The organism is Mycobacterium sp. NGS34 (assembly GCF_059812845.1).
In genome coordinates, this window is record NZ_JCALDM010000001.1 from 223,034 (window position 1) to 280,704 (window position 57,671).

Consider the following 57,671-nt stretch of genomic DNA (forward strand, 5'->3'; position numbering starts at 1 on the left):
TCGGTCTCGACGCTGACCGAGCCGGTCACCGTGGTGGCCCGGTGTGCTCTGCCGAGCAGCTGCACGGCCACCACCGCCACGCCGTCCTCGACGCGGACGCCGCCGCCGGATCGGTTGCTGGCCACCGTGATCGGCTCACTCCAGACGATGGGCCGCCGGCCCCGCCGCCACAGGACCGCCCATGACCACGACGGCTGGCCCCGCCACCGCACGAACACCACCGTGGCGCCCACCACCGCGGCCACCGCGGCGCCGATGTAGCCGCCCACCGCCCAGCCCGCCAGCGCAAGGAGGAACACCACCAGGATCCCGACGACCCGCCGGTTACTGCCCGGGGCGAACCCGGTGAGCCGCGACCTCATCGCGCCCTCCGCAGTCGCGCGCCGACGGCTACGACCAACACACCGGCGCCCACGAGGCCGAGGAAGCCGATCGCGATGTTGCGCGCGCGGTGATCCGGCGGCGGCGGGGGCGCGGGCGGCGTGATGACACGGGTTTGCGCGCCGGGGGGCAGCTTGTCGCCGGGAGGGATGTTGAACGTCAGGGCGGCGACCGGATCCACCAAGCCGTAGCCCACCTTGTTGTCGACGCCGGCCGGCGGGTTGTGGGCCGACTGCACGATCCGGTTGATCACCTGATGTGCGCTCAGGTCAGGGTATTTCGCGCGCACCAGCGCGGCGACGCCGCTGACGTAGGCCGCCGAGAAGCTGGTCCCCCAGAACGGCATGTTCTTTTCCCCCGGACGCGACGGCGGGTACGCGTTGACTGGCCCGCCGCCCTGGGGCGACAGGCCCATGATGTGGGTCGCGGGCCCGGCGACACCGACCCACGGACCCGACATGCTCTTGTCGATCGGGGCCCCGCCGGCGTCGACACCGCCCACCGACAGCACGTAGTCCGAGAACCACGACGGCGACGAGATCACCTTGACCTGGTGCCAGTCACGCGGATCCGCCGGGTCCAACGGGTCGAACATCGGGTTGTTGTCGCACCCGCCTTCCCCGTCGTTGCCGGCCGCGGCGACGATCACCGCGTCCTTGACCGTCGCCGCGTACCACAGCGCGGCGCCGAGCGCCCGCTGGTCGGTCGAGGACGCGGCCGGCAGGCACGAGGTCACCGAGATGTTGATCACCTTCGCGCCCATGTTCGCCGCGTGCACGACGGCGCGCGCCAAGGTATTTAGCGTGCCGGCCTTGACCTTCTCGTCCGAGTTCGGGTCCGCCGGAGGCGGATTCACCGGCTCGAAGGCCCGCGACGACTGGCGTATCGAGATGATGGTGGCGTGCGGGGCCACCCCGACCACCCCGTCGGGGGCTCCCGGCGGGGGCGGCGGCACCGCGGGTTCGTCCTCGGTTTGCGGGTCGGGCGGTCCGTTGGAGGGCGCCATCGCGCCGGCCTCCGGCGGTGGCGGCGGGGGCGGCGGCGGTGGCGGCGGGACGAGGGTGATCGTCACCGGTGGTGGCGGCGGTGGCGGTGGCGCCGGAGGCGGGACTTCGACGGGAGGCGCGGGCGCCCCGGCCGCCGGCGGGGGGGCGGCCGGCGGCGGGAAGGCCGGCGTGGGCGGGATCGGGCGCGGCATCGGCACCAGGCCCTGCGGTGCGGCCCCGATGATGGCACCGACGACGGTGCCGTGCGCGTCGCAGTCCGACAGGCCGTCCTCGCCCATGATGTAGTCCCCGCCGGGAACGACCGGCAACCGCGGGCTGGGCGTGATCCCCGTGTCGATGACCGCGACGGCAACCCCGTTACCGGTGCTGTATTGCCACGCATGGTTGATGTTGAGTAGGTCGAAGCCGGGCGCCAGCTGCGAGACGTCGGGCGTCTTCACGGTGATCGGCACCGAGCAGCTGTTGCCGCGACGCATCGGTTGGTCGGGTCGCGGGGGCCCGTCCGGGGGAACCAGGGCCGGGTCCACCTTGGGCGGTGAGATGGCTTGGGCGGCGGGAATATTGCCCGTGGTGGCGACCAGGATCAGGGCTGCGGTGATCGCGGCCGCCCGAGCGCACACCGGTTTCAGTGGCGAAGCCAAGTGAACAGCCCTCCCAAGGCCGCGGCGGCCGGCAGCAACACGATCATGGCCAGCACCTCGAGCCACTCCACGGTCAGCCGGATCAGCGGCCTGAACCGCGTCGCGGGCACCAAAAGCGCTGCGGCCAAACCCAATGCGGCGAATGCCACCACCAACGCGACCGGCCACACCAGGGCGGCTTCCAGGCTGCCGGGCCCGGCCAGCGCGTACTTGACGACACCGGCACACACCGCCGCGCACGCGCCACACACCAGCGCGACCGCCTGGTACTTGGCGGCGAATCCGCGGCCCTGGGTGATGAAGATGCCCACCACGAGACCGGCGACCAGCAGCGCCAACCACGCCCAGCGACGTCCCGGCGTCAGCACCCCCCAGACCGCGACCGGCAGCACGGCCGACACCCCGACGCACAGACCCACCTGGATCGCGTTGACCAACCGTGCCGAGGCGGCGATCGCGGCGCCGCGGGCGGTGATGTCGGTGAGTTCGTCGTCCTCGTCCTCGGTTTCCTTCGCGGTGACCGGCGACACCGTGTCCACGGGCATGCCCTCGCGGCGCGCGAAAAGGTCACGCCCCGTGATGGATCCGAAGTGCGGCGGCCGCACCCTCGCCACCCACAGCGCGATCGTCGGCGCCATCCGCACCAGCACCAGCAACCCGAACAAGACACAGATCGACAGCACCTGCACCGACACCGGCGCAAACATCCGGGCGGCGGCCACCGCGGCCGCGATCCCGCACATCGTCACCACCGCGGTTGCCGCCGCGGTCTGCCACCGCTTCCGCGTCGCGGCGCTGATCGCGATGGCGCCCAGGATCACCACCACGAGGCCGATCAGGGCGTGCGGGGCACCAAGTTTGCCGGGCGGCGCGCACGCGCCCGCCACCGCGACCAAAACCACCGTCAGCCAAGCGAACCCGCTGAACATGTCGCGACGCTGCGGCCATCCGGTGAACACGACGATCGACGCGATCGCCAGGAGCACACCGACCCCGCCGGCAACGGCCGCCGGGACCAGGCCGTCGGTGAAAGTGCGCTCCCGCAAGGTCAACCCGGCCACCACGCCGGCCGCCATCGCGGCGATCGCGATCGCCGTATGGGCGGCCGTCAACGCGGTCACGGGTGCGAACATCCGGTCCCCGCCGTCGCGGCCCAGCCACTTGCCCATGGCCGCCAGCGCCGTCGACAACGACTCGTATTGCGGCTCAAAGGATTCGCCGTCGACCCGCGGCACCAGCACCAGGGTGTCGCCGTCTTGGACGCCGAGCTCGTCGAGGCTCTTGTTGATGTCCAGGCGCACGCCGTTCACCTTGTGCAGCTCATAGCTGCCCGGCGGCAGCGCGACCCCGTCGAAGCCCTTGCGCTTCAGGTCGTCGCTGAGCAGTTCGACCATGCCCTCGAAGAAGCCCTCCACCGGCGTTCCCGCGGGGAACACCTGAGAGCACAGGTGCCTGTCGTAGGAAATGTTGACCGCACACCGCGCCGGGAAGGCGACCTTGTGGGGCGAGGTCACTGCTGGGCCCTCTCGGCGCCGGCATCGGGCACGTACTTGTCGGCCAGCGCGGCGGTGATCTCGAACAGCCGCAGCCGCGACTTCTTCTTCAACTCGTGGACCGTGTCGATGATCCCGCCCTTCGCCAGGTGGGGATCGAAAGGCATCACTTCCACGGTCGCGCCCACCTTGGTGAACCGCTCGGTCAGGTAGGCCAAGGCGTCCTTGTCGACCGCGCTGTCGGTGTGGTTGATGATCACCGTGCTGTGCGAGACCAGCTCGTGATAGCCCTGCGCGCTGAGGAAGTCGATCGCGCGCAGCACCGGCCGGGACCGGTCCGCGGTGATGCCGGAGACGAACACCAGGGTGTCGGTGTTGTCCAAGACCGTCTTCATGACGGGGTGCTCGAGGTCCGGAGCGGTGTCCACCACCATGACGTTGTGGGTGCGCCGCAGCCGCGCGAGGACTCCGGCGAACATCGCCGGCACCAGCGGCCGAGGCTGGTCGGACGTCCGGTTGCCGGCCAGCACGTCGAGCCCGACCACGTTTTGGCCCAGGTGTTCCCGGATGTCGGCGTAGCCCTGGACGTCGGTGTCGTTGATGATGGCGGTGTAGTCGCCGGGCGGCGACTCGTCGATGCGGTCCGCCAGCGTCCCGAAACCGGGGACCGCGTCGATCGCGATCACGTTCGTCGGGCGGCACTCGCGGAAGACACCACCGATGCATGCGGCCATGGTCGACACCCCGACCCCGCCCTTGCCCGAGACCAGCGTGATGACGAACTGCCGCCGGATGTGTCGCCGGATGCGCTCTTTTAATTCACGATAATGCCGTTCCCTCGGTGATTCCCCGAGGTTTATATTGCGGAAAGAAATGTTGTAAATGAATTTTCGCCAACCGGAGCCCGGTGGGATTTTTCGGGGTGCGGCTAAATCGGTAATACGCATTGTGTCCGATACCGAATCCCGGTGGCGCGCCGCTGGCGGTTCCCCCCGCCCAAGCCTCTCTTCGTCGTACATATTGGGGTCATTCCAAGAGGTCGTCACGACAGTCGACTCTAACATGATTTGGGATAGGCCGTTTACGCGATCAAACCCGCGAAGTGCATTAGCAGGCCGCTCGGGTTTGCCATTCCGAGGATTGGTTGTAACGCCTCTTTTGCGACGTTGTCAGACGACGCGCCGGTAGGAGTACCACTCCTCGCCGGCGGGCAGGCTTTGAATGAGCCGCTGCACGGCCGCACCGATGTCGCTGCGCGACCCCGGTGACAGAACCTGGTAGCGGCGTCCGCCCGACGTCACGCCTTCCACGCACAGCCGCCCGGCCATGGTGTCCATGATCGCGACCGATGAGTCCGCGATCGCAAAACGGGCCGTTTGATCGGGTCCGGCGCCGGCCTGCACCGCGATGATCGCCGCGTGCGCCGAACGTTCGGGATCGGCGGCCATCGTGAGGATGTGCAGCTGGTCGACATCCAAACGCTGTTTGAGCAGAAACGATTTCAGGCTGGCGGCGTCGTGCACCGACTCGAGCAGCTCCGCGCTATCCAAGGTCACCGGCCGCAGCGGCGCCGCTTCGGCGACCCCGCAGAGCCGTTCGACCTGGCCCACCACGAGCTCGGTGGCCGTGGCCGACTCGCTGGCGGTGCCCGCGGGGTAAAGCCGTACCAGGTCCCCGTGGCGTTCCAGCACCACCCACCAACTGGCGAACCGGCAGATTGCGGCGCGGGTGGGCTCGCGCCCCGGCACGTTGATCAGGAGCAGTAGCCCGAGGTCGCGCCGCAACAGGACGGTCATCCATTCCCGGATCATCGGGTCGGCGTTGCCGGACTCGTCGAGGGCTCCGCAGGCTTTCAGTTCGGCGACGACCGGGTGGCGCAGCGCCATCTCCGGGGTCTCCAGCCGCGGCAACAGCGGCCGGAGGCCCAGCTCGGGGCACAGCTGCTCCACCCCGGTCACCGCCTGCAACACCCACAGGCCGTCGATAGTCGTTGTCAGCACGCCAAATTCACCTCAGCCCACTCGCCACACATGCCGAAGGTGGGGCACATGCGGACCCGGCGCCCCACCTTGGTCACGCCCCCGAGGCGCCGAAACGCCTCCGGGGCAGGCGATTTCAGAACAGGTGGCCGATTTGGCGGTCGGTCTGGATAGCGGCCTCGAGCACGTGGCCGGTCGTCTGACCGTGCTGGCGCACCGTGTCGATGAGGCCCTGCAGCCCCGACAGCATTTGGTATTGCGCATCGAAGAATCCCATTGCGCCGACGCCGGCGAAGAATTCCTGAAGGGCGTTGGTCTTGTTCGCGACGTCGGCGTGAATGGCGTCGAGCTGGCCGGCGCGAGAACCCACGTCCGCGGCGAAATCGGCCACGGGCCCGGGGTTGTAAGCGATGGGATTTGTCATGGTGAATTCCTCTCTGAAGCGATACGGGGTCTCGATTAAGTGATGTTGTGCGCGGTGCCGCCGAACAGGGCGCGGAAGGCGGCTTGCGAGTCGGCCTCATGACCTTCCATCAGCGCCGCGGCCTGCTTGAGGCCCTCGGCCAGGCGCGTGCCGCCCGTCAAGATCTTGTTGAGGTCGTTCGACACCTCGGAAGCCGTGACATGCGAAGCGACAACGGCGTCACCCGACCATGTCGCGGGGTTCATCACGTTTTCCTGGTTTGCGAGGTAGCCCTGCGCGATCGCGATGGCATGCTCCATGTGCGATTGGATCGCATCGCTCGTGCTGCGCAGCACGTCTCCGTCCACACGAATTGACACGGTTGCCTTCTCCTTCTCCGGCTAACGGTTTCCTTTTGTTTTGTTGTTTCCCCTGTGCCTCCCCGGGGGGATGCGTCGAAGTGTATGGCGGCTGTTCAGATGTGTCGATTCACCCTCTGATCAGGCCGTTTCAAACTCTTTCGTCGACGACGCGGACCGTGGCGGGCTGCTCGGACTTCCTGTGGGACCCACCGTGTCCGCCGGCCGCATGGCCCACCGGCATGCCGCCGACACCCGTACCGCCCGCCGTCGTCGTCGTCGGGGAGCGCACCGATTCGGCACCCAGCGCCCCGCTGGGCCGCAACCCCACCGGGCGACCACTGCTGCCCGGCTCGAACGCGCTGACCGGCCGGGTGAATGTGGTCGCGGGCATGCCGCCGCCGCCGAGCGAGGCCCCTCCGCCGCCGAGGCCGCCCGCCGCCCCGGGCGCCGCGGAAACCGCGCTGACCGCCGAGGCGGGGGTAGCGGCACCGGCGCCAAGCGCGCCGGGATTGGCGAACATGCCCATCATCGACTGCAGCGGCTGCATCGCGCTCATCGGCGCCTGCATCAGCTGCGACGGTGCCTGCAGCGCCTGCGGGACCGCACCCATCATCGACTGCAGCGGCTGCATGAACGTGCCGATTTGGCTGCCCATGTCCTGGCCGCCCGCCGCGGCCTGACCGGCGCCCGTGGTGCCGGACTGCGCGCCCTGGAAGGCAGAACGCATGCCGTCGCCCGCCGCGGCATCGGCGGCCGCCTGACCGACCGCCGAGGCCGCCTCTGCGGGGGCCGCCGGCGAGGCGCCCATTGTGGCCAACGGCGGTGGTATTGCCAAACTTTCGGCCAGCGCCGCGAGCACGGCGCCGTAGGTGGCGCCCGTCGCGGAGTTGTTCGGCCACATCACCCCGTAGTACTCGAACTCGAGCGAGCCGATGCGCGGCGTCAGCGCCCCGAACACGATCGGGTTGATGTGGTAGTCGGTGGCACATTCGACGCGGTTCGCGGTGCACTCCGGCTCCGGGCGCATCGCGGCGTTGGCCGTCTGATAGGCCGCGATCGCCGCCGAGACCACCGCCGGCTTCATGTCCACCCAGCCGGCCAAGCCATGCAGCGACGCGTTGAGCGCGGTGGCGCTCGCGGCCGAGCCCACCGACCCCATGCCCAGCCAGCCCGCCGAGGTGACGACGGTGTTGATCATCGACGCGCTCGCCGAAGCGTGGTGGCTGGCGCCCACGGCGGTCCAGGCGGCTCCGTTCGCCAACATCGTGGCCACGCCGGTCCCGAGCTTGAGCAGGAGGTCGTTTGCTTCGGGTGGACGCGCCGCCCACCCAGGATCAGGCATGAGCGCCGCTTACAGCCCGAGCGCCAGGCTGCGCGCCGCCTCGGTCGCGGTGTAGACGCACGACGCGACGCTCTGCGTTCCCGCGAACAACCCCCGCTGCACCGCGTGCTCCTGGACCACACCCAGATAGGCGCCACCGCACGCGTTCAGAGCCGTGCTGAAAAGGGCCGAGTCGGGGTCGTTGCCCATGGGCAGAGTGCCCAGCAGTGCGGGCGCGGCGGACGCGGCCGCCCCTTCGACTTCCGCGCTGATTGCCGATTCCGCCCCGGCTGAGCCCAAGACAGATTCGGGCTGTACGAAGAACGACATAATTTCCCTCCGAACGCTCTCGCAGGCGAATCACTGCGAATGTCGATCAGTCTAGTGCCTGCGAGCAGATCGCGTATTCACAATTCCTATCCGCCAATCTCAGGCCACCAAATTCTCTTGGCGACCCTGTTCAGAGCCGTTGTACTTGCGTCTAATTAATGTCACTTGCAGCGCAGAGATCGCTGGGGCCACTTCTGTAACGTGCGTCACTCTCGGTGCCCTGGACCGAAATTGGCATTTTCACTGCGGGTCGGTTTCACAATTAATTGCACCGAATTCATTGGGCTTTATTATCCGGCGAATACGGACGGCACCCCGACCAAAATCCCCTCGACGTCGGACTCGTCGGTCACCAGCAAGCCGCGTCCGGGCGGCAACACTTGTGCGCGAAGGATCCGATTGATTTTGTTCTGCGGATCGTTGTCCATGTAAAGCTGCGCTACTTTCGCCGACGTTTGATACCTAATCCACGGGTCCATCTGCAGCGTCGCCCAGTTGGTGCTGTTGCGCGTTGTGAACACGTGCAAGCCGATCTGGCGGGCGCGTTCCATCAGCATCCACAGCGCCGCGCCCACCGGTCCCGTCGCCGGGTAGCTCTGCGTCTGCGCCGTCCGCAGGTCCTGGACGTCGTCGATGAGCACGAAGTGCCGGGTCCCCTCCCACGGCTTGAGCGCGCGCAGCTCCTCCTGGCTGAGGCCCTTGGGTGGCAACCGCGGCAGCAGGACTTGCTGGGCCAATTCGGTGATGACCCGGTCGATCTCGTCCTGGTCGTAGGCGTAGGCGCGCACATAACCCGGGGCATGCAGGTCCCGTAGGCCATGTGGGGCGGCCTTGGGGTCGATCAGCGTCAGTTGGGCCTCTTCGGGACTGAACCGGCTCATGACCGCCTCGCCGATGGCCACCAGCGACATGCTCTTTCCGCAGCCTTGCCGGCCGAGAATCATCATGCCGGGGCTCTCCGACAGCCGCAGCGGCACGGGGCCCAGCTGGTGGCGCTCGCCGATCGCGAACGCGATCGACAGGTCCTCGGCGCCGGCGTGCGCCGCCAGAATCGCGCTCAGCTCAACGCGTTCCGGCAACCGTTGCAGGACCGCGTGCTTGGTGACCCCGGCGACCTCGGCGATGCGCGCGCCGACGTCCGGGGTGTCCACCAGCGTGCGGGTCGCCGGGTCGACCACCTTGGGAAGGCCGACCAGCAATTCGTGCAGCGAGTCCGTCAGACCAAAACCGGGGCGGTTCACCGTCCGACGGGCAGCCTCGCGCGACTCGATCGCCGAGTGGCCCATCTGACTCTCGCCCGGCTCGGCCAGCCGCAGTTGGATGCGCGCGGTGGCGTTCTGCAGCAGCTTCTGCCGCTGCCCGTGAATCCAGCCGCCGGCACTGCACATCACGTGCACCCCGTATTCGGGACCGCGGCTGCTCAGCGAGATGATGCGATCGCCCAAGAGCATGTCTTTGGTGTAGAGGTCGTCGTAGTCGTCGACCACCACGAAGACATCGCCGAACGGGTCGTTCGGATCGGTCCCGCCCAGGCCGTCGCTGCCCGGTCCGAACCGCCGCTCACGGAACCCGTCGAGGTCGATGTTGGCGCGCCGGAATGCGTCCTCGCGGGCGTCGATCAGCGCGTCCATGCTGCTCAAGATGCGCTCGATGCCCTCGGTGTCCTTGGGCGACACGATGTCCGCGATATGCGGTAGGGACCCGATCTGGGCCATGGTCGCCCCGCCGACGCAGAAGAACGTCACCCGCGATGGCGTGTACATCAACGCCGCCGAGCACATCAGCGTCATCATCGTGGTCGTCTTGCCGCGCTGTTTGGCGCCCACCACGATGATGTTGCTGCGCAACGCATCAACGGAATACACGACCTGTTTGGATTCTTCGGGGATGTCCATGATGCCGACCGGGAACACCAGGCCCGGGTTGCGTCCGTAGTCGACGTGCCACGGCTTTCCGCGCCACCCCGACACCAGGGAGTCGACGGGCTCGGGCTGCTCCAGCGGCTCGAGCCATGGCCGGCGCGGCGCCCGGTGCGGCACCTCGTGCAGCGACTCCCGCAGCACATCCACGATCTTCTTCTTCTTGAAACCGTCGTCGTGTAAAAGGAATTCGTCGGGTTCCTCGTCGGTGGCCGACGCCGCCTCCAACGCCGCGGCGTCCGCGGAGTCAAGCGGCTGATATTGCCAGTTGTAAAGCCGGGGCTGCGTCAGGGTCATGTCCACGGTCCGCACCACCTGGCTCTTCTTGGGCAGGACGAACGGCGCGGACAGGTAGAAGCAGCGGAACGGCTCCAGGTCGCGGGGACCCACCTTGAGCAGCGCGAAACCGTTTTCCTTCGACGGCAGGTGGTAGGCGGCGTCGGTGCCGATAACCTCGCGGCTGTCGTCGCCGGATTCGGCGCGCAGCGCGATGCGAAATGCGATGTTAGACTTGACTTTCTGCAGCGACGACAGGTCCAGCCGCTGGCCGCCCAGCATGAAGAAGACGTTGGCGCCGCGGCCTTCCTGACCGATGTGGATGATCAGGTTGATCCACTTGTCGTGGTTGGCGAACAGCTCGAGGTATTCGTCGACGATGACCAGCAGCACCGGCACCGGCGGCAGATCGCGACCGGCCAGGCGGATCTCCTCGTAGTCGTTGGCGTCCCGCGCCCCCACCGACGTGAAAAGCTCGTAGCGCTGCTTGATTTCACCGTCGATGACCCGGCGCATCCGCTCGGCCAGGTGCCGCTCGTCCTTGCCGAGGTTCGACAGCGCGGCCACCACATGGGGGATGCCCAGGATGTCCTGGGCCGCCGATTCGAACTTCATGTCGACGAAGATCACGTTGAACGTCTCGGGTGAGTGCGTCAGCGCGATGCCGTACACCAACGACAGGAAGAACTCCGACTTGCCCGAGCCGCTGGTCCCGATGACCACCGAGTGAAATCCGAAGCCCCCGAAGTCCTTTGCGCGGATGATCACGTTCTGCAGCTCGCCATTCGGCTTGGCACCCACCGGGATCTCGCACCACCGCTCGTCGCCGCGGCCGCGCCGCTCGGCCCACAGCCGGTCGACGTCCAGGTCGCGGGGGTCGCTAATCCCCAGCGCCCGCAGTAGCTCGGCCGCGCCGCTGGCCGAATCGGCGATCTCGGCGCTGCTGGTCGGTGACCACCGCGCCATGGAACGCGCGTACCGGTAGGCCCTCGGGACCGACAGCTGGTCCGCGTGGGCGAAGAACTTCCCGCCGGTGCGCAGGAGCGGAGCCGGGCGGGTGTCGTCGTCCGCGCCGCCGTCGCCGTTGCGGCGGGACATTTCCGCGCCGTTAGTTGCAGCGTCAACGGCGGTGTGTCGCTCGCTCATTTCGTAGAGCTGGTCCCTGTCGAACCCGACCCCGATGCCGGGCCGAGAGGCTATGCGCAGCACCGTGATTCCGGCCTTGCCGACTTGGCCGACCACGCTCTCCCACGCCTCCGGGCTGCCGGTGTTGTCATCGACGATCACCCAGTGCGGGCCGAGCTCGGCGCCGGCGTCGGGCTGGGCGGTCTCCAGGGTCGAGCCGAGGGTGGTCGGACTGGCCGCAGCCAACGGCGTCCACTGGCCGCGCCTGCCCTTCATGTGCAGCTCGCCGCCCAGCGACGCCTCGAGCTCCTCGGGGGTGGCGAAGATCAGGCGCCGCCACCCGCACGCGTCGAACAGCTCGTCGTGCAGGTTGTGCGGTAACCACACCATCCACGACCACAACTCGGGGTTGCGGGTGACCACCATCAACTTGACGTCACGCGGGTTGTGGAACACCGCGAGCGAGCACAGCACCGAGCGCATCAGGGATCGGACGCGGTTCAGGTCCTCGCCGACGAAGCTGAAGCCGGGCGCCGAGCGCAGGTTCACCACCTTGGCGATGTCGCGAATCTTGCGTTGTTCCAAGATGAAATCGCGGAGCGCCTGGCCGGTGACCGGCTCCAGCTCCTCGTCGGAGGCGATGTCGGGCCACGTGACCGACAACACCGAATCGGGGGCGTGCTGCACGCCGGTGCCGAGGCGCACTTCCAGGAAGTCGACGTCGCCGCAGCCGCGCTCCCACATCCGCGGACCACCGATGATGGCTCCCAGCCCGCGGGGATCGGAATGCACCGATTGCTGCCAATGGCGCTGCGCGCATACCGCGGTCTGGATCTCATCGCGGTTGCCGTCGAGGTCGCGCAGGTAGCGCCGGCGGCCCTTTTCCAGTTCCCCCCAGGTGATTTTGCGCGCACGGCCGAACCGGCCCGAAAACGCCAGCATGCTGAAGGCGCCGATGCCCATCAACGGGAAGAACCCCGTTGACAGGCTGCGCACGCCCGAGACGTAGAGCATGACGACCGTGCCGATCAGCGCGACGATCAGCGCCGGAACGCCGATCATCACCCAGATGTTGCGCGGTTCGCGCTCGGGCAGGGCGATCGGCGCGTTCGGCGCCACCCGAACGGGTTTCGGCGGCTGGATCTTGACCCGGTTGATGGGGAACGCTCTCTTGGACACCCTCTAGCCTCCCGCCCTTGCCGATGTCGTCACCACGGTCGCCTGCCCCGTCGCGGGCACCGTGTCGCGCGCCACCAACGCCGCCTGTTGCGACAACGCCGGGCCCGCGGCAAATGTCCGCAACAACGGCCACGGCGCCTGAACCGCCATCGCCGGATCCAGCCCCAGCGCGCGCAGGGTCGAATCGTCCGAAGCGATGCCGAACCGCACGCCGTTGTCGGCCACCCAGAACAGCGATTCCCTTGAGTCGCTGGTGATCACGCCGCTCGTCGATATCACGAAGTTGGCCGCACCCGGCAACACCAGCACCTGATTGGCCACGACGGATGCCGGGTCGCGGTCGTCGCGGACCAGGCGCACGATCCGGTTGTCCATCGGCGAGGGCGCGGGAAGCCCGCGCCCGTTGTAGATGGCGACGCGGGCCTGCGGATCCGTCGACGCCTTCTCCCACCCGACGCACGTCGTCGGATTTGCCGCGGAGTCAATGAAATTCAGATGGCCCGTGGGGTAGTAGTCCACCGTCAGCGAACTCACCTCGGGGATGTTGACCAGGACGTCCGGTGTGACCGTCCGCGGCGACGCCGACCCGTAGGAGTTCGCACTGCGCAGCAGATCGGCCACGAAGCCCCCCACCTTCTGCACGCCATCGGCGAGCAACACATAGAACTGGCTGCCGCCGCCGGCGGTTTGGGCCTGCAGCACCGCTCCCACCTGCGAGCCGGGCAGCCACCTCGACGGGGTTCCGGCCTCGGGGACCTTGGGGACGCGGAGCGGTTCCGTGGCGGGCATCCCGTCGAACAGCGCACGCGAGATCTCTACGGGCACAGTGACTCCCGGATCAAGGCCCAGGCTTAGCGTCACCGCCCTGTCGGAGGGATCGATTTGCGAGCGTTTCCCGCCCCAGATCACATAGGTGGCGCCCTGAAACGTCGCCAGCAGCCCCGCGTCCTTTGCCATGGGGACGGCGCGGCCGCCGAAGAGCTGGCCCGCGATGGAGGTCACAACGGGTTTGTCCGCGGTGCGCGGCCTACCCGCCGTATCGCACACCGCCCACGCCGAAACCGCGCCCCGGTTCACATGCATTGCCGCCGGCGCGCCCGGGATCCCGACCAGCGGCCCGGTCGGATACTTGGCGATCTCGGCGGGCTTCACCCACGTCGGCTGCCCGGCGGTGCCCGTCGCCAGCCGCGCCGAGGTCAAATTGAGTGCCGGGTACAACCTGCCTTCGATGCGCGCGTAGATGGCCCCGGATTCGCGATCGCCGATGATCGCCGAATCACCTACCACGCCACTGGGTTTGATCACATTGAGCAGCACCATCCAGCCCGACGCGATGGCCACCAGCACGACCGACAGCACCAGAGCCGCGGTCTGCTTGCGGTCGTCGTGCTTCATTCGCACCGAGAAGCGCGTCGTCGCCGCCCGCAGCCGACGGTTGTAAAACAAGTGACCCGAATTCTGGTCGCGGTTGGACAAACTCAACGGCATTGTTCAGTAGCCCCTTGGTCCGCGGCGCGGATCGGCCTGCTGGATCCGTTCGGCCAAATCCGACGCGTCGGCGGCGACGCCGTAATGGCGTTGTGCGTAGTTGATGAAGGCGCAGGCCTGCGCGACCAGGTCGTGGATGCTCGCCGACGTGCCGGGTTGGTGATAGGCGGCGAAGGTCGGGGCGATGAACTGCCACGCACCCTTGCTGGGCGTGCCCCGCGCGGCGTTGGAGTCCCCGTTGTTTTCGGCGTAGGCGTCGTAGTTCGATTCGCGGCGGGCCACCAGGTCCATGCCGCGCTCCCAGCGGGCGCGGGCCAACGGGTCATGAATGCCCTTGATATCCAGGGCTTTACGGATCGCCGTCAGGACCGCGGCGCGGCCGCTGCCGACGTTGTCGTGGCGATGGCCGTAGCGCAGGCGCCGCAGGCGCAGTGCCAACATCCGAGCGCGTGCCCGCGCCCGCACAATGTGCCCGTGCTGCGCACGCAACCGACCGGCCATGCGGGCCATCGCCTCACGCCGGCCAAGTGGCGTGTCGGTCGCCGCCGCGGCATCTGCCCTTGCCGCGTGCAGGTTGAGTCCCGTCGCGGTCTTCGCTTGAAAGTGGTCGGCGCGTGCCGCCGCCAGGATCGCGGCCAGCGACCCGTCGGACTCAGCGAGCCGTCGCAGTCTCGCCGCAGAGGTGGCCGACCGGGTCGTCACCTGCCGTATCCCATCGGCGTAGGCAGGCAGCTGCGCGCGCGTTTCGCCGGCGTCGTGGCCGGGATCGCCGCCGGCGAAGAGGCGGTGGCCCCGCGACAAGGCGGCCACCGCGTGCGTCATCGCGGGATCATTCAACGATTCCCCCACCGTAATTCCGATCGAAATCGGCCTGCGCTTCTTCGCGCAATGCCTCGAAAACCATATTCAGTCGGTCCATCAACTCCCGGCACGAGTAGGACGTCACCACGTGGGGGGCCAACGACAGGCCGGTGAGCCGCCCGTCGGAATTGCACACCGCGTAGACGTCACCAACGTCGGCGGTGAAAGTCACCGACTCCTGGGCGGCCAGCACGGCCTCCCATTTCTCGAAATTCGCCTTTAGATCGGCCAAGACCTGGTCGACCAATGCCTTATCCGCCGCCGCGTCGGGGCGCGCCGCATCCGTATCGGACACCTCAGCCACAACTCCCATAACTTCTGGCCCACGTGCCGGTTTGGCCGCCCCGATCCACACGCGCCCCCTTGCCGTCTGTCGCTGCCACCGCGGTTGGTAATGGCCGCACGGTCATGACATTACTGCCGCTAGGGGGTAGCGACTACTCATCTTTTGGGCGGTATTGGGGGTCATCGCGTGGACGCAATTGGAAATGCAATTCAAAGCCGACATTTCTCCGATCAGCACCGAGGATTGCCGTTTTCAGCGCTTGTTTCTGGGATTAATCCTGGGGCTCTTCGTCCGTCGGCACGATCACGATCCGCCGGTTGGGCTTGGCGACGACGGGCGGTTTGCCGTCAGCGGACTTCGTGACGGGAACGCTCGGCGGGACCGTCAAGCGGCCCTTGACCGGCTGGCCGTTGGGGACGCCCGGGACGGTCACGCGCTTTTCCGCGGGCTTGTCCTTGTTTCCGTCACCGCCCGCTCCCATGGCGCCGGGCATCATCGGCATGCCGGTCATGCCCATCGGACCGGTCTGCGGCGGCATCCCACCGGTCTGCGTCACCGACACCGGTTTGACCGACGCCGCCGCGGGGGTGGTCGGAGGCGACGACGACGGAACGGGTGGCGGCCCCATGAATCCCGTCGGGGTGGTGCCACCGCCGGCGCCGCCACCACCGCCACCCACACCGGCGTCACCGCCGCCGGCGCCGCCGAATCCGGGTTCTTCCGCCGACATGTCGGTCAGCGCGGCCGCGGCCTCGCCGCCCTTCGCGGCTCCCATCAGCGGCTGAATCGCGCTCTGGGCGGCCTGCATCGCCTGTTGCGGAAGCTGCGTGAGCGGCCCCATGACGCCACCGAGTGCGCCCGTGAGCGAACCTGCGATCCCGGAGGCCATCTGCGGGATCATCTGTGCGATCTGCTGGAACTGCTGTGAGGACTGCGCCTCGTTGGCGGGGAACTTCTGCGCGGCGTCGAGCGCGTGAGCGCGACGATCGGCATCGCCTTGGACGCTGGATGCTTGGTCGCCACCTACGCCGAGATTGCCGGCGGCTGCCAGTGCGGCCTGGGCGCCATCAGCGGGCGCGCCAACTCCCGGAGGAAGGCCGTTCGGCATTATCGGCGGTGGTGACTGTGGCGCCCCAGCTATCCCAGCGAAGTCCGCTGGAGTCGCCTTGAAGCCCCCGCCCGTCATTTTCGCACCTCAAAACCCTCGCAACGCGGCCACGCGAACCGCGTAGTTGTGAGTCGCATGGTAAATCCCCCGGCGGTCAATGGGTAGTCACCCCAGCTTTGCCGAAATCGCCTCGTACCAGGCTACGTGGTAGTGCGCCAGCCATTCGTGGCCTTCAATCAGCGCCTGTACTGCCGCCAGGAGCATCCCGTCGGCGGCCCGCGATACGTCGTGGGGATCCTCCAGCGCTTTGTTGTACGCGGCTTGCTGCTCGTGCTGCAGCGCGTCAACCTCGTTCTCGGTGACGCCTGTTCCCCGGGTCGCGGCCTGTGCCAAGGTCTGGGCGATTCGCGGCAATCCGTCGCGACGCCGAACCGCCTCAACCAGCGTTGGGCCGAGCTCGTCCACTTCCGGGCCGGTGCGTGCGAGGCGGTCACCGGTGAGCGGCGGGTCATCGGGTCCCGGCTTTGCGATGAATCCGTGGGCCTTGTGCACCGCCACAGCAGTGACGGTGCCGAGCAGATCCACCACGCTTGCGTCAGGTCGGCGTGGGGCCGGATCAAGCAGTCGGTTCACCCCGACCGGGATTTTCACGTTCGGCGGGATCCACCCGCACCCGATGCTGCACGCCAAAAGCGTTGTGCCGTCGTCGCGCAAACCGGCGGCCCATGAAAGGCCCGGCGCCTGGCGGGCCACCGAGTCCACGAGTCGTTGCAGCCGCTGCTGTTCGGCGGCCCGACTCGATGCGTCGCCAGCTACGGCGCCGGTTGCCGCGGAGAGCGCCGCTGCGCCCGCCGGAGTCGCTGCGCCGGCCCCGGCCGGCCCGGCTGCGCCCCGCTGGACTGTGGACATCAACGGGCTGCCCGCCGAGGGCGACGTCGACGGCGACGGCGCTACCGGTGCGCCAGATACCGGAGTAGTCGGCGCCGACACCGCCGGGGGCGCGACGACCGGGGGACGCAAGTCGGATCCGTAGGCGGGAAGTGGACCCGCCGGGACTGATGGAGCGCCCGTCACCGGCGTCATCGGGGCTGACACCGGCATCGGCGCGGCGACCGGTACCGCGCCGCCTGTCGATGACACCGGGGCGCCGGAGCCGGTGGCGACCGATGCGCCCGAGCCGTGCTCGACTGCAGCGGAGTCGACGGCACCGGCCGCAATCGTTGGTGCTACCGGTGACGCGACCGGCGCCTGGGGTGGTGCCGTCGCCGACGATCCCGTTGCGTTCATCAGCCCCTGTGACAAGTTCTGGGCGCCGGTAGCTGCCGGCTGACCGGTCATCATTCCTTGGGCGAACGATTGACCGAGCTGATTCGGCGAGAGCCCAGGCAAGCTGGCGGCTGGAGAGAGTCCGCCGCCACCGGGTAGGGGCGAAGCGACAGCGGGTGCACCCGGGATTTGGGCTCCGCCGGCTGGGGCAGCAATAGGCGCGCTACCGCCAACGCCGCCGGGCTCGCCTGTGCCGCCCCCGCCCACACCGGAGCCAGGCGGCCCGCCGACGTTGGGTTGAGTACTAAATCCGCCCTCATGAACGGTTTGGAGACCTCCACCGCCGCTATGGTTGCCAGCATCGATGCCGCCGCCACCGACCGCGGGTGGCTTCTCCCCGCCGCCCATATTGACTCCATGACTTGCAGCAAACTCCTGAGGGGACATCGCTAGTCCCTCGGCGCTAAGGATCCTCTGTGTTGCATCCATGAGTGCCGCAACCGCCGCGGCAGACTTGTGTGCAGCAAAGCCGTTAGCTTCCGCGATTAACTTCTCGATTTCCGCGACCTTTATTGGTGCTGGGTCTTTTGAATTCTCGACGTTGGAAATCCGTTGGTTATAATCGTCCGCTATCCCCCTAAGCCCCTCGCGCAGACTATCTATTGCATCCGCTCCCCTTTCAAAGGAATCACTTTTTACTTGGTATTTCTCAGCCAAATCAAGATGGTGGTTTTCGCCTTGCTGAAAGCGAGAGACGAGATCGTCAACTGTGTGCCCCTGATTGTGGGCTGCCAGTTGTGCCCACTGACGATGCAGGTCCTGCGCATACTGCTCTTGTACCTGCTGCTGTGCTCTCCAATGTGCAGCTGCTGCTCTAAGCGTCGCTGACGGTTGAGGCCACCAGGCGCCAATTAGCGGCAGCGAATATTTGCCCGCAGGCACATCCCCCGCCACGAGCATCCCTCCTTTAAGCCCGGCTGCCACGCTTCCCGCGAACCAGCATTGGAGGCGGCGACGCGCAGTTTGCTTCTACGGACAAATCCGCGCCATAGCCGTATCTGCCCGGTTCGCTTCATCCAATGCGTTTTGCATCATTGGCGACCCTTTACCGAATACGCTAGCGACTGCAACGTAGGTGTGGTATGCGGACGCAAGTGCACGCGCAGCATCTCGGTCTCCCTGTCCTAACGCCGGATTATTTGCTGCTGTGTCGAGCATGCCTGCGGCATTAGCCAGCGAGACTCGTGCGACAGCAATATCTGTCCCATTGGTATCTGCATTTACTGACCGCGCAGCGACTTGGTATACCGCGCACAAGTTCTTCTTAGCTTCCGCAACCTGATCGGGCGTGAAGGTCGGCGACGGGGCCGCGGCCGTCGGAGCCTTTCCGCCACTGCTTGACGTCGGTCGGGCTAGCGCGATGATGCCCACGACGAGCGCGGCGACTGCGATGAGACCAACTAGGGCCAAGCCGACAGCCATGAGGCCATTTGAGGCCGGCCTGCCGGGAACCGGCGGTGGCGCCCACTCCGCCATCGGCGGTGGCTGAGGATTCATCACTTCGTCAAGGCTAGTCGGATGCGCTTCGATGTCACTTCAAGCTGGCGTGCTCAGTGCCGCCCTGGACCTCGATTTACCCCGCCGGTCCGGGATGCCGACGCCCCGTTGTCGCGGGACGCACCATCTCCGGATCGACCAAACGCCCCAGGCCGTACTCGCCGCGGTGACGCGCCGTCATGCCGTCGCGCTGGAGCGCATCGCCGTGGCCGGAAACCACATCGGACATGCTGAACAGCGACTCCGACCCCTCGTCGAAGTAGTGGAGATGGTCGTAGAACGGGTTCATGGGGGCGCCTGGCACTTCGGCTTTGAACCGGGTGGAGCCGTAGCCGTCGACGGCGGGATCGTTGCCCAGCCCTCCGAAGCTCACCCCGATGAGGCCCGGGCCGGCCACCCGGGCCGGCGACCAGGTGACCGCATCGCCCGACGCCGCGCCGACGTAGACGTGCCCGCCTTGTGGCAGATGGAAGTCGACGGCTGAACGCGCCAGATCCGTTCCTGGAGATCCCACCAGAACCACGTCGTTCGCGCGCATCCCATGCGCCGCCGCTGCGTCCGCGACGAGGGTCGATCCGTACGAATGCCCCACCACCGTGAGATGGGTCGGTGCACCTTCGTGGGTGACCGCCAAGGCGTTCACATCGGCGGCCAACACCTGCGCGCCACCACGGGCCATCTCCACTTCCCGAAGAGCGGGATCGATCCAATTGTTCGGCGCGTTGTAGCCGACCCACGTCACGACCGCCGTCCGGTTGCCCCGACCGGCGCGGGCGGACTCTTGATACAGACGCTTACCCTCAGCCTCCGCCAGCGTTCCCTCGCGCACCGAAGTGGCCGCCCCCTTCACCAAGACCGCCGTGTTGGCCGCGGTGTCGGGATTGCCAATAGCAATCGCCGCAGCCCCCTCACCGCCGAAGGCGTCGGGCTGATATTTCAACAGGTAGACGTCCGCGCTACCCTGTGACGCCTCCAGGCCTTGTCGGGTGCGAAAAGCATTGGCGTAGCGGTTGATTGCGACGGACGGCAGCCCGTATTGAACGGGGTTGGCCAGCACGTCCTCGGCACCCGCGCCGCGAAATGCGGCGAGCTCTTCCACGCGATGGAGGTCGTCGTTCATCACCGCCCGATTGACGCGGCTCCGCACAGCGACGGGCACGCCGTTGAGATTTCCTAGCTCCGGAGGATGGTCGGCGATCAATCGGCTCTGCTGTTCACCATTAAGTGTCTTCCACCACCGGTTGACCTCCTCCGCGCTGGCTCCAATGGACGGAATGCGCAGCGGCTCTTCACCGTTCGACGCATCCACCGACCGAAGCACCGCCGGGTCGTAGCCGTCCGTCCGCAACGTGGTCAACGACCGCCACAAGAACTCCGCGTAGCCGTCGCTCTGAATCCGAAGCTGGCCTAACGCCGCGGCGGTGTCATCGATGGCCTGCTGCTCCAGCGCGCGAATGAGCGCGTCCAACGCGATTCGGTCGCCCGCGCCAAGCCCGCTGTCATTCTCCAAAGCCAGCGCCTGGCCCAGGAGATCGTCCACCTGCCGAAGTCGAGTCTCCAGCGTCGAGATCGCCGCTGCGCCAGCGCATTGCGCCTGGGCCAGCGCGGCCGCGACGCCTTCCAAGTCCGCCCCGATCTTGGCCAGCTGCGCGGACTGGCCGCCGAGCGACAGCGCCGCGCGCCGCACTTCGGCCGAGTCGTCGATCGGGTGGCCGGCAGCGACCCGATTCCAGGACGCCTCGAAGCGGCGCCGCGCCGCATCGAAAGCGGCGCTGGATTCGGCGGTGCACCGGCCGGCGTCGTGAAACGCTTGCGCCAGATCGGAAATCTGAGCCGGGCGCCCGACCTGCAGGCTGTCGTCAATCGCCCAGGGGTCGCCCCCGGCCGCGGCAATCAGGTGCTGGCTGCTGATGTATCGGAAGTCCATCGCACCGCCCGCTCTTCGGCGGCGTTGCGGTCATCCATGTTGGTGAACTCGTCGGCGGCGTAATGCGCCTTGTGACCGAGCCCGGTCAGCGTGTCGTGGTGGGCCTGCAAGTCCTTGACGTGGCGCCCGTGCGCGGCGGTCACCGCCTCGTGAAACGCCTCGGCGGCGGAAAAGCCGCCGAACATCCCGGCCGCCAGCGGGCCCCGCGACAGCTGATCGGCCCCCTCCTGCGCATGCCCGCCGGCGCGGTGCGACTCGTTGGCCCCCGAGTGCAGCAAGTCAGTGTCGACGAACATCGCCACCCCTCCCGGCCGGGCCGAACGAACTCCAAGCAAAGCTAATAACCGCCCGATTACCGGTCAATTCAGTCATAAGGAGCTGGCCCCGTCCGCCAGCCCGTCGCCGTCGGCATCGGTCAGCCTGACGTTCCACTTGCCGTCGCCGTCGGAGTCGACGAACCCGGTCACGCCGCCCTCGTCGATGCACAGCACCCGGTCGGCCAGCCCGTCGCCGTCGGTGTCCAGCAATCGGTCGTCGGCCTGGCCGCGCCCGTCGAAGTCGACCAGCGGACCGCCGGTGTGCTCGACGCCGTCGAGCCCGAACCACCGCAGCTGCCCGCCCCGGTCGACGGCGACCCCCCACGTCCCCGACCCGTCGTCGGTGAAATACGCCTCGGGGGCGCCGTCATTGTCGAGGTCGAGGACGGCGTGGTCGGCCAACCCGTCACCGTCGAAATCCGCGAGCGCGTCGTCCTGCATTCCGTCGCCGTCGAGATCCAACCCGATCGCATCGAGCCGGCCGTCGCCGTCCAGGTCGAGGTTGGGTTGGCCGTTCCAAATGGCAGCTGCGCCATCGTCATTACCGATGCAGTAGTCCATGCCTTCTCGGACGCTGGGCCGGCGCTAGGCGTTCCCGCGCGACCGCCACCAGGACAACAGCTCGGCGGTTGCCTCCTCGGTGGTGAGCGGCCCGCGCTCGAGTCGCAACTCCTTCAGATACCGCCACGCCTCGCCGACTTGCGGGCCGGCCGGGATCCCGAGCAGCTCCATGATCGCGTTGCCGTCCAAATCGGGGCGCACCCGCTCCAAATCCTCCTGGGCGGCCAGCTCCGCGATCCGCTCCTCGAGCCTGTCGTAGCTGGCCTGCAGGCGGGCGGCCCGGCGCTTGTTGCGGGTCGTGCAGTCGGCGCGAACCAGCTTGTGCAGCCGCGGGAGCAGCGGCCCCGCGTCGGTGACATAGCGGCGCACCGCCGAATCGGTCCACTTGCCCTCGCCGTAGCCGTGGAACCGCAGATGCAGGAACACCAGCTGCGAGACGTCGTCGACCATATGCTTGGAGTACTTCAACGCCCGCAACCGCTTTCGGGCCATCTTGGCGCCCACCACCTCGTGGTGGTGAAAACTCACCCCGCCGTTTTCCTCGTGCCGCCGAGTCGCCGGCTTGCCGATGTCATGCAGCAGCGCGGCCCAGCGCAGCACCAGATCCGGTCCTTCGTCTTCCAGCGCGATCGCCTGCCTCAGCACGGTCAGCGAATGCTGGTAGACGTCCTTGTGCTGGTGGTGTTCGTCGATCGCCATCCGCATGCCGCCGACCTCGGGCAGGACCACCTCGCCCATCCCGGTATCCACCAGCAGGTCGATGCCGGCCACCGGGTCGTCGCCCAGCAGCATCTTGTCCAGCTCGGCCGCCACCCGCTCGGCGCTGATCCGCCCCAGCTGCGGCGCCATCTCATCGATCGCCTCGCGCACCCGCGGCGCGACGGTGAAACCGAGCTGCGAGACGAACCGCGCTGCGCGCAGCATCCGCAACGGGTCGTCGCCAAACGACACCGAGGGTGCGGCCGGGGTGTCCAGCATTCGCTCGCGCAGCGCCGCCAAACCGCCCAGCGGGTCGAGGAATTCGCCCGGCCCGGTCGGCGTCACCCGCACCGCCATCGCGTTGGCGGTGAAATCGCGGCGCACCAGATCGTCCTCGAGGCGATCGCCGAAGCGCACCTCGGGTTTGCGCGACACCTGGTCGTAGGCGTCGGCCCGGAACGTGGTGATCTCCAGGCGATAGTCGCCCTTGCCGACGCCGACGGTGCCGAACTGGATGCCGGTGTCCCATACCGCGTCGGCCCAGCGCCCCACCAATTCCTGGACCTGCTCGGGGCGGGCGTCGGTGGTGAAATCCAAGTCGGGACTGAGCCTGCCCAGCAACGCGTCCCGCACCGAACCGCCGACCAGGTACAGCTCGTGGCCCGCGCCGTCGAAGAGCGCGCCCAGCTCACCGAGCACCGGGGCGTGCCTATTAAGCGCGACCGCGGCGGCGGTCAACAGGTCGGCATCGGCGTCAGGCACGTTCGATCAGCGTAGTCGGGTGACGTGGCTGACACTGACCCGCGCCCGGGCGGCAACTAGCGGCGAGTATCTCGGGAACAAAGACCCCCGCCAGCTACTATCGCTTGGGTGTCGGACGCCGAACAAGCCAGACCACGTCGACGCCGGGGGCGGCGTCGGCGTCGTGGCGCGGCTGCCGCGGCCGAAACCCCCACGGATCCCCAGACGAACGGCGACGCGACGGCGGCCAAACCGCGCCGGCCCCGCCCGTCTCGCCGCGTGCCCGATCGGCTGCGGACGGTGCACGAGACCTCCGCCGGCGGGCTGGTTATCGACGGCCTCGACGGGCCGCGCGACGAGCAGGTTGCGGCGCTGATCGGACGCGTCGATCGGCGCGGACGGATGTTGTGGTCGCTGCCCAAGGGACATATAGAGATGGGCGAGACCGCGGAGCAGACCGCGATTCGTGAGGTCGCCGAGGAAACGGGTATTCGCGGCAGCGTGCTCGCGGCGCTGGGACGCATCGACTACTGGTTCGTCACCGACGGCCGCCGGGTGCACAAGACCGTGCACCACTATTTGATGCGCTTCTCCGGCGGCGAGCTGTCCGACGAGGACCTCGAGGTCGCCGAGGTGGCGTGGGTGCCGATCGGCGAGTTGCCGTCGCGGCTGGCCTATGCCGACGAGCGGCGCCTGGCCCAGGTCGCCGACGAGCTGATCGACAAGCTGCAGAGCGACGGCCCGGCCGCGCTGCCACCGCTGCCGCCGAGCTCGCCGCGGCGCCGCCCACAGACGCATTCGCGGACCCGGCATTCCGACAAGCCCGTGGCGGGCCGGAAGAACGGTCACGGGCCGGGGCCGTGACGGCTCCCCGACTCTGTTGGGCCGGCTTCGTGCGCCTCGCCGTAGTGATTGGCATCGTGGCCGGTTTTGCGGTGCTCGCCGGGCCCGCCCCGCGCGCTTCCGCGGGCGAGCCGGGGGAGACGCCGTTCGTCCGGGTCCGCATCGACCAGGTGACCCCCGACGTGGTCACCACCACCAGCCCAGCCGTCGTCACCGTCAGCGGCATGGTGACCAACATCGGTGACCGACCGGTCCGCGACGTCATGGTCCGGCTCGAGCACGCGCCGGGCGTCAACGACTCCGCGGCGCTGCGGACCTCCCTGGACGGCAGCACCGACCAGTACCAACCGGCCGCGGACTTCCTCACGGTGGCCTCCGAACTGCAGCGCGGCCAGGAAGCTGGCTTCACGCTGTCGGCCCCGCTGCGCTCGTTGGCCAAGCCGTCCCTGGGGATGGATAAGCCCGGCATCTACCCCGTCCTGGTCAATGTCAACGGGACCCCCGACTACGGCGCCCCGGCCCGCCTCGACAACGCGCGGTTCCTGCTGCCCGTGGTCGGCGTGCCGCCGGACCAGGCCGACGATGTGAATTCCGCCGTCGCGCCCGACACCTCAAAGCCGGTGTGGATCACCATGCTGTGGCCGCTCGCCGACCGGCCGCGGCTGTCCCCCGGCGTACCCGGCGGCACCATTCCGGTCCGGTTGGTCGACGACGACCTGGCCACGTCACTGGCCACCGGCGGGCGCCTCGACGTTCTGCTGTCCGCCGCCGAGGTCGCCACCAGCCACGACGTCGACCCGGACGGAGCCGTCAGCCACGCGCTGTGCCTGGCCGTCGACCCCGACCTGCTGGTCACCGTGAACGCGATGACCGCCGGCTACGTGGTGTCCAACTCGCCCGACGGGCCCGCCCAGATGCCGGGCACCCCGACGCATCCGGGCACCGGCCAGACCGCCGCGACCGAATGGCTGAACCGGCTGCGCGCCCTTTCCCACCGCACCTGCGTGGCGCCGCTGCCCTACGCCCAGGCCGACCTCGACGCCCTGCAACGGGTCAACGACCCGGGGCTGAGCGCCGCCGCCACCAACAGCGTCGGCGGCATCGTCGACCGCATCCTCGACGTGCCGTCCACCCGAGGGGTCACGCTGCTGCCCGACGGCCCGCTGACCGGCCGGACCGTCAGCCTGCTCAGCGCCAACGACAGCACCGTCGCGATCGCCGCCGGCGACCTGTCCGCCCAGGACTCGGCCAACGACAACCCGGCCAGCGTCGACACGGCTCCCCGGCGGCTGTCCCCCCAGGTGGTGGTCGCGCCGTTCGACCCGGCCGTCGGGGCCGCGCTCGCCGGCGCGGGCAACAACCCCATCGCTCCCACCTACCTGGATCCCTCGTTGACGGTCCGCCTCTCGCACGACTCGAACACCGCCCGACGCCAGGACGCGCTGGGCTCGATCTTCTGGCACGCGTTGCAGCGCGACGCGGCGCCCCGCACCCAGCTGTTGGTGCCGCCGGCGACGTGGAACCTGCAGGCCGACGACGCGCAGGTCATCCTGACCGCGCTGGCCACCAGCATCCGGTCCGGTTTGGCGGTGCCGCGGCCGCTGCCCGCGGTGATCTCCGAGGCCGCCGCCCGCACCGAGCCGTCGGAGCCGGTGGCCAACGACGGCTCCGCCCGTGGCCGGTTCAGCGACGACGTCACCGCCAACATCGCCGCCCAGGTCGGCCGGGTGTGGGGCCTGACCTCCGCGCTGAGCACCGACGAGCGCACCGGCCTGACCGGCGGCCAGTACACCGCGCCGCTGCGCGAGGACATGCTGCGCGCGCTGAGCCAATCCGTACCCCCGGACACCCGCAACGGGCTCGCCCAGCAGCGCCTGGCGGTGGTCGGCACAACGATCAACGACCTGTTCGGCGCGGTCACGATCGTCAACCCCGGCGGCTCCTACACCCTGGCCACCGAGCACAGCCCGTTGCCGCTGGCGCTGCACAACGGCCTCGCCGTTCCCATCCGGGTGCGGCTGCAGGTCGACGCGCCGCCCGGGATGAGGGTCACCGACGTCGGCCAGATCGAATTGCCGCCGGGCTACCTGCCGCTGCGGGTGCCGATCGAGGTGAACTTCACCCAGCGCGTCGCGGTCGATGTGTCGCTGCGGACCCCCGACGGCATGCGGCTCGGCGAGCCGGTGCGGCTGTCGGTGCATTCCAACGCCTACGGCAAGGTGCTGTTCGCGATCACGCTCAGCGCCGCGGCTGTGCTGGTGCTGCTGGCCGGTCGCCGGCTGTGGCACCGGTTCCGCGGCCAGCCCGACCGCGCCGACCTGGACCGCCCCGACCCTCCGCACCCCAGATCCGCCGACCTGCACGACGAGATCGACGATCGGGCCGAGCACCAGCACCGCGTATGAACCCCGCCTCCCGGCGGACGCACCCACAGCCGCCCCCACAGCGCCTGCCGGCGCCGCCACGCCACGCCCGCCCCGGTCCGCCGACCGGTCCCCTACCGCCGGTGCCGGAGCTGGCTCGTCGCCGACCCGAGCTGTCCGACGCCGCGGTGGTCTCGCGGTCGTGGGCGATGGCGTTCGCGACGCTGATCAGCCGCCTCACCGGCTTTGCGCGCATCGTCGTGCTGTCCGCCATCCTGGGTGCGGCGCTGTCCAGTGCCTTCTCGGTGGCCAATCAGCTGCCGAACCTGGTCGCGGCGCTGGTGCTGGAGGCGACGTTCACCGCGATATTCGTGCCGGTGCTGGCCCGCGCCGAGCAAGGCGACGCCGACGGCGGGGCGGCGTTCGTGCGGCGCCTGGTCACGCTGACGACGGCGCTGCTGGTGGTCGCCACCGCGCTGTCGGTCGTGGCCGCGCCCCTGCTGGTGCGGCTGATGCTGGGGCGCGCCCCGCAGGTCAACGAGCCACTGACCACTGCCTTCGCTTACCTGCTGCTGCCGCAGGTGCTGGCCTACGGGCTGACGTCGGTGTTCATGGCGATCCTGAACACCCGCAACGTTTTTGGGCCGACGGCGTGGGCGCCGGTCGTCAACAACGTGGTCGCACTGGCGACCCTCGGGGTGTACCTGGCGGTGCCCGGCGAGCTGTCCGTCGACCCCGTTCGGATGGGCAACGCCAAGCTGCTGGTGCTCGGCATCGGCACCACGCTCGGGGTGTTCGCGCAGACGGGCGTCCTGCTGGTTGCGCTGAAACGCCAGCGGGTGAGCCTGCGCCCGCTGTGGGGAATCGACCAGCGCCTCAAGCGGTTCGGTGCGATGGCCGGGGCGATGGTGCTGTACGTGGTGATCAGTCAGCTCGGCCTGGTGGTCGGCAACCAGATCGCCAGCACCGCGGCGGCGTCCGGTCCCGCGATCTACAACTACACGTGGCTGGTGCTGCAGCTGCCGTACGGCATGATCGGCGTGACCGTGCTGACCGTGGTGATGCCGCGGCTGAGCCGCAACGCCGCCGCCGACGACACCGGGGCCGTGCTCGCCGACCTGTCGCTGGCGACCCGGCTGACGCTGATCACGCTGATCCCGGTTGTGGCGTTCATGACGGTCGGCGGCCCGGCGATCGGCAGCGCGCTGTTCGCCTACGGCAATTTCGGGGAGGTCGACGCCGGCTATCTAGGCGCGGCGATCGCGTTGTCGGCGTTCACGCTGATCCCCTACGGGCTGGTGCTGCTGCAGCTGCGCGTCTTCTACGCGCGGGAGCAGCCCTGGACCCCGATCGTCCTCATCCTCGTCATCACCGCCGTCAAGATCGTCGGCTCGGTGCTGGCACCCCACCTCACCCACGACCCCAAGCTGGTGGCCGGATTCCTCGGCCTGGCCAACGGCGTCGGATTCCTGGCCGGCGCCGTCGTCGGCTACTACCTGCTCCGACGGGCGCTGCTGCCCAAGCGCGGCCACCTGATCGACGTCGGCGCGCAGCGGACCATCCTGGTGACGATCGTCGCGTCGATGCTGGCCGGCCTCGTCGCCCACGTGGCCGACCGGCTGCTCGGGCTCGCCAGGCTGACTGCGCACGGCGGCGCCGGTTCGCTGCTGCGGTTGTTGGTGCTGGCGGTCATCATGTTGCCGATCATGGCCGCGGTCATGGTCAGCGCGCGGGTGCCCGAAGCGCAGGCCGCGATCGACGCGCTCAGGCGCCGCTTTTCGCGCCGCGGCCCGGGCGTCCCGGTAGCTTCGCGCAAACCGGCTGGGCCACGGGGATCGTCTCGGCCGGGGCACTTCACGTACCCTGAGCAGAGGAATTCGTCCCCGCCGGGGGTAAATGCGGTCCAGGAGCCGATCCGGCGCAGGCCTCCGGAGCGGGTAGCCAGCGCCCGAACGAAAGGACCGGAGGTGACCGACCGCCCAGTGGAAAGCGCATCGAGCGCTGGATCCGGCTTGGGGTCAGGCGCCGAGGACTTCCAGCCCGACATTCCGCCCGGCCCGGCGCCCGAACGGCCGGCGCCGCGCCCGTCCGACCGGCTGAACGGCGACCTGTCGGCCGACGACGCCGGCGGGCCTATCGCCTTCGACGCGCCCCGCGAACGGGCCGGGGATTTGGCGGACGACGTCCACCTCGTCCCGGGCGCCCGCATCGCCGCGGGCCGGTATCGGCTGCTGGTCTTCCACGGCGGCGCACCCCCGCTGCAGTTCTGGCAGGCGCTGGACACCAAGCTCGACCGTCAGGTCGCGCTGACCTTCGTCGATCCCGACGGAGCCCTGCCCCATGAGGTGCTGCAAGACATCCTGTCCCGGACCCTGCGGCTCAGCCGGATCGACAAGCCCGGCATCGCCCGCGTGCTCGACGTCGTGCACACCGGCTCCGGCGGCTTGGTGGTCTCGGAGTGGATCCGCGGCGGTTCGCTGCAGGAGGTGGCCGACACCGCGCCGTCGCCCATCGGCGCGGTCCGCGCGATGCAGTCGCTGGCCGCCGCCGCCGACGCGGCGCACCGCGCCGGGGTCGCCCTGTCGATCGACCACCCCAGCCGGGTGCGGGTCAGCATCGAGGGCGACGTCGTGCTGGCCTACCCCGCGACCATGCCCGACGGCAATCCGCAACAGGACATCCGCGGAATCGGAGCCGCCCTCTATGCGCTGCTGGTCAACCGTTGGCCGTTGCCGGAATCCGGGGTGCGCAGCGGGCTGGCGCCAGCCGAGCGTGACTCCACGGGCAACCCCGTCGAACCAATGGCCGTCGACCGCGACATTCCCTTCCAGGTCTCCGCGGTCGCGGTGCGGGCGGTTCAGGAAGACGGCGGAATACGCAGCGCCTCAACACTTTTGAACTTGCTGCAGCAGGCGACGGCGGTGGCCGACCGCACCGAGGTGCTCGGTCCCATCGATGATTCGCCGGCGCTGCCTCCCACCACCCGGGTGTCCACCGGTCGCGAGTACGCGACCTTCGCGCGCAGGCGCCGCAACGTGCTGATCGGTGTCGGCGCCGCCGTCGCCGTCATCGTGGTGGCCCTGCTGGTGTTGGCGTCGGTGGTGAGCAAGATCTTCGGCAACGTCGGCGGCGGGCTCAACAGAGACGAGCTCGGGCTCAACGGGCCATCCTCGTCGGCGTCGTCGGCTCCCAGCTCCGCGGCCGCCGGCAGCGCCGTCAAACCCACCAAGGCGACGGTCTACTCGCCCGACGGCGACGCCGACAATGCCGGCCAGGCCGGGCAGGCGATCGACGGCGACCCCTCGACCGCCTGGTCTACCGAGGTCTATACCGACGCCGTGCCGTTCCCCTCGTTCAAGCAGGGCGAAGGCCTGATGTTGCAGCTGCCCAGCCCCACCGTGGTCGGTCAGGTCACCATCGACACGCCGAGCAGCGGCACCAAGGTGGAGATTCGCTCGGCGTCGACCGCGTCGCCGTCCCGCCTCGAGGACACCACCGTGCTGGCCCCGGCGTTCACGCTCAAGCCCGGGCACAACGTCATCCCCGTCCGGGGCGGCTCTGCGACATCGAACGTGCTGGTGTGGATCTCCACTCTGGGAACCACCAACGGCAAGAGCCAGGCCAGCTTCTCGGAAGTGACGGTCCAGGCCGCGGCCTGAGCACGCTCACAAGCCCCCGCGTTGGTGAAGTGCCGCGCGACCACCGATTGGTTAATGTCCGGCCGTGGGTCTCGGTGGCGCGGAATTCGGGGGTAAGAGCCAGGGTGAACGCAGTGACGCCGAGCTGCTGGCGGCCCATGTGGCTGGCGACCGCTACGCCTTCGACGAGTTGTTCCACCGTCACCAACGTCAGCTGCACCGGCTGGCCCGGCTGACCACCCGCACCCGCGAGGACGCCGAGGACGCGCTGCAGGACGCGATGCTCTCGGCGCACCGCGGCGCGGGATCGTTCCGGCATGACGCCGCGGTCGGCAGCTGGCTGCACCGCATCGTGGTGAACGCGTGCCTGGACCGGCTGCGCCGCACCAAGGCCCACCCGACTGCCCCGCTCGAGGACGTCTATCCCGTCGCCGATCGCACCGCGCAGGTGGAGACGGCGATCGTGGTGCAGCGGGCCCTGATGCGCCTTCCCGTCGAGCAGCGGGCCGCGGTGGTGGCCGTCGACATGCAGGGCTACTCGGTCGCCGACACCGCCGCGCTGCTGGGCGTCGCCGAGGGCACGGTCAAGAGCCGGTGTTCCCGCGCCCGGGTGCGGCTCGCCGAACTGCTGGGCTACCTCAACGTCCGCGCCACGCCCGAGCGCCCCGCCGGTCAGGCGGGCTGCGCATGACGGACACTGGGGCGGATGGGTGAAACCGACGACGAAACCCCGGACGGTGCGGCCGACCCTCCCCTGACGGTCGAGCTCCTGGCCGATCTGCAGGCCGGTCTGCTCGACGACGATTCCGCGGCCCGCCTGCGCAGGCGGATCCGCGACGACCCGGAAGCGGAGAAAGTCCTGCGCGCCCTGAACCAGGTGCGCTGCGATGTCGCGACGTTCGGCGCCGATCCGGCGTCCGCGCCGGAGGTGCCCCCGGAGGTCACCGCCCGCATCTCGGCGGCGTTGAGCTCGGCCGATCAAACCGCCGCCGCACATTGGGCGCGGCCGCACCTGGGGCCGGCCAGGGTGGTCGCCGGTTTGGCCGGCGTGGGCGCGGTGCTGGCGGCGGTCGGGGTCGGCACGGTGGCGCTGATCAGCGCGCCGGAGCCCGCCCCGAGCGCCCCGGCCACCGCCCAGCACATCACGGTGTCGACACCGCCGATGACGATCCCGCTGTCCCAGGCCGAAATCCTCGGCCTGCTCAACCGCGGCCCGGACTACGGCCCGCTCGGCGATCCCGCGCGGCGCGCGTCCTGCCTGACCGGCCTCGGCTACCCGGCGTCCACGCAAGTGCTGGGGGCGCGCCCGGTCGACATCAACGCCCGCCCCGGCGTGCTGCTGGTATTGCCCGGCGACACGCCCGACAACCTGGCGGTCTTCGCGGTGGCGCTGAATTGCAGCGCCGCCGATACCGGGTTGCTGGCCAACACGCAGGTACCCAGGACCTAGTCTGGTGCCCAACTCCCGGGAACACCCGCGCCTACGCTGGCGTTCGTAGACGTAGCTTCCGCACCTGAAAGGCCCGAATGACTGCCGACAGCACCGCGCACGACACCGTCCACGACGTCATCGTCATCGGCTCGGGTCCCGCCGGGTACACCGCCGCGCTCTACACCGCCCGCGCGCAGCTGGCCCCCCTCGTTTTCGAGGGCACCTCGTTCGGTGGCGCCCTGATGACGACCACCGAGGTGGAGAACTACCCGGGCTTCCGCAACGGGATCACCGGCCCGGAGTTGATGGACGAGATGCGTGAGCAGGCGCTGCGGTTCGGCGCGGACCTGCGGATGGAAGACATCGAATCGGTATCGCTGGACGGACCCGTCAAGTCGGTCGTCACCTCCGACGGCGAAACCCACCGGGCCCGGGCCGTCATCTTGGCCATGGGCGCGGCCGCCCGCTACCTGCAGGTGCCCGGCGAACAGGAGTTGCTGGGACGCGGGGTGAGTTCCTGCGCCACCTGTGACGGCTTCTTCTTCCGCGACCAAGACATCGCCGTCATCGGCGGCGGCGACTCGGCGATGGAAGAGGCCATCTTCCTGACCCGCTTCGCCAGCAGCGTCACGCTGGTGCACCGGCGCGAGGAGTTCCGGGCGTCGAAGATCATGCTCGACCGCGCCCGCAACAACGACAAGATCAAGTTCGTCACCAACGCCGCCGTGACCGCGGTCGAGGGCGACACCACGGTGACCGGATTGCGGTTGCGCGACACCGTAACTGGCGAAGAATCCACCCTTGCGGTGACCGGCGTTTTCGTGGCGATCGGCCACGAGCCGCGCTCGGGGCTGGTGCGCGATCTCGTCGACCTCGATCCGGACGGCTACGTCCTTGTGCAAGGGCGCACCACCAGCACCTCGCTGGAGGGCGTGTTCGCGGCCGGCGACCTGGTGGACCGCACCTACCGGCAGGCGATCACCGCCGCGGGCAGCGGCTGCGCCGCGGCCATCGACGCCGAACGCTGGCTGGCCGAACACGAAGACGAGCCCGCAACCGGAAACGCTGAGGGTACCGACACATTGATTGGAGCACCACGATGACCGACGCCGAAAAGGCCGGCGCCACAATAGAAGTCTCCGACGCATCCTTCTCCTCGGAGGTGTTGTCGAGCAATAAGCCTGTGCTGGTTGACTTTTGGGCCACGTGGTGCGGACCATGCAAGATGGTCGCTCCGGTTCTGGAGGAGATCGCGAGCGAGCGCGGCGAGCAGCTCACGGTCGCCAAGCTCGACGTGGACGCCAACCCGGAGACGGCCCGGGATTTCCAGGTGGTTTCGATCCCCACCATGATCCTGTTCAAGGACGGCCAACCGGTGAAGCGGATCGTCGGCGCCAAGGGCAAGGCGGCGTTGCTGCGCGAGCTTTCCGACGCGGTTCCCAACCTCGCCTGACGGCCAACCAGTTCGTCGCACCACGCCCGGCGCTTAGCCTGGGGTTTTCCGAAAATTGAGAAGCATCTGCGACAATAGCGCTTAGCCGTTGCCCGAATTCAGCCTGTCAATTTGTCCCGGAGGGCCTTTGGTATGTCGAGTCCGCGCCGCGAATACGGCGAGGCGCTGCGCTGTGGTGACCGCAGCGCTGCCGTAACCGAAATCCGGGCGACGCTGGCTGCGCTAGGGCTCCTGGACAATCCCGAAGAAGACCTGACCACCGGCCGGCACGTGGCCGTGGAGGTCTTCGATGCCCAGCTCGATCAGGCGGTGCGTGCGTTCCAGCAGAATCGCGGGCTCCTGGTGGACGGCATCGTCGGCGAAGCCACCTACCGCGCGCTGAAGGAGGCCTCGTACCGGTTGGGCGCGCGCACGCTGTACCACCAATTCGGTGCACCGCTTTATGGGGACGACGTCGCGACCCTGCAGGCACGGCTCCAGGACCTCGGTTTCTACACCGGCCTGGTGGACGGGCACTTCGGCCTGCAGACCCACAACGCCTTGATGTCCTACCAGCGCGAATACGGACTCGCCGCCGACGGCATCTGCGGCCCGGAAACCTTGCGCTCCTTGTACTTTCTCAGCTCGCGGGTCAGCGGCGGCTCGCCGCACGCCATCCGCGAGGAAGAGCTGGTCCGCCGCTCCGGACCGAAACTGTCGGGCAAACGCATCATCATCGATCCGGGCCGCGGCGGCACGGACCACGGCGCCCTCATGCAGGGGCCAGCCGGGCCCGTCAGCGAAGCAGACGTGCTGTGGGACTTGGCAAGTCGGCTCGAGGGCCGGATGACCGCCATCGGCATGGAGACCTTTCTGTCGCGGCCGACCAACCGCAGCCCGTCGGACGCCGAACGAGCCGCTACCGCCAACAACGTCGGCGCCGACCTCATGATCAGCCTGCGCTGCGAATCGCAGACCAGCCCGTCGGCCAACGGCGTCGCCTCCTTTCACTTCGGCAATTCGCACGGTTCGGTCTCCACGATCGGACGTAACCTCGCCGACTTCATTCAGCGAGAAGTGGTGGCCCGCACCGGTTTACGGGATTGCCGCACACACGGCCGGACGTGGGATCTGTTGCGGCTGACCCGGATGCCCACCGTTCAGGTCGACGTCGGCTACATCACCAACACGCGCGACCGCGAGATGCTGATCTCCACACAGACCCGCGACGCCATCGCCGAGGGCATCCTCGCCGCGGTGAAGCGGCTGTACCTGCTCGGCAAGAACGACCGCCCCACCGGCACCTTCACCTTCGCCGAACTGCTGGCCCACGAATTGTCGGTGGAACGGGCATCGAGGCTGGGCGGCTCCTAACCGCTCTCGTTGATCTGCAACGTATTTCCCGCAACAGAAGAGCCCGCGCCCACGGGTTCTTCCAGTTGGGCGTTTGCCAGCAGGCGCTCCAGCGCCGCCTCGACCTCGGCCTTCCAGCCGAGTCCCTTGTCAAGCTCCAGCCGCAGCCGCGGGAAATACTTGTGTGGTGCCACGACAACGAATCCCACGTCTTTCAAGAATTCCGCGTCGATGATGCAGTGCTCCACCGAGCAGTCACCGAGCGCCTCCAGCACCGGCCGGACGTCGGGGTCCACCATCCGCGGATCCTGCAACTCGGACGCGGCCGGCGTGCGACCGAACGCTTCCAGCGCGCGAACACCGCGTCGGACCATCTCATCGACGACTTGGGCGATGAGGCCATGCGGCAGATCGTCGGCGGCTTGCCCCGGCTCGATGTTCATCGATGTCAGCAGCACGGCATCGGCGGACACCGGCGCGGTGGGAAACCGTTGCGCCCGCGGCACCGCCCGGGGAGGCGCGTAGAGGACATATCCCAGGCACGGCGGCTCGGCGTGGCTGCGCTCGTCGTCGGGGATCGCGGTCGCGACCTGTCCGCACGAACCCCACTCCAGCATCACCATCGACAACCACGCTTCCTTTTCGAATTCGGGGTCGGCGAGGTGGTCCTGGTTACCGAGGGTCGCGGGGTCGACCTCCCAGAAGACGCAGCGGCGCGCGTGCTTCGGAAGCTGCTCGAAAGCCTCGAGCCGAAGCGGCGTGATTCGAGCGGACACTAGCCTCCTGGCTTCCGTGCGGGCCCGCGGCCATTCAATTGTGGGCCGCCGGCAACCTCTCCAGGATAGGAGAGTTTGACCGCATCGGACCAGTGTTTGCCCCGCCACTTGCGCCGGCCCTGGATGACGGTCGACGAGTCGGGTCGGTGGCCCGGCGACGGGCGAAATACCTTGAGGCACATGGCAACTCCGCTGAGTTAGGGCGTGCGAGGCCGGCGATTTCGGGCTCCGGAGAGCCCTAGTGTCACAGTGACGTAATTACATCGTGTGGACGGTCATGCCTTGGGAGGGGTCATCACGTCCACGATCCGCTGGAGGTCCTCCACCGAGCCGAACTCGACGACGATCCGCCCCTTGCGTTTGCCGAGGCTGACCGTGACCCGGGTGTCGAAGGTGTTGGACAGCCGGTCAGCAACGTCCTGCAGGCCGGGCATCTGAATCGGCTTGCGGCGCTGCGGGGCCGGGGTGGCGCCGTCGCCACGGTTGGCCAGGGTGACCGCTTCCTCGGTGGCCCGCACCGACAGACCTTCGGCGACGATCCGGCCGGCGAGCTCCTCCTGGGCGTCCGGGCCGGCCTCGAGGGCCAGCAGCGCCCGGGCGTGGCCTGCGGACAGGACGCCCGCGGCGACCCGCCGCTGCACCGCAATCGGCAGCTTCAGCAACCGGATCATGTTGGTGATCAGGGGCCGCGACCGACCGATGCGGGACGCCAGCTCGTCGTGGGTGACGTCGAACTCATCGAGCAGCTGCTGGTATGCGGCCGCCTCCTCCAGGGGGTTCAGCTGTACCCGGTGGATGTTCTCGAGCAGGGCGTCGCGCAGCAGGTTGTCGTCGCCGGTCTCACGCACAATCGCGGGGATGGTGGCCAGCCCCGCCTCCTGGGCGGCGCGCCAGCGCCGCTCCCCCATCACGATCTGGTACCGCGCGCCGCCCGGCGCCCCGGTCACCGCGCGGACCACGATGGGCTGCAGCAGCCCGAACTCGCGGATGGAGTGGACCAGCTCCGACAACGCCTCCTCGTCGAACACCTGCCGGGGCTGGCGCGGGTTGCGCTCGATGTCTCCCGGCGCGATCTCGCGATAGACGGCACCCACCGAGGCGGCGTCCTGCGCCGGTCCGCCGATCAGCACGTCGGCCGCCGCATCCCCCATCCGGGGACCCAGCGTCGCCGGCCCCGAGTCGCCTTCCGCCGGGCCGGTGGGGATCAGCGAAGCCAGGCCGCGGCCGAGGCCGCCCTTCTTGCGTAACGGCTGCGTCATGGTCGTCCCTTCACGGATGGTGGTCAGTCGCGCTCGGCGAGTTCGCGGCTCGCATCGAGGTAGCTCATCGCCCCGCGGGAGCCGGGGTCGTAGTCGATGATCGTCATGCTGTAGCCGGGCGCCTCGGAAACCTTGACGCTGCGCGGAATCACGGTGCGTAACACCTTGTCTCCGAAGAACCGGCGGACCTCGTCGGCCACCTGGTCGGCCAGCTTGGTCCGCCCGTCGTACATCGTCAGGATCACGGTGGTCACCTCGAGCCGGGGATTGAGGTGGGCTTTGACCATCTCGATGTTGCGCATCAGCTGTGACACGCCCTCCAGTGCGTAGTACTCGCACTGGATCGGAATCATCACCTCGGGCGCGGCCACGAGCGCGTTGATCGTCAGCAGGCCGAGCGAGGGCGGGCAGTCGATGAAGACGTAGTCGAAGTCGAACTGGTCGAGCTCGGCCAGCGCGGTGCGGAGCCGGTTCTCGCGCGCCACCATGCTCACCAATTCGATCTCGGCACCGGCCAGATCGATCGTCGCCGGCACACAGAACAGCCGCGGGCTGTGCGGGCTCGGCCGTAGCGCGTCGCGCAGCGCCACCTCGCCGATGAGGACCTCGTACGAGGACGGGGTGCCCGCCTGACGGTCATGGATGCCCAGCGCGGTGCTCGCGTTGCCCTGGGGGTCGAGGTCGATGACGAGAGTCTTGAGGCCTTGCACGGCCAGCGCGGCGGCGAGGTTGACGGCGGTGGTCGTCTTGCCGACGCCGCCCTTCTGGTTGGCGACGGTGAACACCCGCCGATGGGTCGGGCGGCGCAGCGGCGCGTAGGTCGTGTGGAGCACCCGCATGGCGCGCTCGGCGGCGGCGCCGATGGGGGTGTCGTATTCGGTGGACGTTTCACGTGAAACATCGGCGGGAGCGGCCTCTCCCGCAACGACGGGCGCCGCGGGCTGCGCCTGCGCGACGGGCGGGGGTGGCGGGGGCCCGCCGGACCAATCGGGTGGAGAACTCACCGTGCCCCCCTGTCTGCCGGCCGTGCCGGCTTCTGGCGCGAAGGCCTTCCTCGTCGCGCTAAGACCACGGTTGCGGGCGGACACAAGTAGTTCACGCCACATGTCACCACCCTGACATCAACGGCACCCGATTCAGCCATCACACGCCGGTGCGCTTCCACTTCCTCGGGAGCGCGCTCCCCTTTGATCGCGACCATCCGCCCGTCCTGCCGCAGCAACGGCATGCTCCACTTCGCCAACTTGTCCAGCGCCGCAACCGCGCGCGACACGGCGGCGTCCCGAGAGCCGAATCGATCGCGCACCCAGGGGTCCTCCGCACGGCCACGCACCACCTCGACCGCCAACCCTAGTTCGGCAACGGCCTGGATGAGAAACTCACTGCGGCGCAGCATCGGCTCGAGCAGGACGACCTCGAGATCGGGCCGCGCGATCGCCAGCGGTATCCCCGGCAGCCCGGCCCCGCTGCCGATATCGATGACCCGCTCACCCGGATCGAGAAGCTCCCCGACCGCCGCACTATTTAGTAGGTGGCGGTCCCAGAGCCGGCCAACCTCCCGGGGTCCGAGGAGTCCGCGCTCCACGCCGGGGCCAGCGAGCAGCTCGGCGTAGCGCCGCGCCAGATCCATCCGGTGGCCGAAGACGGCGGACGCGGCATCGATCATCGACCCGACGGCCTCGGCGCCGCGGGCATGTTTCACGTGAAACGTTTCGCGGTCTTGTTTCACGTGAAACATCCTCGATCCTCTGCGGCCCGCCGGGAGCGTCCGTGAATTACACAGCTGTGACTCGTGCGTCAGTCGAGCAGGACGACAACGCGGCGCGACGGCTCCTGGCCCTCGCTCTCGCTGTGCACCCCAGGCACCGCGGCCACGGCGTCGTGGACGATCTTGCGCTCGAACGGCGTCATCGGGGAAAGCTCCTCGCGTTCGCCGGTGTTCAGCACGCGCCGCGCCACCTTGTCGCCCAGCGCGGCCAATTCCTCCCGGCGCCGGCGCCGCCAGCTCGCGATGTCAAGCATCAGCCGGCTGCGCACACCGGTCTTCTGGTGCACCGCGAGCCGGGTGAGCTCCTGCAGGGCGTCGAGCACCTCGCCGCCGCGGCCGACCAACTTGTTCAGGTCGTCGCTGCCGTCGATGCTCACCACCGCGCGGTCGCCCTCGACGTCCAGATCGATGTCGCCGTCGAAGTCCAACAGGTCCAACAGCTCTTCGAGGTAGTCACCGGCGATCTCACCCTCGGCGACCAACCGCTCCTCCTGGTCGTCGCCTTGGTCGGAACCGCGATCCTCCGCCGCCTCGTCGGCGGAAGGAGCTTTCACATCGAGTTCCGTGTCCACGTCGCGCTCGGTGGTGTCGGCGTCTGTCATGTCGTTCCCTCTCCCTCATACGGGTCCCTCTGCAGTCGGGTCACTCGCCCGGGGGACCCCCTAAAAGCCGTGGCGCCGCGTCAGCGCTTTCGTTTCTTCGGCCGCGCCCCGGGCCGCGGGGTGCGGTTGGTCGGACCATTGGCGCGGCCCGGCGCGTTCGGTTTGTCTGGTTGCACCGTTGCGGCTTTAGCCCCGGCGGCGCCGTTATCCGATCGATCGGAATCCGAGTCCGAACCGGAATCATCGCCGTCGTCGCCGGCCCCGGCCGACGAACCATTGCCGCCCGGCGCAGCCTTGGCATTGCGCTTGGGCTTGGCGCCCGGCACCGGCGCGTTGGCCGCTCGGCGCTGAACGGCCTCCTGCCGCTTGGCCTCTTCCTCTTTCTCGATCATCCCGAACACGTAGTGCTGCTGTCCGAACGTCCAGATGTTGTTGGAGAACCAGTACAGGATGATCGCGAGCGGAAGGAACGGACCACCGACGACGACGCCGAGCGGAAACACGTACAGCGCAAGCTTATTCATCATCGCGGTCTGCGGATTGGCCGCCGCCTCCGCGCTCTGCCGGGCCACCGACGCCCGGCTGTTGAAGTAGGTCGCGACGCCGGCCAGGATCATCACGGGCGCACCGACGGCGATCACCGCGGGTCGGCTGAAATGCGTGAAGGCGTCCAACCCGGCGTGCTGGGTCATGAAGGCGCCGATCGGGGCGCCGAACAGGTTCGCGTCGAGGAAGTGCCCGACGTCGGCCGGGGTGAAGACGTAGTTGCCGGTCGCCCGGTTTTGGGCCACCGACATGTGCGGTTGGCCGAAGCCGCCCGTCGTCCGGTTGAAGGACCGCAGCACGTGATACAGCCCGAGGAACACCGGGATCTGGGCGAGCATCGGCAGGCAGCCCAAGATCGGATTGAAGCCGTGCTCGCGTTGCAGCTTCTGCATCTCGAGCGCCATGCGCTGGCGGTCCTTGCCATACTTCTTTTGCAGCGCCTTGATCTGTGGCTGCAGCTCCTGCATCTGCCGGGTGGTCCGGATCTGGCGCACGAACGGCTTGTACAAGATCGCGCGCAGGGTGAAGACAAGGAACATCACCGACAGTGCCCAGGCGAAGAAATTCGACGGCCCCAGTGCGGCCGCGAACAACTTGTACCAAGCCCACATGATCCACGACACCGGGTAGTAGAAGACGTCGAGGCTGAAGAAATCAAACGACAAAAGACTCACTCTCCCGTTGCTGCGGCGCGGGGGGCCCCGCTTGTCTGGGGCCGGCGCCTTCGAAGCTCGCCCGGCATTCGTGCCGATCCGGTATCGGATCCCATCCTCCCCGATGCCACGGTCCACATCGGGCCAGCCGGGTCGCGGACAACCAGCTCCCCCGAATCAACCCGTACTCGGCGAGGGCGTCGACGGCGTACTGGCTACAGGTGGGTACGAAGCGGCACGTCGCCGGACGGAGCGGTGACACCATGTGCCGGTACAGCTGGATCAAGAAAATCAGTCCGCGCGCGGTCGCCCGCCCCGCCCCGCCGATGACGGCGCGCGCCCTCGCCGCAGCCGTCATCGGTCGGTTCCTGCCGACTCGAACGCGCGTCGCAGACAGCGGCGCAGCTGCTGCTCGAGCCGCGCCGACGACGCCAGCCGGCTGTTTGGCAGCGCCCGGATCACCACGCGATCGGATGGGTGGAGGTCGCCGACCATGGTCCGGGCGGCATGCCGCAGCCGACGCGCAACCCGATGACGCTCGACGGCCGATCCGACCGGTTTGGCGATGATCAAACCCACGCGGGGACCGGTGCCGTCCTCGGGATCCCGTCGGACATGCACGACGACGTCGGGCTGCGCCGAGCGCACCCCGTACTTCACCGCGGCGTCAAACTCCGTTGAGCGCCTCATGCGGTTGCGTGCGGAAAGCACCGCCAAAACCTGGCGTTGCGATCAGGCAGTTAGCGCGCGACGGCCCTTGCGGCGCCGGCCGGAGACGATAGCCCGACCGGCGCGGGTGCGCATCCGCAGCCGGAAGCCGTGCACGCGGGCTCGGCGCCGGTTATTCGGCTGGAATGTCCGCTTGCCCTTGGCCACGGCGTTCTCCTCGTAATTCGAACCTTCCGGCCGCTCGCGCCATTCGTCCGCGGGTCGATCGGAGGTGGGTCTTGCTACTGGCCGGCGCGGTCCCCGGTCTCGAATCTGGGTCGCAGCCGTATCGCCGACTTTCGGGCGACTGTTTGAGGGTACTGACGTGCCTTCGCTGGGTCAAACTTGGTCTGCCGCAACGCACCAAACTCACACATCCGCGAAAACCGAAGTTCTCGGCGCCCTCGCTGCGGCACCATGGAAGTTCGAGCGACAAGCAGGCCCAGAACACCCTAGAGAAGCCGATTGGAATGCAACAGAACTGTTGGCAGCCGAACGGAAAACTGTTAACTTCGGGCAATGCCGTTTCAGAGTGGAACGGCGCTCGACGACAAAGCGAGGATGGCGGATCGAGTAGCTGTCTAGGCGACCGGCCGGGGTCGCCATCAGCACGGAGATCGCGGGCCGTCGCCGGTAGGCTGCGGCTCGTCTACGATCATCCTGTCCACACCTGTGGATAACCATGTGGACAGCTGCTTCGTCGTTAAGCGTGGTTGCCCCTCGACCCGGGATCTGCGAGAGCCAGGGAGATTACGTCGTTGACCGATGACCCCGGTTCAGGATTCACAACAGTTTGGAACGCGGTCGTCTCCGAGCTCAACGGCGAGTCCGCCTCGGACGGCCTGGCCGCCAATCGCACCGCACTCGCCACCCCATTGACCCCCCAGCAAAGGGCATGGCTGAATCTCGTCCGGCCGCTGACGATCGTCGAGGGATTTGCTCTGTTGTCGGTGCCGAGCAGCTTCGTGCAAAACGAGATCGAACGCCACCTGCGCGCCCCAATCACCGACGCGCTCAGCCGCCGGCTCGGCCAACAGATCCAACTCGGCGTCCGCATCGCCCCACCCCCGGAGGACACCGACGCGAGTGCGTTCACCAACGGCGATGCCTTTCCACCCGTCTCGGAGACTTCGGCCCTCGACCAGGCCGACGATGCCGACTTGGACACGTCGATCGACACCGACGAGACGGACGACAACGGTGACGTCCCCGGCGGCGCCGAACAGAGCTGGCCCAACTACTTCACCGAACGCCCACACGCGGCCGACCCGGCCGTCGCCGGCGGCACCAGCCTGAACCGGCGCTACACCTTCGACACCTTCGTCATCGGCGCGTCCAACCGGTTCGCCCACGCCGCGGCCCTCGCCATCGCCGAAGCCCCCGCCCGCGCTTACAACCCGCTCTTCATCTGGGGCGAGTCCGGCCTGGGCAAGACCCACCTTTTGCACGCCGCCGGTAATTACGCCCAACGGTTGTTTCCCGGCATGCGGGTGAAGTACGTCTCGACCGAGGAATTCACCAACGACTTCATCAACTCGCTGCGCGACGACCGCAAAGTCGCGTTCAAACGCAGCTACCGCGACGTCGACGTGCTGCTCGTCGACGACATCCAGTTCATCGAGGGCAAAGAAGGTATCCAGGAAGAGTTCTTCCACACCTTCAACACGCTGCACAACGCCAACAAGCAGATCGTCATCTCATCCGACCGGCCACCCAAACAACTCGCCACGCTGGAGGACCGGCTGCGGACCCGGTTCGAGTGGGGACTGATCACCGACGTGCAGCCCCCCGAGCTGGAGACCCGCATCGCCATTCTGCGCAAGAAGGCACAGATGGAACGGCTGGCGGTGCCCGATGACGTGCTCGAGCTGATCGCCAGCAGCATCGAACGCAACATCCGCGAGCTCGAAGGGGCTCTGATCCGGGTGACCGCATTCGCCTCGTTGAACAAGACTCCGATCGACAAGGCGCTGGCCGAGATCGTGCTTCGCGACCTCATCGCCGACGCGAGCACCATGCAAATCAGCGCGGCCACCATCATGGCCGCCACCGCCGAGTACTTCGACACCACCGTCGAGGAGCTGCGCGGCCCGGGCAAGACTCGGGCGCTGGCGCAGTCACGACAAATTGCGATGTACCTGTGCCGTGAGCTGACCGACCTGTCGCTGCCCAAGATCGGTCAGGCATTCGGCCGTGATCACACCACGGTCATGTACGCGCAGCGAAAGATCTTGTCCGAGATGGCCGAGCGCCGTGAGGTCTTCGATCACGTCAAGGAGCTCACCACCCGCATCCGGCAGCGGTCCAAGCGCTGATTTCGGCGCCTCGAGACCACCCGGCCAAAGTTTTTTTCAAAAAACTTCTCGCTCCCCTGTCACAGCTGTCACTCCAGGGCGTTGTGGGCAGCGCTGTGCACAAGCCCGTCAAACATCGGTGCAGCAATGGGGTTTCCGTACACATCCGTCGCCCATCCCCATCCGCCCAACAAGCTCCCCTGCGTTATCAACCGCGTCATCCACAACCCCGTCACTCGTCTAGCTGCACCGAAGCCAGGCTGTCCCCAGAATGCACAGGCCTTAATACTGTTACTTAGATCTTTCCGTTGTTTCTTCATTGAAGAACAGCGTTGGGGACACCCGTCGATTGCGCCGCGCCGAGGCCCACGTTGACCCGGCTTGTCGGCGTCTGCGATTAGCTTTCAAGATGGCGGCAGAAGATCTACGGTTGTGGTTCGACTGCTAGCGACGGGCGGCTAGGCACCGTGGTTTTTGCAGATTTTTGGACACTCGGCAGGTAAAGGGACGCTATGGACGCGGCGACGACAACAGCTGGCCTCACCGACTTGAAGTTCCGTCTGGTGCGAGAGTCATTCGCCGACGCGGTGTCGTGGGTGGCGAAGAACCTGCCGACCCGGCCGGCGGTTCCGGTGCTGTCCGGAGTCCTGCTGTCTGGCTCGGACGACGGCCTGACGATCTCCGGATTCGACTACGAGGTGTCCGCCGAAGCTCAGGTTGCAGCCGAAATCGCTTCTCCTGGAAGCGTTTTGGTATCCGGCAGGTTGTTGTCAGACATCACCCGGGCGTTGCCGAACAAGCCCGTCGACTTCTATGTGGACGGCAATCGGGTCGCGTTGACCTGCGGAAGCGCCAGGTTTTCACTGCCGACGATGCCGGTTGAGGACTACCCCACGCTGCCCGCGCTGCCCGAAGGTACCGGCACCCTGCCGGCGGACCTATTCGCAGAGGCGATCAGCCAGGTCGCCATCGCCGCCGGCCGGGACGACACATTGCCCATGCTGACGGGTATCCGCGTCGAGATTTCCGGGGACACGGTGGTTTTGGCCGCGACGGACCGGTTCCGTCTTGCGGTTCGCGAGCTGACGTGGACAGCCCTGTCGCCCGACATCGAGGCCGCGGTGCTGGTACCGGCCAAGACGTTGTCCGAGGCGGCCAAGGCCGGTGCCGACGGGTCCGAGGTGCAGTTATCGCTGGGCGCGGGCGCCGGAGTCGGAAAAGACGGGTTGCTCGGGATCAGCGGAAACGGCAAGCAGAGCACCACCCGGCTCCTCGACGCGGAGTTCCCGAAGTTTCGTCAGCTGCTGCCGGCCGAGCACACCGCCGTCGCCACCATCAACGTGGCGGAGCTGACCGAGGCCATCAAGCTGGTGGCACTGGTGGCCGACCGCGGCGCCCAGGTGCGGATGGAATTTTCGGACGGGACACTGCGGCTTTCCGCCGGTGCCGACGACGTGGGCCGTGCCGAGGAAGATCTCCAGGTCGATTTCGTCGGCGAACCGTTGACGATCGCGTTCAATCCGACGTACCTGACCGACGGACTCGCATCGGTCCATTCGGAGCGGGTGTCGTTCGGTTTCACGACGCCGGGCAAGCCCGCGCTGCTGCGCCCCGCGTTCGACGGCGACAGCTCCCCCACCGGCAGCGGACCCTTCGCCGCGTTGCCGACGGATTACGTGTACCTGCTGATGCCAGTCCGGTTGCCCGGGTAGGTGTACGTCCGGCATTTGGGACTGCGTGATTTCCGGTCCTGGGCTTACGCCGACCTCGAATTGGAGCCGGGCCGGACGGTGTTCGTCGGTCCAAATGGCTTTGGGAAGACGAATCTGGTTGAGGCCCTGTGGTATTCGACGACATTGGGTTCACACCGGGTCGGAACCGACGCGCCGTTGATCCGGGCGGGCGCGGACCGCGCGGTGGTTTCGACGATCGTCGTCAACGAGGGCCGGGAATGCGCGATCGATCTGGAGATCGCGGCGGGCCGGGCCAACAAGGCGCGGCTGAACCGCTCGCCGGTTCGTAGCACGCGCGAGGTCGTCGGCGTGCTACGCGCCGTGCTTTTCGCGCCCGAAGACCTGGCGTTGGTGCGGGGCGACCCAGCGGATCGGCGGCGCTACCTCGACGACTTGGCTACGGTGCGCCGGCCGGCGATTGCGGGCGTGCGTGCCGACTACGACAAGGTCTTGCGGCAGCGCACTGCGCTGTTGAAATCCCTTTCCGGTGCCCGGTATCGGGGCGACCGCAGCGCCCTGGACACCCTGGACGTGTGGGACGGTCGACTCGCCGAGCACGGCGCCGAATTGATGTCCGCCCGAATCGATTTGGTCAACGAGCTGGCACCGGAGGTGGAAAAGGCCTACCAGCTGCTGGCACCGGGATCACGCCCCGCCTCGGTCGCCTATCGGCCGAGCCTCGGCGCCCGCGGCCCGGAGGACTTCCAAGGCAACGACCGCGAATTTCTGGAGGCCGCGTTGTTGGCGGCGCTGTCCGCGCGGCGCGACGCGGAATTGGAGCGGGGCATGTGCCTGGTCGGCCCGCACCGCGACGACCTGGAGCTGAGGCTTGGCGACCAACCCGCCAAAGGCTTTGCGAGTCACGGCGAATCGTGGTCGTTCGCCGTGGCGCTGCGGTTGGCGGCGTATGAGTTGCTGCGCGCGGACGGCGACGAGCCGGTGTTGTTGCTCGACGACGTGTTCGCCGAACTCGACGCCACCCGCCGCCGGGCCCTGGCGGCGGTGGCCGAGTCGGCCGAGCAGGTTTTGGTGACCGCGGCGGTGCTGGAAGACATTCCGGCGGACTGGGATGCTAGGCGGGTGCACATCGATCTGCGCGACGACGACGCGGGCCGGGTCTCGGCGGTGCGGTCATGACCGACGCGACCGACGCGGACGACAAGAACGAGGTCGACAGACTGGGCGGGCTGACCGGGATCGACCTGGTGCGCCGCACCCTCGAGGAGGCGCGGGCGGCGGCCCGCGCGCAGGGAAAGGACGCCGGGCGCGGGAGGGCGATGCCGTCGGCGCCGCGCCGGGTGGCGGGTCAGCGCCGGAGCTGGTCGGGTCCGGGCCCGGACGTGCGCGATCCGCAGCCGCTGGGCCGGCTGGCGCGCGACCTCGCGAAAAAACGGGGATGGTCGGCGCACGTGGCCGAAGGCACGGTGCTGGGACACTGGTCGTCGGTGGTGGGACAGCAGATCGCCGAACATGCGACCCCGACTGCGCTCAACGAGGGGGTGCTCAGCGTGACGGCGGAATCGACGGCGTGGGCAACCCAACTCCGGATGATCCAGGCGCAACTTCTGGCCAAGATCGCCGCGGCGGTTGGCAACGGTGTGGTGACGTCGCTGAAAATCAGCGGGCCCACCGCCCCGTCGTGGCGGAAGGGGCCCCGTCACATCGCCGGGCGGGGGCCGCGGGACACGTACGGCTGAGGCGCGGCGGGACGAAATCGGTCCCCAGTCGCGAGCTAATCCACAGGCGTCTCAGAGCCGCCAGAACGAAAGAGAGCCCTATCAGGCACGTCGGGACGCGGCACGAATAAAGAAATCGCCCGCACGGCGCAGTTAGCTGGGTAGAAACGCGCCCAGAGAATGGGTGCCAGAGCCCGATCACGGTAGAGTGGTGGCATGCGTCTGCTGCGGTGACCGGACCGCCCGCATGAAACCCCAAGGAGAGCATTCCGACCGTGGCTGCCCAGAAGAAGAAGCCTCAAGCCGGATACGGCGCCGAACAGATCACCGTCCTCGAAGGGCTGGAGGCTGTCCGCAAACGCCCGGGCATGTATATCGGCTCCACCGGTGAGCGTGGTTTGCACCACCTCATCTGGGAGGTCGTGGACAACTCCGTGGACGAGGCGATGGCTGGCTACGCGGACCGGGTCGACGTGCGGTTGCTGGCGGATGGCGGCGTCGAGGTTGCCGACAACGGCCGCGGTATCCCCGTGGCGATGCACGCCACCGGTGCTCCGACCGTCGACGTGGTCATGACCCAACTGCACGCCGGCGGCAAGTTCGGCGGCGAGAACAGTGGCTACAACGTCAGCGGCGGTCTGCACGGGGTTGGGGTGTCGGTGGTGAACGCGCTGTCGGTTCGGCTAGAGGTCGACATCAAGCGCGACGGCCACGAGTGGTCCCAGTTCTACGACCGCGCCGTGCCGGGCACGCTCAAGCAGGGCGAGGCCACCAAGAAGACGGGAACCACGATCAGGTTCTGGGCCGACTCGGACATCTTCGAAACCCTCGAGTACGACTTCGAGACCGTGGCCCGCCGGCTGCAGGAGATGGCTTTCCTGAACAAGGGTCTGACGATCAACCTCACCGACGAACGAGTGGAGCAGGACGAGGTCGTCGACGAGGTGGTCAGCGACACGGCCGAGGCGCCCAAGACCGCCGAAGAGAAGGCGGCCGAATCGAGCGCGCCGCACAAGGTCAAGCACCGGACGTTTCACTACCCGGGCGGCCTGGTCGACTTCGTCAAGCACATCAACCGCACAAAGAGCCCGATCCAGCAGAGCGTCATCGACTTCGACGGCAAAGGCACCGGCCACGAAGTGGAAATCGCGATGCAGTGGAACGGCGGATATTCGGAATCGGTGCACACGTTCGCCAATACGATCAACACCCACGAGGGCGGTACCCACGAGGAGGGCTTCCGCAGCGCGTTGACGTCGGTGGTGAACAAATACGCCAAAGACAAGAAGCTGCTCAAGGAGAAGGACGCCAATCTCACCGGCGACGACATCCGCGAAGGCTTGGCGGCGGTCATTTCCGTGAAGGTCGCCGAACCGCAGTTCGAGGGCCAGACCAAGACCAAGTTGGGCAATACCGAAGTCAAGTCGTTCGTGCAGAAGGTGTGCAACGAACAGCTGACGCACTGGTTCGAGGCGAATCCCTCCGAAGCGAAAACCGTTGTCAACAAAGCGGTGTCGTCGGCGCAGGCCCGCATCGCGGCCCGCAAGGCCCGGGAGCTGGTGCGCCGCAAGAGCGCCACCGATCTCGGCGGGCTGCCCGGCAAGCTCGCCGACTGCCGCTCGACCGACCCGCGAAAGTCCGAACTGTATGTGGTGGAGGGAGATTCAGCCGGCGGCTCGGCCAAGAGCGGCCGCGACTCGATGTTCCAGGCCATCCTTCCGCTGCGCGGCAAGATCATCAACGTCGAGAAGGCGCGCATCGACCGGGTGCTGAAAAACACCGAGGTGCAGGCGATCATCACCGCGCTCGGCACCGGCATCCACGACGAGTTCGACATCACCAAGCTGCGGTATCACAAGATCGTGCTGATGGCCGACGCCGACGTTGACGGCCAGCACATTTCGACGCTGCTGCTGACGCTGTTGTTCCGCTTCATGCGCCCGCTGATCGAGAACGGCCACGTGTTCTTGGCGCAGCCGCCGCTGTACAAGTTGAAGTGGCAGCGCAGCGATCCCGAATTCGCCTACTCCGACCGCGAGCGCGACGGCCTGCTCGAGGCCGGGCTGAAGGCCGGCAAGAAGATCAACAAGGAAGACGGCATCCAGCGCTACAAGGGTCTGGGTGAGATGGACGCCAAGGAGTTGTGGGAAACCACGATGGACCCGAACGTGCGGGTGCTGCGCCAGATCACCCTCGATGATGCCGCGGCCGCCGACGAATTGTTCTCCATCCTGATGGGCGAGGACGTCGACGCGCGCCGCAGTTTCATCACCCGCAACGCCAAAGATGTTCGCTTCCTTGATGTCTGATTCGATTTCGCACGATCTAACCCGAGGATCACATGACTGACACCACGCTGCCACCCGGTGGCGAAGCCGGCGACCGGATCGAACCCGTCGACATTCAGCAGGAGATGCAGCGCAGCTACATCGACTACGCGATGAGCGTGATCGTGGGCCGCGCGCTACCGGAAGTGCGCGACGGCCTCAAGCCGGTGCACCGCCGAGTGCTGTACGCGATGTTCGATTCCGGGTTCCGGCCGGACCGCGGACACGCGAAATCCGCACGCTCCGTTGCCGAGACGATGGGCAACTATCACCCGCACGGCGACTCGTCGATCTACGACACGTTGGTGCGCATGGCCCAACCTTGGTCGCTGCGCTATCCGCTCGTCGACGGGCAGGGCAACTTCGGCTCGCCGGGCAACGATCCGCCAGCGGCCATGAGATATACCGAGGCGCGGCTTACTCCGCTCGCGATGGAGATGCTGCGCGAAATCGACGAGGAAACAGTCGATTTCATCCCCAACTACGACGGCCGGGTGCAGGAACCGACGGTGCTGCCGAGCCGGTTCCCCAACCTGCTGGCCAACGGTTCGGGCGGCATCGCGGTCGGCATGGCGACCAACATCCCGCCGCACAACCTGCGCGAGCTCGCCGAGGCCGTGTTCTGGTGCCTCGAGAACCACGAGGCCGACGAGGAAGCGACGCTGGCCGCGTGCATGGAGCGCGTCAAGGGACCCGACTTTCCCACCGCCGGTTTGATCGTGGGCAGCCAGGGCATCTCCGACGCGTACAAGACCGGCCGCGGCTCCATCCGGATGCGCGGTGTCGTGGAAGTCGAAGAGGCCAGGGGCCGAACGTCTTTGGTGATCACCGAGTTGCCGTATCAGGTCAACCACGACAACTTCATCACCTCGATCGCCGAGCAGGTTCGCGATGGCCGGCTCGCCGGCATCTCCAACGTCGAGGACCAGGGCAGCGACCGGGTCGGGGTGCGCATCGTCGTCGAGATCAAGCGCGACGCGGTGGCCAAGGTGGTGCTCAACAACCTCTACAAGCACACCCAGCTGCAGACCAGCTTCGGCGCGAACATGCTGTCGATCGTCGACGGGGTGCCGCGCACCCTGCGGCTCGACCAGATGATCCGCCATTACGTCGCGCACCAACTGGACGTCATCGTCCGCCGCACCACCTACCGGTTGCGAAAGGCCAACGAACGGGCCCACATTCTGCGGGGTCTGGTCAAGGCGCTCGATGCGCTCGACGAGGTGATCGCCCTGATCCGCGCGTCGGAGACCGTAGAGATCGCCCGCGCCGGCCTGATCGAGCTCCTCGACATCGACGAGATCCAGGCCCAGGCGATCCTGGACATGCAGCTGCGGCGCCTGGCGGCCCTGGAGCGGCAGCGCATCATCGACGACCTGGCCAAGATCGAGGCCGAGATCGCCGACCTGGAAGACATCCTGGCCAAGCCAGAGCGGCAGCGCGGGATCGTCCGCGACGAACTCAAGGAGATCGTCGACAAGTACGGCGACGACCGCCGCACCCGCATCGTGGCGGCCGACGGAGAAGTGAGCGACGAGGACCTGATCGCCCGCGAGGACGTCGTGGTCACGATCACCGAAACGGGTTATGCCAAGCGCACCAAGACCGACCTGTACCGCAGCCAGAAGCGCGGCGGCAAGGGCGTGCAGGGTGCCGGGCTTAAGCAGGACGACATCGTCGCGCACTTCTTCGTGTCCTCGACCCACGACTGGATCCTGTTCTTCACCACGCAGGGCCGGGTGTATCGGGCCAAGGCCTACGAACTGCCCGAGGCCTCCCGCACGGCGCGCGGCCAGCACGTGGCCAACCTGCTGGCCTTCCAGCCGGAGGAGCGCATCGCGCAGGTCATCCAGATCCGCAGCTACGAGGACGCGCCGTACCTGGTGCTGGCCACCCGCAACGGCCTGGTGAAAAAGACGAAGCTGACCGACTTCGACTCCAACCGTTCGGGCGGGATCGTGGCGATCAACCTGCGTGACAGCGACGAGCTGGTTGGCGCGGTGCTGTGTTCGTCCGAGGAGGACTTGCTGCTGGTATCGGCCAACGGGCAGTCCATCCGCTTCTCGGCGACCGATGAGGCCCTGCGTCCGATGGGCCGTGCCACCTCGGGCGTGCAGGGCATGCGGTTCAACGCCGACGATTACCTGTTGTCGCTGAACGTGGTTCGTGAAGGCACCTACCTCCTGGTCGCCACGTCCGGCGGTTACGCCAAGCGCACCGCGATCGAGGAGTATCCGGTGCAGGGCCGCGGCGGCAAGGGCGTCCTGACCGTGATGTACGACCGTCGGCGCGGCCGGCTGGTCGGCGCGCTGATCGTCGACGAGGACAGCGAGCTCTACGCCATCACCTCCGGAGGGGGTGTGATCCGCACGGCGGCGCGCCAGGTCCGCAAGGCCGGGCGGCAGACCAAGGGCGTCCGGTTGATGAACCTGGGTGAGGACAACACGTTGTTGGCCATCGCGCGCAACGCCGAGGAGGCCGCCGACGAGGTCGTCGGGGACGGCGACGAGGCCGAGGATGCGCAGAGCTAGGCAGGTAACGATGCGGGCAAGCGGGGGTTCGCTCGAGCGCCCGGGCAACTAGACTCGGCCCGACGGGCGATGCGGACCCAGCGGAGGTCCTCTCGACGGGCCTCTCGAAGGGCGGAGGTGGAGCCGGGCAATAGACTCGGCCCGACCACACACAATGCGACTGCCACCGCAGAAGATCTAAGGAGTCGGGGTGACCTCACCGAACGAGCCGGGTGCCCCCAAGCAGGGCGATGGCCTGAATGGGGACGGCGCGCCCGAGCGTGCCGGTGTGCACCGCGCGGCGCCCGCGCAGACCGGCCGGGCGCACGATGCCGGTGAGTCGCCACCGCGGCCGCGCGCCGCCCGGCCATCCGCCCCGACGCATCGCGAGCCCGAACCGCCCGCCGAGCCGCGGCCGGCCGCGGCTCCCACCACTGCCGATGCCCGGCTCAACCGCTTCATTGCCGGCGGGTCGGCGCCCGGGGCCGGCGCACCCCCGCGCGGGAAGCCATACGAGTTCGACCCGGCGCCGGCACGCGGCGACGGCCCGCCCGCCGAGGCCTACGCCAGCGAGTTGCCCGATCTGTCCGGGCCCCTTCCACGATCGCCGCAGCGCAAGCCCGCCCCGGAGCGCAGCGCGGAGACGCCGAGCCCCTCGGTTTCGGCCAGGTCCACGAATACGGACGCCAACGAAGGCCGCGAAAACCGGGTCCAGGTGTCGCGGCGAACCCGCGGTCCGGTTCGGGCCAGCATGCAGATCCGGCGGATCGATCCGTGGAGCACGCTGAAGGTGTCGCTGCTGCTCTCGGTCGCGCTGTTCTTCGTGTGGATGATCGCGGTGGCGTTCCTGTACCTCGTGCTCGGCGGCATGGGCGTGTGGGCCAAGCTGAACAGCAACGTCGGCGACCTGTTGAACAACACCAGCGGCAGCAGCGGCGAATTGGTGTCCAGCGGCACGATCTTCGGCGGCGCGGTGCTGATCGGGTTGGTCAACATCGTCCTGCTGACCGCGATGGCCACCATCGCCGCGTTCGTCTACAACCTCGCCACCGATCTGATCGGCGGCATTGAAGTCACACTGGCGGACCGCGACTAGTGGCGATCACAAGCGCGGCGCAGCCGGGCGCCGTGGGTCGACACCATCGGACTAGTGCCGATCACGCGGTTTTGGGGGTCCGGCGACGATTGCGGTAATCTCGTCGCTCGGCCCTACGCGAGTGCGGGCCTGTAGCTCAGGCGGTTAGAGCGCTTCGCTGATAACGAAGAGGTCGGAGGTTCGAGTCCTCCCAGGCCCACAACCATGTGCCCGTCCAGACGTTGCGTGAGGCTTGCATTGCCACTGGCATTGGTCGCTGTAGCGGCGGCGGTGGTGCGGTCACGACGCGGGGTCGAGGTCTGGCACGTGGCCGTGGCTGATCCGGCCGATCAACCACCCAGCCACGATGAGGGGCCTTAGCTCAGTTGGTAGAGCACCGCCTTTGCAAGGCGGGTGTCAGGGGTTCGATTCCCCTAGGCTCCACAAGTCAGGCGTCGCGATCCGCGATCACCCGGCCGCCGGGGGTTTCGCCATCACCGAGGGCTTGAAACCGTAGGTCGGAAGTATTCTCCCGTAACGGGTTCCGCCGAGTTGGCCCAACGGGGCCATGGGCAGGGCATTCATTCCTTCGGCCCCGGCCGGGACCGCCGCGGCGTTGAGGGCGGCCACCCCCGGGTTGGTCACCGCGCTCACCGGCGCCCAGCTCGGTGGCACCGACAAGGCGCCCAGCGGCAGCGCTCTGCCCACGCCCGCCGCCACGCCCCCGGTGTTCGCTCCGGCGTTGGCCGCCGACTGCGCCGCGCCTTCGGCCGCCTTGACCGCCGGGCCCAGGCCCTTGGCGAAGGAGGTCATGGCCGTTATCCCGTTGCTCACCTGCCCGAAGGACTGCGTGGACTGAATCATCGACTGCGCGGTGGAGACGTACGGCACCAGGTACTTGCCGTAAAGCATGACGACGTCGTCCAGCACGGTGTTGGCCGAAATGTACTTGTCGAGCTGCGTCCCGTTGAAGGACGAGACCAGATCGGCCAACGGGTTGGGAAGGGACTCCAAACGCGTGAGCACATCCTGCACGACGGTCTGGACGGGATTGTCGGCGGCGGCCGCGGAAACCGCGGCAGCTTGCCGTGCCAAGCCCGAGGAATCGGCCACCTGCGGCGGCTCCGCGAAATCGGTCAACTGTGCCGCCGCCAACGACGAGCTCGCATACGCATACATCGCCGTCGCGTCCTGAGCCCACATCTCGAAATACTCGGCCTCGGTCGCCGCGATTGCCGGGGCGTTCTGTCCCAAGAAATTCGTCGCGAGCAATGCCGCCAACTGCGCGCGGTTAGCCGCGATCACCGGCGGGGGCACCGTCATGGCGAACGCGGTCTCGTGCGCCGACGCGGCGGCGGCCGCCTGGCCGGCCGCGAGCTCGGATTGCGCCGCGCTGCTTTGTAGCCACGCCACGTACGGGGTCGCGGCCGCCAAGAACGACGCCGACGCGGGGCCCAGCCACGGACCGCCGGTCAGCGCGGAAATTGCCGAGCGGAATCCGGCGGCGGCCGAGTGCAATTCGGCGGCGAGCTCACCCCAGCCCGCCGAGGCCGCAACCAACGAACCCGCGCCGGGACCGGTGTACATGCGCCCAGAGTTGATCTCGGGCGGCAACAGCCCATAGTCCATGGTCGGTCAGCCCGCCGACGCCGCATTCGCGGCCTCGGTCGTCGCATAGGAAGCCGCACCCGCCGCCAGGGTGGCGATCAACAACTGCTGAATCGCGGCCGCCTGAGCGCTCACCGCCTGAAAACGCTGGGCATGCGTGGCGAACTGCGCGGCGGTCAGCGCGGACACCTCGTCGGCGGCGGCGGGGACGACGCTCACGGTCGGGGCGGCGGCCGCCGCGGTGCCGGCGGTTAATGCGGCGCCAATCGACTGCAGATTGGCGGCGGCCGCGGCCAATTTCTCCGGATAAGCCGTTACGAAGGACATGGGTGTCCCCTTTCAAGAATTTGTCGTTGCCCCCGGACGATATAAATAACGCGCCACGCATTGACCGTCATGACGACCGCGAATGGGATGTGACCTGGCCTTATCGCCAAAGCTCACGCTGATTCAAATCGCGGAATGCAAAATATATGAAAACACCGGGCCATTTCTCGGAAAACGATTTGAACGGAAGCCCGCCGGACCACGGAACATGAATCCGATATGAATTATCGGCCGGACGGGCTTATTCGTCAGCCTGAGTGTATGAATCCCGTCCGCGCCTAGAGGTCCGCACCCTCGGCCAGATACGTGACCCGGTACCAACGCCGGGCCGGCGTCACCCCCGTGTCGTAGCCCTCCGTCGCGGTCACCGACTCCAGGCGGACGTCGGTCAGCTGCGGATTGTGAATGCGGACATGGTCTTCGAGCGCCGCCTCCAGCGCATCGCCACTGAGAGTCGCGTCCGCGAGCGCCCTGCCCTCATACCTGGTCCAAGTCACGCCCTACATCCTCTCCGGAGCCGAGGAAGCGTTGCACCAGGGCGCGTTCGGCGTCCGGGTCTTTGACGGGCCAGCACCACAGCGCCAGGAAGACGCGGATCAGGCCCTGCGCCGCGAGCGGGTCGTCGTTGTCCGGGCCGAGCATTTCGGCGGCCAGGGCGGTGACGGTGGGTGAGCTGACGACCCATGCGCTGACGGGGTTCGCATGGATCGACTGCATGAGCTGGGCCAGCGGATCCGACCGCAGCCGTTGTAGCGCGATGATCGTGGCGGTCACGACGCGGTCGGGTCCCCGAAGGTCCTTGATGACTTCGCGCGTGGCGTCGACGATTCGCGCCGCCTGCATGGCGACGACGGCATCGCGGATGGCCGTCTTGCCCCCGGCGTGCCGGTAGATCGTCGCGGGCGAGCAGTGCACCCTGGCCGCCAACGCTTCGATCGTGAAGCCCTCGTATCCCTTGCGCGAGATGAGATCGGCCGCGGCGGCGTAAATCCGTTCGGTGGCCTCGCTACGGCGATCGCGTCCCACCAACCAGTCGTCGCGCGCCATCCACCCATGCTCCACCACATCGCGGCCCGTAGAAATGCTTCTCTCAAGGTGAGAATTTACGAAGCAGATTTCTCAGGCTAATGCGCTGCTGGCGGCGGGTGGGCGCGGTCGGCGTCGGCAGGCCTCGGGCGCAAGCGCCCCTCAACTTCGTCCTGGCCCGTTGACGCCGCAGGTCGGCCCGTTGAGCCTGTACGTATGCCCGTCCTGGACAAGCCAGTCCAGCTCCTCGGCGCCGAGGCGCTGCAAGATCCGTACGCGGTGTTCGACCGCATGCGCGCCGAATCACCGGTGCAGCGCATCGGCGACTCCGTCTTCTACGCCGTCTGTGGCTGGGACGCGGTCCAGGAAGCCGTTGACCGTGTCGACGACTTTTCCTCAAACCTCACCGCCACCCTGGTTTTCCAAGACGACGGCACCGTCACGCCCTTCGACATGGGGCCGGCGGGGGGTGCCGCCCACGCGCTGGCAACCGCCGACGATCCGACGCACGCGGTGCACCGCAAAATCCTGCTGCCGCACCTGTCGGCCAAGCGGGTGCGCATCATCGAGGAGTTCGCCGCCGACACCGCCGACCGCCTGTGGGAGCAGAACCTCCGAGACGGCCACATCGAATGGATGAGCGCCATCGCTAACCGGCTGCCGATGATGGTGGTCGCCCGCCTGCTGGGCTTGCCGGAGGACGACGTCGACAAACTCATTCGCCTCGGCTACGCCACCACCACGCTGCTCGACGGGGTCGTCACGTCAGCCCAACTCGAAGAGGCGTTCGCCGCGGCGATGGAACTGTCGGGATACGTCACGGAGCATTTCGACAAGGCAAGCGACGACGGCGAATACGGCCTGATTGCCGACCTGGCGGCGCGCTGCGCTTCGGGTGAACTGGAGCAACTACCGGCAATGGGCATCATGATGACGCTCTTCAGCGCCGCCGGAGAATCGACGGCGTCGCTGCTGGGCAGCGCCGCGTGGATTCTTGCCGATCGTCCCGCGATCCAGCGGCAGCTCCGCGAAAAGCCGGAACTGCTAAGCGCTTTCATCGAGGAGACATTGCGCCTCGAGTCGCCGTTCCGCGGCCACTACCGGCACGTGTGGCGCGACACGACGCTGGCCGGGGTCGAGGTGCCGGCCGATTCCCATTTGCTGCTGATGTGGGGAGCGGCCAACCGCGACCCCGCGCACTTCGACGCCCCCAACGAATTCCGCCTCGATCGCGCCGTCGCCAAGGGCCACGTGGCGTTCGGCAAGGGCGTGCACTTTTGCGTGGGCGCGGCGCTGGCTCGCCTCGAAGCCCAGATCGTCTTGCGCAACTTGTTGGAGCGCACCACGTGGATCGAGGCGACCGACGTCGGCGACTGGCTGCCGAGCATCCTGGTCCGGCGCCGCAAAAGCCTGCGGTTGGCCGTCAGCTGATTACGGACGCGGCTGCACGTCCACGCTCGGCGGCCGGGGCGACGGTTCCTCGGCGGCACGCATCGAGCGGCGCACGACACTGAACGCGACCGCTCCGCCGGCCACGACCACGACGGCGGCGCCGGCGATCACCCACGGCCGCGGTCTGCGGCGCTGGGCCCGGCGTGCCTCCTGCAGCGCCTGGGGCAACCCGGAGACCACCTCTTGCGCGGCGGCAAGCTCCTGCGCGAGAGTCTCTTGGGCAGCGGCGATTTCGCGCGCCAGCCGACCCTCGCGGTAACGGCGACGAAGACCCGACGCGGTCGACTGCGCGCCGTGCACACTCAGCCCGACGACGCCCCGGGTGACATCGACCGGTCCCACCGCCGAGTAGGTCAGCCCGCGGGCCAGTCGCTCCCGCGGGGTCAGCCGGGTTTCCGTCTTCGCGCTCATCTGCCGCCCTTCTGTCCGCTGGTGCGCCCGGCCCCCTATTGGGCGCACCCGGGCTCGGTACCGGGTGCGTGCGAGGCCGCGCGTAATGGCAGACTCTAGCCCCGTGACTAACAGCCCCATTCAGACCGCCACCGCAACGCTGCACACCAACCGCGGGGACATCAAGGTTGCCCTGTTCGGAAACCACGCGCCCAAGACCGTCGCCAACTTCGTCGGCCTGGCGCAGGGCACCAAGGAGTACTCCACCCAGAACGCCTCGGGTGGCCCGTCGGGCCCGTTCTACGACGGCGCGGTCTTTCACAGGGTGATCAGGGGCTTCATGATCCAGGGCGGCGACCCGACCGGGACCGGACGCGGTGGTCCGGGCTACAAGTTCGCCGACGAGTTCCACCCCGAGCTGCAATTCGACAAGCCCTACCTGCTGGCGATGGCGAACGCGGGCCCGGGCACCAACGGTTCGCAGTTCTTCATCACCGTCGCCCAGACGCCGCACTTGAACCGGCGCCACACGATCTTCGGCGAAGTGACCGACCCCGACTCGCAAAAGGTGGTCGACGCGATCGCGACCACGGCCACCGATGGCAACGACCGCCCGACCGACGCCGTCGTCATCGAGTCGATCACGATCTCCT

51 protein-coding genes and 2 tRNA genes (2 of these 53 running past the window's edge) are annotated in these 57,671 nt (G+C 68.0%); 20 read left to right on the plus strand and 33 right to left on the minus strand.

Translation table 11 applies throughout. The features are described 5' to 3' along the window. The 15 genes from eccE to AC5Y7V_RS01205 all read right to left on the minus strand — a co-directional run. On the minus strand, positions 1-362 hold the 5' end (the start) of the coding sequence (gene eccE / locus AC5Y7V_RS01135; RefSeq protein ID WP_499878217.1) for a type VII secretion protein EccE. The gene continues 1,219 nt to the left of window position 1, outside the view; only the first 362 of its 1,581 coding nucleotides appear in the window; it begins with the start codon at positions 360-362; its stop codon lies beyond the left edge, outside the window. Then, the gene (gene mycP, locus AC5Y7V_RS01140) at positions 359-2,029 is read right to left on the minus strand and encodes a type VII secretion-associated serine protease mycosin (RefSeq protein WP_499878218.1); all 1,671 of its coding nucleotides are present in this window, start codon (positions 2,027-2,029) and stop codon (positions 359-361) included. The genes eccE and mycP overlap by 4 nt, the downstream gene beginning before the upstream one ends. After that, positions 2,014-3,543 (minus strand): type VII secretion integral membrane protein EccD, encoded by a 1,530-nt coding sequence (eccD, locus tag AC5Y7V_RS01145; protein ID WP_499878219.1) that lies wholly within the window; start codon positions 3,541-3,543, stop codon positions 2,014-2,016. Before eccD ends, mycP begins: the two co-directional genes overlap by 16 nt. Further along, positions 3,540-4,568, minus strand: a complete 1,029-nt coding sequence (locus tag AC5Y7V_RS01150; protein ID WP_499878220.1) for a MinD/ParA family ATP-binding protein — start codon at positions 4,566-4,568, stop codon at positions 3,540-3,542. The genes eccD and AC5Y7V_RS01150 overlap by 4 nt, the downstream gene beginning before the upstream one ends. A 123-nt stretch (positions 4,569-4,691) precedes the next feature. After that, positions 4,692-5,522, minus strand: coding sequence for an ESX secretion-associated protein EspG (locus AC5Y7V_RS01155; RefSeq protein WP_499878221.1), 831 nt, complete (start codon positions 5,520-5,522; stop codon positions 4,692-4,694). A gap of 115 nt (positions 5,523-5,637) precedes the next feature. Beyond that, a complete protein-coding gene (locus AC5Y7V_RS01160; RefSeq protein ID WP_067007152.1) occupies positions 5,638-5,925 on the minus strand; it encodes a WXG100 family type VII secretion target in 288 nt (95 codons plus the stop codon). Positions 5,926-5,960: 35 nt separating this feature from the next. Beyond that, complete coding sequence (locus AC5Y7V_RS01165) at positions 5,961-6,272, minus strand: WXG100 family type VII secretion target (protein WP_499878222.1); 312 nt, start codon at positions 6,270-6,272, stop codon at positions 5,961-5,963. 142 nt (positions 6,273-6,414) lie between these two features. Beyond that, a complete protein-coding gene (locus tag AC5Y7V_RS01170) occupies positions 6,415-7,608 on the minus strand; it encodes a PPE domain-containing protein (RefSeq protein WP_499878223.1) in 1,194 nt (397 codons plus the stop codon). Positions 7,609-7,617: 9 nt separating this feature from the next. Next, on the minus strand, positions 7,618-7,917 hold the full coding sequence (locus AC5Y7V_RS01175) for a PE domain-containing protein (RefSeq protein ID WP_499878224.1): 300 nt from the start codon (positions 7,915-7,917) through the stop codon (positions 7,618-7,620). A 290-nt stretch (positions 7,918-8,207) separates the two neighbouring features. Then, on the minus strand, positions 8,208-12,416 hold the full coding sequence (gene eccCa / locus AC5Y7V_RS01180; protein WP_499878225.1) for a type VII secretion protein EccCa: 4,209 nt from the start codon (positions 12,414-12,416) through the stop codon (positions 8,208-8,210). Between the two features lie 3 nt (positions 12,417-12,419). Continuing rightward, positions 12,420-13,904 (minus strand): type VII secretion protein EccB, encoded by a 1,485-nt coding sequence (gene eccB, locus AC5Y7V_RS01185; protein ID WP_499878226.1) that lies wholly within the window; start codon positions 13,902-13,904, stop codon positions 12,420-12,422. A gap of 3 nt (positions 13,905-13,907) precedes the next feature. Further along, positions 13,908-14,726 carry a hypothetical protein gene (locus tag AC5Y7V_RS01190; RefSeq protein WP_499878227.1) on the minus strand — a complete coding sequence of 273 codons (819 nt, stop codon included), beginning with the start codon at positions 14,724-14,726 and terminating at the stop codon, positions 13,908-13,910. A 7-nt stretch (positions 14,727-14,733) separates the two neighbouring features. Beyond that, positions 14,734-15,069, minus strand: a complete 336-nt coding sequence (locus AC5Y7V_RS01195; protein WP_499878228.1) for a DUF2710 family protein — start codon at positions 15,067-15,069, stop codon at positions 14,734-14,736. Between the two features lie 253 nt (positions 15,070-15,322). After that, complete coding sequence (locus AC5Y7V_RS01200) at positions 15,323-16,237, minus strand: hypothetical protein (protein WP_499878229.1); 915 nt, start codon at positions 16,235-16,237, stop codon at positions 15,323-15,325. A gap of 87 nt (positions 16,238-16,324) precedes the next feature. Next, positions 16,325-17,068, minus strand: a complete 744-nt coding sequence (locus tag AC5Y7V_RS01205) for a DUF5631 domain-containing protein (protein WP_499878230.1) — start codon at positions 17,066-17,068, stop codon at positions 16,325-16,327. Here AC5Y7V_RS01205 and AC5Y7V_RS01210 point away from each other — a divergent pair. Then, positions 17,061-17,192: a hypothetical protein gene (locus AC5Y7V_RS01210; RefSeq protein WP_499878231.1), complete on the plus strand. Its 132-nt coding sequence runs from the start codon at positions 17,061-17,063 to the stop codon at positions 17,190-17,192. The genes AC5Y7V_RS01205 and AC5Y7V_RS01210 overlap by 8 nt on opposite strands. Positions 17,193-19,058: 1,866 nt before the next feature. On the opposite strand, the gene AC5Y7V_RS01215 is transcribed toward AC5Y7V_RS01210, so the two are convergent. The 4 genes from AC5Y7V_RS01215 to AC5Y7V_RS01230 form a co-directional block, all read right to left on the minus strand. Continuing rightward, the gene (locus AC5Y7V_RS01215; protein WP_499878232.1) at positions 19,059-20,909 is read right to left on the minus strand and encodes a putative alpha/beta hydrolase; all 1,851 of its coding nucleotides are present in this window, start codon (positions 20,907-20,909) and stop codon (positions 19,059-19,061) included. Continuing rightward, positions 20,876-21,205, minus strand: a complete 330-nt coding sequence (locus tag AC5Y7V_RS01220; protein WP_499878233.1) for a DUF2563 family protein — start codon at positions 21,203-21,205, stop codon at positions 20,876-20,878. The genes AC5Y7V_RS01215 and AC5Y7V_RS01220 overlap by 34 nt, the downstream gene beginning before the upstream one ends. A gap of 72 nt (positions 21,206-21,277) precedes the next feature. Continuing rightward, positions 21,278-21,787, minus strand: coding sequence for a pullulanase (locus AC5Y7V_RS01225; protein WP_499878234.1), 510 nt, complete (start codon positions 21,785-21,787; stop codon positions 21,278-21,280). 24 nt (positions 21,788-21,811) lie between these two features. Continuing rightward, positions 21,812-23,248: a CCA tRNA nucleotidyltransferase gene (locus AC5Y7V_RS01230; RefSeq protein WP_499878235.1), complete on the minus strand. Its 1,437-nt coding sequence runs from the start codon at positions 23,246-23,248 to the stop codon at positions 21,812-21,814. A 108-nt stretch (positions 23,249-23,356) separates the two neighbouring features. Here AC5Y7V_RS01230 and AC5Y7V_RS01235 point away from each other — a divergent pair, with 108 nt between their 5' ends. The 8 genes from AC5Y7V_RS01235 to AC5Y7V_RS01270 all read left to right on the plus strand — a co-directional run bounded on the left by AC5Y7V_RS01235 (position 23,357) and on the right by AC5Y7V_RS01270 (position 34,309). Further along, complete coding sequence (locus AC5Y7V_RS01235; RefSeq protein ID WP_499878236.1) at positions 23,357-24,091, plus strand: NUDIX hydrolase; 735 nt, start codon at positions 23,357-23,359, stop codon at positions 24,089-24,091. Next, positions 24,088-26,475, plus strand: coding sequence for a hypothetical protein (locus AC5Y7V_RS01240; RefSeq protein WP_499878237.1), 2,388 nt, complete (start codon positions 24,088-24,090; stop codon positions 26,473-26,475). The genes AC5Y7V_RS01235 and AC5Y7V_RS01240 overlap by 4 nt, the downstream gene beginning before the upstream one ends. Continuing rightward, on the plus strand, positions 26,472-30,092 hold the full coding sequence (locus AC5Y7V_RS01245; RefSeq protein ID WP_499878238.1) for a murein biosynthesis integral membrane protein MurJ: 3,621 nt from the start codon (positions 26,472-26,474) through the stop codon (positions 30,090-30,092). Before AC5Y7V_RS01240 ends, AC5Y7V_RS01245 begins: the two co-directional genes overlap by 4 nt. A gap of 64 nt (positions 30,093-30,156) precedes the next feature. Next, positions 30,157-30,762, plus strand: a complete 606-nt coding sequence (sigM, locus tag AC5Y7V_RS01250; RefSeq protein WP_499878239.1) for an RNA polymerase sigma factor SigM — start codon at positions 30,157-30,159, stop codon at positions 30,760-30,762. A gap of 15 nt (positions 30,763-30,777) precedes the next feature. Next, the gene (locus AC5Y7V_RS01255; RefSeq protein WP_499878240.1) at positions 30,778-31,521 is read left to right on the plus strand and encodes an RsmA family anti-sigma factor; all 744 of its coding nucleotides are present in this window, start codon (positions 30,778-30,780) and stop codon (positions 31,519-31,521) included. 77 nt (positions 31,522-31,598) lie between these two features. Beyond that, entirely contained in the window at positions 31,599-32,606 is a 1,008-nt protein-coding gene (gene trxB / locus AC5Y7V_RS01260; protein ID WP_499878241.1) for a thioredoxin-disulfide reductase, read from the plus strand. After that, on the plus strand, positions 32,603-32,956 hold the full coding sequence (trxA, locus tag AC5Y7V_RS01265; protein ID WP_499878242.1) for a thioredoxin: 354 nt from the start codon (positions 32,603-32,605) through the stop codon (positions 32,954-32,956). Before trxB ends, trxA begins: the two co-directional genes overlap by 4 nt. Positions 32,957-33,088: 132 nt before the next feature. Continuing rightward, positions 33,089-34,309 carry an N-acetylmuramoyl-L-alanine amidase gene (locus AC5Y7V_RS01270; protein WP_499878243.1) on the plus strand — a complete coding sequence of 407 codons (1,221 nt, stop codon included), beginning with the start codon at positions 33,089-33,091 and terminating at the stop codon, positions 34,307-34,309. On the opposite strand, the gene AC5Y7V_RS01275 is transcribed toward AC5Y7V_RS01270, so the two are convergent. From AC5Y7V_RS01275 to rpmH, 9 genes are all read right to left on the minus strand, one after another. After that, positions 34,306-35,064: an acetyltransferase gene (locus AC5Y7V_RS01275; protein WP_499878244.1), complete on the minus strand. Its 759-nt coding sequence runs from the start codon at positions 35,062-35,064 to the stop codon at positions 34,306-34,308. The genes AC5Y7V_RS01270 and AC5Y7V_RS01275 overlap by 4 nt on opposite strands. A 275-nt stretch (positions 35,065-35,339) precedes the next feature. Next, positions 35,340-36,323, minus strand: a complete 984-nt coding sequence (locus tag AC5Y7V_RS01280) for a ParB/RepB/Spo0J family partition protein (RefSeq protein ID WP_499878245.1) — start codon at positions 36,321-36,323, stop codon at positions 35,340-35,342. Positions 36,324-36,346: 23 nt separating this feature from the next. Beyond that, the gene (locus AC5Y7V_RS01285) at positions 36,347-37,429 is read right to left on the minus strand and encodes a ParA family protein (RefSeq protein ID WP_499878246.1); all 1,083 of its coding nucleotides are present in this window, start codon (positions 37,427-37,429) and stop codon (positions 36,347-36,349) included. Beyond that, positions 37,324-37,989 carry a 16S rRNA (guanine(527)-N(7))-methyltransferase RsmG gene (rsmG, locus tag AC5Y7V_RS01290; RefSeq protein WP_499878889.1) on the minus strand — a complete coding sequence of 222 codons (666 nt, stop codon included), beginning with the start codon at positions 37,987-37,989 and terminating at the stop codon, positions 37,324-37,326. Before rsmG ends, AC5Y7V_RS01285 begins: the two co-directional genes overlap by 106 nt. A 131-nt stretch (positions 37,990-38,120) precedes the next feature. Beyond that, on the minus strand, positions 38,121-38,693 hold the full coding sequence (locus AC5Y7V_RS01295) for a Jag family protein (RefSeq protein ID WP_499878247.1): 573 nt from the start codon (positions 38,691-38,693) through the stop codon (positions 38,121-38,123). A gap of 80 nt (positions 38,694-38,773) precedes the next feature. Then, positions 38,774-39,913, minus strand: coding sequence for a membrane protein insertase YidC (yidC, locus tag AC5Y7V_RS01300; RefSeq protein WP_499878248.1), 1,140 nt, complete (start codon positions 39,911-39,913; stop codon positions 38,774-38,776). Further along, the gene (gene yidD / locus AC5Y7V_RS01305) at positions 39,894-40,250 is read right to left on the minus strand and encodes a membrane protein insertion efficiency factor YidD (RefSeq protein ID WP_499878249.1); all 357 of its coding nucleotides are present in this window, start codon (positions 40,248-40,250) and stop codon (positions 39,894-39,896) included. Before yidD ends, yidC begins: the two co-directional genes overlap by 20 nt. Further along, positions 40,247-40,603, minus strand: a complete 357-nt coding sequence (gene rnpA / locus AC5Y7V_RS01310; protein ID WP_499878250.1) for a ribonuclease P protein component — start codon at positions 40,601-40,603, stop codon at positions 40,247-40,249. The genes yidD and rnpA overlap by 4 nt, the downstream gene beginning before the upstream one ends. A 21-nt stretch (positions 40,604-40,624) precedes the next feature. Next, entirely contained in the window at positions 40,625-40,768 is a 144-nt protein-coding gene (rpmH, locus tag AC5Y7V_RS01315) for a 50S ribosomal protein L34 (RefSeq protein WP_068111553.1), read from the minus strand. A gap of 590 nt (positions 40,769-41,358) precedes the next feature. Here rpmH and dnaA point away from each other — a divergent pair. The 9 genes from dnaA to AC5Y7V_RS01360 all read left to right on the plus strand — a co-directional run bounded on the left by dnaA (position 41,359) and on the right by AC5Y7V_RS01360 (position 52,659). Further along, the gene (gene dnaA, locus AC5Y7V_RS01320; protein ID WP_499878251.1) at positions 41,359-42,915 is read left to right on the plus strand and encodes a chromosomal replication initiator protein DnaA; all 1,557 of its coding nucleotides are present in this window, start codon (positions 41,359-41,361) and stop codon (positions 42,913-42,915) included. A 491-nt stretch (positions 42,916-43,406) separates the two neighbouring features. Continuing rightward, positions 43,407-44,606, plus strand: coding sequence for a DNA polymerase III subunit beta (gene dnaN, locus AC5Y7V_RS01325; protein ID WP_499878252.1), 1,200 nt, complete (start codon positions 43,407-43,409; stop codon positions 44,604-44,606). Then, on the plus strand, positions 44,607-45,764 hold the full coding sequence (recF, locus tag AC5Y7V_RS01330; RefSeq protein ID WP_499878253.1) for a DNA replication/repair protein RecF: 1,158 nt from the start codon (positions 44,607-44,609) through the stop codon (positions 45,762-45,764). After that, positions 45,761-46,324 (plus strand): DUF721 family protein, encoded by a 564-nt coding sequence (locus tag AC5Y7V_RS01335; RefSeq protein ID WP_499878254.1) that lies wholly within the window; start codon positions 45,761-45,763, stop codon positions 46,322-46,324. Before recF ends, AC5Y7V_RS01335 begins: the two co-directional genes overlap by 4 nt. 254 nt (positions 46,325-46,578) lie before the next feature. Then, the gene (gene gyrB / locus AC5Y7V_RS01340; protein ID WP_499878255.1) at positions 46,579-48,612 is read left to right on the plus strand and encodes a DNA topoisomerase (ATP-hydrolyzing) subunit B; all 2,034 of its coding nucleotides are present in this window, start codon (positions 46,579-46,581) and stop codon (positions 48,610-48,612) included. A gap of 32 nt (positions 48,613-48,644) precedes the next feature. Then, a complete protein-coding gene (gene gyrA / locus AC5Y7V_RS01345; RefSeq protein WP_499878256.1) occupies positions 48,645-51,161 on the plus strand; it encodes a DNA gyrase subunit A in 2,517 nt (838 codons plus the stop codon). A 190-nt stretch (positions 51,162-51,351) separates the two neighbouring features. Beyond that, a complete protein-coding gene (locus AC5Y7V_RS01350; RefSeq protein ID WP_499878257.1) occupies positions 51,352-52,236 on the plus strand; it encodes a DUF3566 domain-containing protein in 885 nt (294 codons plus the stop codon). Positions 52,237-52,361: 125 nt separating this feature from the next. Then, positions 52,362-52,435 (plus strand) — tRNA-Ile (locus AC5Y7V_RS01355). 151 nt (positions 52,436-52,586) lie between these two features. Then, a tRNA-Ala gene (locus tag AC5Y7V_RS01360) sits at positions 52,587-52,659 on the plus strand. 24 nt (positions 52,660-52,683) lie between these two features. Here the strand turns inward: AC5Y7V_RS01360 and AC5Y7V_RS01365 are convergent. From AC5Y7V_RS01365 to AC5Y7V_RS01380, 4 genes are all read right to left on the minus strand, one after another. Further along, the gene (locus AC5Y7V_RS01365) at positions 52,684-53,844 is read right to left on the minus strand and encodes a PPE family protein (protein WP_499878258.1); all 1,161 of its coding nucleotides are present in this window, start codon (positions 53,842-53,844) and stop codon (positions 52,684-52,686) included. A 6-nt stretch (positions 53,845-53,850) separates the two neighbouring features. Next, the gene (locus AC5Y7V_RS01370) at positions 53,851-54,150 is read right to left on the minus strand and encodes a PE family protein (RefSeq protein WP_499878259.1); all 300 of its coding nucleotides are present in this window, start codon (positions 54,148-54,150) and stop codon (positions 53,851-53,853) included. 278 nt (positions 54,151-54,428) lie between these two features. After that, entirely contained in the window at positions 54,429-54,647 is a 219-nt protein-coding gene (locus tag AC5Y7V_RS01375; RefSeq protein ID WP_499878260.1) for a hypothetical protein, read from the minus strand. Further along, positions 54,628-55,197, minus strand: coding sequence for a TetR/AcrR family transcriptional regulator (locus tag AC5Y7V_RS01380; RefSeq protein WP_499878261.1), 570 nt, complete (start codon positions 55,195-55,197; stop codon positions 54,628-54,630). The genes AC5Y7V_RS01375 and AC5Y7V_RS01380 overlap by 20 nt, the downstream gene beginning before the upstream one ends. 195 nt (positions 55,198-55,392) lie before the next feature. Here AC5Y7V_RS01380 and AC5Y7V_RS01385 point away from each other — a divergent pair, with 195 nt between their 5' ends. Next, entirely contained in the window at positions 55,393-56,607 is a 1,215-nt protein-coding gene (locus AC5Y7V_RS01385) for a cytochrome P450 (RefSeq protein ID WP_499878262.1), read from the plus strand. Here AC5Y7V_RS01385 and cwsA read toward each other — a convergent pair whose 3' ends face one another. Then, positions 56,608-57,039, minus strand: a complete 432-nt coding sequence (gene cwsA, locus AC5Y7V_RS01390; RefSeq protein ID WP_499878263.1) for a cell wall synthesis protein CwsA — start codon at positions 57,037-57,039, stop codon at positions 56,608-56,610. An 85-nt stretch (positions 57,040-57,124) separates the two neighbouring features. Between cwsA and AC5Y7V_RS01395 the strand changes: the two genes are divergently transcribed. Then, on the plus strand, positions 57,125-57,671 hold the 5' portion of the coding sequence (locus tag AC5Y7V_RS01395; protein ID WP_499878264.1) for a peptidylprolyl isomerase. 2 nt of this gene lie beyond the right edge of the window; only the first 547 of its 549 coding nucleotides appear in the window; the start codon lies at positions 57,125-57,127; the stop codon is cut by the window's right edge — 1 of its three bases falls inside, at position 57,671.

What these genes read in the sequence shown, in the direction of transcription:
- AC5Y7V_RS01160 (WP_067007152.1), bottom strand. Translation starts at nt 5,925, where the DNA reads ATGACAAATCCCATCGCTTACAACCCCGGGCCCGTGGCCGATTTCGCC.
- AC5Y7V_RS01170 (WP_499878223.1), bottom strand. Translation starts at nt 7,608, where the DNA reads ATGCCTGATCCTGGGTGGGCGGCGCGTCCACCCGAAGCAAACGACCTC.
- AC5Y7V_RS01175 (WP_499878224.1), bottom strand. Translation starts at nt 7,917, where the DNA reads ATGTCGTTCTTCGTACAGCCCGAATCTGTCTTGGGCTCAGCCGGGGCG.
- eccB (WP_499878226.1), bottom strand. Translation starts at nt 13,904, where the DNA reads ATGCCGTTGAGTTTGTCCAACCGCGACCAGAATTCGGGTCACTTGTTT.
- AC5Y7V_RS01190 (WP_499878227.1), bottom strand. Translation starts at nt 14,726, where the DNA reads ATGACGCACGCGGTGGCCGCCTTGTCGCGGGGCCACCGCCTCTTCGCC.
- AC5Y7V_RS01200 (WP_499878229.1), bottom strand. Translation starts at nt 16,237, where the DNA reads ATGACGGGCGGGGGCTTCAAGGCGACTCCAGCGGACTTCGCTGGGATA.
- AC5Y7V_RS01205 (WP_499878230.1), bottom strand. Translation starts at nt 17,068, where the DNA reads ATGTCCACAGTCCAGCGGGGCGCAGCCGGGCCGGCCGGGGCCGGCGCA.
- AC5Y7V_RS01215 (WP_499878232.1), bottom strand. Translation starts at nt 20,909, where the DNA reads ATGGACTTCCGATACATCAGCAGCCAGCACCTGATTGCCGCGGCCGGG.
- AC5Y7V_RS01220 (WP_499878233.1), bottom strand. Translation starts at nt 21,205, where the DNA reads ATGTTCGTCGACACTGACTTGCTGCACTCGGGGGCCAACGAGTCGCAC.
- AC5Y7V_RS01225 (WP_499878234.1), bottom strand. Translation starts at nt 21,787, where the DNA reads ATGGACTACTGCATCGGTAATGACGATGGCGCAGCTGCCATTTGGAAC.
- AC5Y7V_RS01245 (WP_499878238.1), top strand. Translation starts at nt 26,472, where the DNA reads ATGAACCCCGCCTCCCGGCGGACGCACCCACAGCCGCCCCCACAGCGC.
- AC5Y7V_RS01255 (WP_499878240.1), top strand. Translation starts at nt 30,778, where the DNA reads ATGGGTGAAACCGACGACGAAACCCCGGACGGTGCGGCCGACCCTCCC.
- trxB (WP_499878241.1), top strand. Translation starts at nt 31,599, where the DNA reads ATGACTGCCGACAGCACCGCGCACGACACCGTCCACGACGTCATCGTC.
- trxA (WP_499878242.1), top strand. Translation starts at nt 32,603, where the DNA reads ATGACCGACGCCGAAAAGGCCGGCGCCACAATAGAAGTCTCCGACGCA.
- AC5Y7V_RS01270 (WP_499878243.1), top strand. Translation starts at nt 33,089, where the DNA reads ATGTCGAGTCCGCGCCGCGAATACGGCGAGGCGCTGCGCTGTGGTGAC.
- AC5Y7V_RS01280 (WP_499878245.1), bottom strand. Translation starts at nt 36,323, where the DNA reads ATGACGCAGCCGTTACGCAAGAAGGGCGGCCTCGGCCGCGGCCTGGCT.
- AC5Y7V_RS01285 (WP_499878246.1), bottom strand. Translation starts at nt 37,429, where the DNA reads ATGTGGCGTGAACTACTTGTGTCCGCCCGCAACCGTGGTCTTAGCGCG.
- rsmG (WP_499878889.1), bottom strand. Translation starts at nt 37,989, where the DNA reads ATGATCGATGCCGCGTCCGCCGTCTTCGGCCACCGGATGGATCTGGCG.
- AC5Y7V_RS01295 (WP_499878247.1), bottom strand. Translation starts at nt 38,693, where the DNA reads ATGACAGACGCCGACACCACCGAGCGCGACGTGGACACGGAACTCGAT.
- yidD (WP_499878249.1), bottom strand. Translation starts at nt 40,250, where the DNA reads ATGACGGCTGCGGCGAGGGCGCGCGCCGTCATCGGCGGGGCGGGGCGG.
- dnaN (WP_499878252.1), top strand. Translation starts at nt 43,407, where the DNA reads ATGGACGCGGCGACGACAACAGCTGGCCTCACCGACTTGAAGTTCCGT.
- AC5Y7V_RS01335 (WP_499878254.1), top strand. Translation starts at nt 45,761, where the DNA reads ATGACCGACGCGACCGACGCGGACGACAAGAACGAGGTCGACAGACTG.
- gyrA (WP_499878256.1), top strand. Translation starts at nt 48,645, where the DNA reads ATGACTGACACCACGCTGCCACCCGGTGGCGAAGCCGGCGACCGGATC.
- AC5Y7V_RS01365 (WP_499878258.1), bottom strand. Translation starts at nt 53,844, where the DNA reads ATGGACTATGGGCTGTTGCCGCCCGAGATCAACTCTGGGCGCATGTAC.
- AC5Y7V_RS01370 (WP_499878259.1), bottom strand. Translation starts at nt 54,150, where the DNA reads ATGTCCTTCGTAACGGCTTATCCGGAGAAATTGGCCGCGGCCGCCGCC.
- AC5Y7V_RS01380 (WP_499878261.1), bottom strand. Translation starts at nt 55,197, where the DNA reads ATGGCGCGCGACGACTGGTTGGTGGGACGCGATCGCCGTAGCGAGGCC.
- AC5Y7V_RS01385 (WP_499878262.1), top strand. Translation starts at nt 55,393, where the DNA reads ATGCCCGTCCTGGACAAGCCAGTCCAGCTCCTCGGCGCCGAGGCGCTG.
- cwsA (WP_499878263.1), bottom strand. Translation starts at nt 57,039, where the DNA reads ATGAGCGCGAAGACGGAAACCCGGCTGACCCCGCGGGAGCGACTGGCC.